This is a genomic window from Pauljensenia sp. C0170B5 (assembly GCF_056590195.1).
Genome location: NZ_JBWPVR010000006.1, coordinates 57,672 through 113,276 on the forward strand (window position 1 = coordinate 57,672; position 55,605 = coordinate 113,276).

Annotated in this window: 47 protein-coding genes, 1 rRNA gene and 1 pseudogene (1 of these 49 cut by a window edge); 24 read left to right on the top strand and 25 right to left on the bottom strand. The window is 57.7% G+C overall.

Features of this window, described 5'->3' with window-relative positions:
• On the top strand, positions 1-137 hold the end of the coding sequence (locus tag AC1EJZ_RS08175) for a phosphodiester glycosidase family protein (RefSeq protein ID WP_480294529.1). 3,976 nt of this gene lie to the left of the window's left edge; only the last 137 of its 4,113 coding nucleotides appear in the window; its start codon lies beyond the left edge, outside the window; it ends in the stop codon at positions 135-137.
• A 101-nt stretch (positions 138-238) separates the two neighbouring features.
• On the opposite strand, the gene AC1EJZ_RS08180 is transcribed toward AC1EJZ_RS08175, so the two are convergent.
• From AC1EJZ_RS08180 to ilvD, 5 genes are all read right to left on the bottom strand, one after another.
• Positions 239-1,582, bottom strand: a complete 1,344-nt coding sequence (locus AC1EJZ_RS08180) for an alpha-L-fucosidase (protein WP_480294531.1) — start codon at positions 1,580-1,582, stop codon at positions 239-241.
• 14 nt (positions 1,583-1,596) lie between these two features.
• The gene (locus AC1EJZ_RS08185) at positions 1,597-2,448 is read right to left on the bottom strand and encodes a carbohydrate ABC transporter permease (protein WP_058236281.1); all 852 of its coding nucleotides are present in this window, start codon (positions 2,446-2,448) and stop codon (positions 1,597-1,599) included.
• The gene (locus AC1EJZ_RS08190) at positions 2,438-3,364 is read right to left on the bottom strand and encodes a carbohydrate ABC transporter permease (RefSeq protein ID WP_227469057.1); all 927 of its coding nucleotides are present in this window, start codon (positions 3,362-3,364) and stop codon (positions 2,438-2,440) included. Before AC1EJZ_RS08190 ends, AC1EJZ_RS08185 begins: the two co-directional genes overlap by 11 nt.
• Before the next feature lie 11 nt (positions 3,365-3,375).
• Positions 3,376-4,596, bottom strand: coding sequence for an ABC transporter substrate-binding protein (locus AC1EJZ_RS08195; RefSeq protein WP_227469055.1), 1,221 nt, complete (start codon positions 4,594-4,596; stop codon positions 3,376-3,378).
• Between the two features lie 538 nt (positions 4,597-5,134).
• On the bottom strand, positions 5,135-7,009 hold the full coding sequence (gene ilvD / locus AC1EJZ_RS08200; RefSeq protein WP_480294532.1) for a dihydroxy-acid dehydratase: 1,875 nt from the start codon (positions 7,007-7,009) through the stop codon (positions 5,135-5,137).
• A gap of 205 nt (positions 7,010-7,214) precedes the next feature.
• Between ilvD and AC1EJZ_RS08205 the strand changes: the two genes are divergently transcribed.
• From AC1EJZ_RS08205 to AC1EJZ_RS08235, 7 genes are all read left to right on the top strand, one after another.
• Positions 7,215-7,532: a hypothetical protein gene (locus AC1EJZ_RS08205; protein WP_070725059.1), complete on the top strand. Its 318-nt coding sequence runs from the start codon at positions 7,215-7,217 to the stop codon at positions 7,530-7,532.
• The gene (locus AC1EJZ_RS08210; RefSeq protein ID WP_070725057.1) at positions 7,532-7,831 is read left to right on the top strand and encodes a hypothetical protein; all 300 of its coding nucleotides are present in this window, start codon (positions 7,532-7,534) and stop codon (positions 7,829-7,831) included. The genes AC1EJZ_RS08205 and AC1EJZ_RS08210 overlap by 1 nt, the downstream gene beginning before the upstream one ends.
• Before the next feature lie 11 nt (positions 7,832-7,842).
• Positions 7,843-8,178, top strand: coding sequence for a hypothetical protein (locus AC1EJZ_RS08215; RefSeq protein ID WP_058236276.1), 336 nt, complete (start codon positions 7,843-7,845; stop codon positions 8,176-8,178).
• Between the two features lie 3 nt (positions 8,179-8,181).
• Complete coding sequence (locus AC1EJZ_RS08220) at positions 8,182-9,780, top strand: HNH/ENDO VII family nuclease (RefSeq protein WP_480294533.1); 1,599 nt, start codon at positions 8,182-8,184, stop codon at positions 9,778-9,780.
• A gap of 17 nt (positions 9,781-9,797) precedes the next feature.
• Positions 9,798-10,676 carry a hypothetical protein gene (locus AC1EJZ_RS08225; protein WP_480294534.1) on the top strand — a complete coding sequence of 293 codons (879 nt, stop codon included), beginning with the start codon at positions 9,798-9,800 and terminating at the stop codon, positions 10,674-10,676.
• Positions 10,676-11,065, top strand: a complete 390-nt coding sequence (locus tag AC1EJZ_RS08230) for a DUF2185 domain-containing protein (protein WP_480294535.1) — start codon at positions 10,676-10,678, stop codon at positions 11,063-11,065. The genes AC1EJZ_RS08225 and AC1EJZ_RS08230 overlap by 1 nt, the downstream gene beginning before the upstream one ends.
• Positions 11,066-11,170: 105 nt before the next feature.
• Positions 11,171-12,475 (top strand): alpha/beta hydrolase-fold protein, encoded by a 1,305-nt coding sequence (locus AC1EJZ_RS08235; RefSeq protein ID WP_480294537.1) that lies wholly within the window; start codon positions 11,171-11,173, stop codon positions 12,473-12,475.
• Between the two features lie 184 nt (positions 12,476-12,659).
• On the opposite strand, the gene AC1EJZ_RS08240 is transcribed toward AC1EJZ_RS08235, so the two are convergent.
• Positions 12,660-13,844: a cobalamin-independent methionine synthase II family protein gene (locus AC1EJZ_RS08240; protein ID WP_070725048.1), complete on the bottom strand. Its 1,185-nt coding sequence runs from the start codon at positions 13,842-13,844 to the stop codon at positions 12,660-12,662.
• Positions 13,845-14,011: 167 nt separating this feature from the next.
• On the opposite strand from AC1EJZ_RS08240, the gene AC1EJZ_RS08245 reads away from it, so the two are divergent.
• Positions 14,012-14,842 (top strand): type 1 glutamine amidotransferase, encoded by an 831-nt coding sequence (locus AC1EJZ_RS08245; protein WP_070725046.1) that lies wholly within the window; start codon positions 14,012-14,014, stop codon positions 14,840-14,842.
• Positions 14,843-15,414: 572 nt separating this feature from the next.
• Here the strand turns inward: AC1EJZ_RS08245 and AC1EJZ_RS08250 are convergent.
• From AC1EJZ_RS08250 to AC1EJZ_RS08260, 3 genes are read right to left on the bottom strand one after another with little or no spacing between them, the layout of a single operon-like run.
• Positions 15,415-15,885: a GtrA family protein gene (locus AC1EJZ_RS08250; RefSeq protein WP_227469053.1), complete on the bottom strand. Its 471-nt coding sequence runs from the start codon at positions 15,883-15,885 to the stop codon at positions 15,415-15,417.
• A 5-nt stretch (positions 15,886-15,890) separates the two neighbouring features.
• Positions 15,891-17,486, bottom strand: a complete 1,596-nt coding sequence (locus tag AC1EJZ_RS08255) for a xylulokinase (protein ID WP_257525387.1) — start codon at positions 17,484-17,486, stop codon at positions 15,891-15,893.
• Complete coding sequence (locus AC1EJZ_RS08260) at positions 17,483-18,142, bottom strand: TetR/AcrR family transcriptional regulator (protein WP_058236269.1); 660 nt, start codon at positions 18,140-18,142, stop codon at positions 17,483-17,485. Before AC1EJZ_RS08260 ends, AC1EJZ_RS08255 begins: the two co-directional genes overlap by 4 nt.
• Positions 18,143-18,278: 136 nt before the next feature.
• Between AC1EJZ_RS08260 and AC1EJZ_RS08265 the strand changes: the two genes are divergently transcribed.
• The 7 genes from AC1EJZ_RS08265 (at position 18,279) to AC1EJZ_RS08295 (ending at position 26,651) form a co-directional block, all read left to right on the top strand.
• Complete coding sequence (locus AC1EJZ_RS08265) at positions 18,279-19,730, top strand: aspartate aminotransferase family protein (RefSeq protein ID WP_070725118.1); 1,452 nt, start codon at positions 18,279-18,281, stop codon at positions 19,728-19,730.
• Positions 19,727-20,893, top strand: a complete 1,167-nt coding sequence (locus AC1EJZ_RS08270; RefSeq protein WP_480294539.1) for a class II aldolase/adducin family protein — start codon at positions 19,727-19,729, stop codon at positions 20,891-20,893. Before AC1EJZ_RS08265 ends, AC1EJZ_RS08270 begins: the two co-directional genes overlap by 4 nt.
• A gap of 403 nt (positions 20,894-21,296) precedes the next feature.
• The gene (locus AC1EJZ_RS08275) at positions 21,297-22,364 is read left to right on the top strand and encodes an autoinducer 2 ABC transporter substrate-binding protein (protein ID WP_070725038.1); all 1,068 of its coding nucleotides are present in this window, start codon (positions 21,297-21,299) and stop codon (positions 22,362-22,364) included.
• 144 nt (positions 22,365-22,508) lie between these two features.
• Positions 22,509-24,020 (top strand): sugar ABC transporter ATP-binding protein, encoded by a 1,512-nt coding sequence (locus tag AC1EJZ_RS08280; protein WP_092648343.1) that lies wholly within the window; start codon positions 22,509-22,511, stop codon positions 24,018-24,020.
• Complete coding sequence (locus AC1EJZ_RS08285) at positions 24,017-25,039, top strand: ABC transporter permease (protein WP_092648342.1); 1,023 nt, start codon at positions 24,017-24,019, stop codon at positions 25,037-25,039. Before AC1EJZ_RS08280 ends, AC1EJZ_RS08285 begins: the two co-directional genes overlap by 4 nt.
• 1 nt (position 25,040) lies before the next feature.
• Positions 25,041-26,090, top strand: coding sequence for an ABC transporter permease (locus tag AC1EJZ_RS08290; protein ID WP_371935797.1), 1,050 nt, complete (start codon positions 25,041-25,043; stop codon positions 26,088-26,090).
• A gap of 3 nt (positions 26,091-26,093) precedes the next feature.
• Positions 26,094-26,651: an RpiB/LacA/LacB family sugar-phosphate isomerase gene (locus AC1EJZ_RS08295; protein WP_092648341.1), complete on the top strand. Its 558-nt coding sequence runs from the start codon at positions 26,094-26,096 to the stop codon at positions 26,649-26,651.
• Between the two features lie 17 nt (positions 26,652-26,668).
• On the opposite strand, the gene AC1EJZ_RS08300 is transcribed toward AC1EJZ_RS08295, so the two are convergent.
• From AC1EJZ_RS08300 to AC1EJZ_RS08355, 12 genes are all read right to left on the bottom strand, one after another.
• Complete coding sequence (locus AC1EJZ_RS08300; protein ID WP_070725034.1) at positions 26,669-27,697, bottom strand: LacI family DNA-binding transcriptional regulator; 1,029 nt, start codon at positions 27,695-27,697, stop codon at positions 26,669-26,671.
• Positions 27,698-28,071: 374 nt separating this feature from the next.
• Positions 28,072-29,331, bottom strand: coding sequence for a mannose-6-phosphate isomerase, class I (manA, locus tag AC1EJZ_RS08305; protein WP_058236262.1), 1,260 nt, complete (start codon positions 29,329-29,331; stop codon positions 28,072-28,074).
• A 106-nt stretch (positions 29,332-29,437) separates the two neighbouring features.
• A complete protein-coding gene (cydC, locus tag AC1EJZ_RS08310) occupies positions 29,438-31,237 on the bottom strand; it encodes a thiol reductant ABC exporter subunit CydC (protein WP_058236261.1) in 1,800 nt (599 codons plus the stop codon).
• Positions 31,234-32,964 carry an ABC transporter ATP-binding protein/permease gene (locus AC1EJZ_RS08315; RefSeq protein ID WP_480294540.1) on the bottom strand — a complete coding sequence of 577 codons (1,731 nt, stop codon included), beginning with the start codon at positions 32,962-32,964 and terminating at the stop codon, positions 31,234-31,236. The genes cydC and AC1EJZ_RS08315 overlap by 4 nt, the downstream gene beginning before the upstream one ends.
• Before the next feature lie 36 nt (positions 32,965-33,000).
• Positions 33,001-33,843 (bottom strand): heme ABC transporter ATP-binding protein, encoded by an 843-nt coding sequence (locus AC1EJZ_RS08320; RefSeq protein WP_480289014.1) that lies wholly within the window; start codon positions 33,841-33,843, stop codon positions 33,001-33,003.
• On the bottom strand, positions 33,840-34,883 hold the full coding sequence (locus AC1EJZ_RS08325; RefSeq protein WP_227469049.1) for a FecCD family ABC transporter permease: 1,044 nt from the start codon (positions 34,881-34,883) through the stop codon (positions 33,840-33,842). Before AC1EJZ_RS08325 ends, AC1EJZ_RS08320 begins: the two co-directional genes overlap by 4 nt.
• The gene (locus AC1EJZ_RS08330; protein WP_074026143.1) at positions 34,880-36,148 is read right to left on the bottom strand and encodes a heme/hemin ABC transporter substrate-binding protein; all 1,269 of its coding nucleotides are present in this window, start codon (positions 36,146-36,148) and stop codon (positions 34,880-34,882) included. Before AC1EJZ_RS08330 ends, AC1EJZ_RS08325 begins: the two co-directional genes overlap by 4 nt.
• 154 nt (positions 36,149-36,302) lie before the next feature.
• Entirely contained in the window at positions 36,303-37,448 is a 1,146-nt protein-coding gene (locus tag AC1EJZ_RS08335; RefSeq protein WP_058236258.1) for a branched-chain amino acid aminotransferase, read from the bottom strand.
• Positions 37,449-37,680: 232 nt separating this feature from the next.
• Positions 37,681-38,745: a 3-isopropylmalate dehydrogenase gene (locus tag AC1EJZ_RS08340; protein ID WP_058236257.1), complete on the bottom strand. Its 1,065-nt coding sequence runs from the start codon at positions 38,743-38,745 to the stop codon at positions 37,681-37,683.
• A 172-nt stretch (positions 38,746-38,917) separates the two neighbouring features.
• Complete coding sequence (gene ilvC / locus AC1EJZ_RS08345) at positions 38,918-39,943, bottom strand: ketol-acid reductoisomerase (RefSeq protein WP_058236256.1); 1,026 nt, start codon at positions 39,941-39,943, stop codon at positions 38,918-38,920.
• A 4-nt stretch (positions 39,944-39,947) separates the two neighbouring features.
• Positions 39,948-40,460, bottom strand: coding sequence for an acetolactate synthase small subunit (ilvN, locus tag AC1EJZ_RS08350; protein WP_058236255.1), 513 nt, complete (start codon positions 40,458-40,460; stop codon positions 39,948-39,950).
• 3 nt (positions 40,461-40,463) lie between these two features.
• Positions 40,464-42,221, bottom strand: coding sequence for an acetolactate synthase large subunit (locus AC1EJZ_RS08355; RefSeq protein WP_058236827.1), 1,758 nt, complete (start codon positions 42,219-42,221; stop codon positions 40,464-40,466).
• A 503-nt stretch (positions 42,222-42,724) separates the two neighbouring features.
• Here AC1EJZ_RS08355 and AC1EJZ_RS08360 point away from each other — a divergent pair.
• Complete coding sequence (locus AC1EJZ_RS08360) at positions 42,725-44,317, top strand: aspartate:alanine exchanger family transporter (protein ID WP_480289010.1); 1,593 nt, start codon at positions 42,725-42,727, stop codon at positions 44,315-44,317.
• A 102-nt stretch (positions 44,318-44,419) separates the two neighbouring features.
• On the opposite strand, the gene AC1EJZ_RS08365 is transcribed toward AC1EJZ_RS08360, so the two are convergent.
• From AC1EJZ_RS08365 to AC1EJZ_RS08375, 3 genes and pseudogenes are all read right to left on the bottom strand, one after another.
• Positions 44,420-44,635, bottom strand: coding sequence for a hypothetical protein (locus AC1EJZ_RS08365; protein ID WP_480289009.1), 216 nt, complete (start codon positions 44,633-44,635; stop codon positions 44,420-44,422).
• Positions 44,625-44,912: a hypothetical protein gene (locus AC1EJZ_RS08370; protein WP_480289008.1), complete on the bottom strand. Its 288-nt coding sequence runs from the start codon at positions 44,910-44,912 to the stop codon at positions 44,625-44,627. The genes AC1EJZ_RS08365 and AC1EJZ_RS08370 overlap by 11 nt, the downstream gene beginning before the upstream one ends.
• Positions 44,913-45,502: 590 nt before the next feature.
• Positions 45,503-46,777 (bottom strand): annotated as a pseudogene (locus AC1EJZ_RS08375) (threonine/serine exporter family protein); the annotation flags it as partial.
• A gap of 535 nt (positions 46,778-47,312) precedes the next feature.
• Here AC1EJZ_RS08375 and AC1EJZ_RS08380 point away from each other — a divergent pair.
• The 7 genes from AC1EJZ_RS08380 to AC1EJZ_RS08410 all read left to right on the top strand — a co-directional run bounded on the left by AC1EJZ_RS08380 (position 47,313) and on the right by AC1EJZ_RS08410 (position 55,059).
• Positions 47,313-48,833: an ABC transporter substrate-binding protein gene (locus AC1EJZ_RS08380; RefSeq protein WP_480294543.1), complete on the top strand. Its 1,521-nt coding sequence runs from the start codon at positions 47,313-47,315 to the stop codon at positions 48,831-48,833.
• Positions 48,830-49,795, top strand: coding sequence for an ABC transporter permease (locus AC1EJZ_RS08385; RefSeq protein WP_480294545.1), 966 nt, complete (start codon positions 48,830-48,832; stop codon positions 49,793-49,795). Before AC1EJZ_RS08380 ends, AC1EJZ_RS08385 begins: the two co-directional genes overlap by 4 nt.
• On the top strand, positions 49,796-50,659 hold the full coding sequence (locus AC1EJZ_RS08390; protein WP_092648332.1) for an ABC transporter permease: 864 nt from the start codon (positions 49,796-49,798) through the stop codon (positions 50,657-50,659).
• Positions 50,656-51,495, top strand: a complete 840-nt coding sequence (locus tag AC1EJZ_RS08395) for an ABC transporter ATP-binding protein (RefSeq protein WP_480294548.1) — start codon at positions 50,656-50,658, stop codon at positions 51,493-51,495. The genes AC1EJZ_RS08390 and AC1EJZ_RS08395 overlap by 4 nt, the downstream gene beginning before the upstream one ends.
• Entirely contained in the window at positions 51,488-52,261 is a 774-nt protein-coding gene (locus AC1EJZ_RS08400; RefSeq protein WP_058236249.1) for an ABC transporter ATP-binding protein, read from the top strand. The genes AC1EJZ_RS08395 and AC1EJZ_RS08400 overlap by 8 nt, the downstream gene beginning before the upstream one ends.
• 138 nt (positions 52,262-52,399) lie before the next feature.
• Complete coding sequence (locus AC1EJZ_RS08405) at positions 52,400-53,047, top strand: sulfite exporter TauE/SafE family protein (protein WP_285014331.1); 648 nt, start codon at positions 52,400-52,402, stop codon at positions 53,045-53,047.
• Positions 53,048-53,307: 260 nt separating this feature from the next.
• Complete coding sequence (locus AC1EJZ_RS08410; RefSeq protein WP_480294551.1) at positions 53,308-55,059, top strand: histidine-type phosphatase; 1,752 nt, start codon at positions 53,308-53,310, stop codon at positions 55,057-55,059.
• Between the two features lie 233 nt (positions 55,060-55,292).
• On the opposite strand, the gene rrf is transcribed toward AC1EJZ_RS08410, so the two are convergent.
• Positions 55,293-55,411: ribosomal RNA gene (gene rrf, locus AC1EJZ_RS08415) — 5S ribosomal RNA — on the bottom strand.
• Between the last annotated feature and the right edge of the window lie 194 nt (positions 55,412-55,605).

Below are 55,605 nucleotides of genomic sequence, written 5' to 3' on the forward strand. Positions count from 1 at the left end.
TCACGTCGTCGCACGGCTCTGCTTCAGGGCTGGCACAAACGGGAGCGCACACTGCTTCCCTGCTGATGCTGAGCAGTCTCTTCGCTCTTCTTTCGATGGGAGTGTCGGCGAATCGCCGTCGCCATGCCGATCGGTAGAGCGTGATGTGAGTTCCTCACGCGTTGAGGGGGGAAGGAACAGCTGTTCCTTCCCCCCTCAGTGCGCAGTGCAACTATTCGCTGCAGCGGAGCGGTAGGCGCTACTTGCTCAATTCAATAATCGCCGGCCCTGCCCAGCCCGCCTCGCACGAAATGTGCAGGCATGTGCCGTCCTGATCCACGCGTACTCCCTGGACCGGGACAGCCGTTGCGACTGAAGCGTCAGTCAGCTCGACATCGAATTCGGCGCTGTCCACTGTCGGATCTTCCGGAGCAGCGAAGAGGAACTCGGTGGTTCCGTCTGATCCCACTTCTGCCCATGCACCATCAGACGCGGACGCAGTCGCCGATCCACGATGGTCAATTCCAGCCAGTATCGGATGTGCAACCTGCATCCATCGGCCGATCGCCCGCAGTGAATCTGCCTGCCACTCGGGAATGGTTCCGTCCGCCTTGGGGCCAACGCCAAGCAGGATTCGTCCGTCACGCACTGCTGCGTCAACGATCGTGTGCAGCAAGGTACGCGGATGCGGTCCGTTTTCAGGGCCTTCAACCTGGTTGTAACCGAATGACAATCCGAGTCCGCGGCAGTTTTCCCAGATACCCAGGTCCTCATTGTCAAGGTTCATCTGATACTCGCTGGTGACATAGTCGCAGTGCGGCACCTTCCACCTGTCATTGACGACGCCTTCAGGGCAGGCTTCGTAGTAGCGGGCAAAAAGCTGACCAAGTCCGTATGGTTCGGTCGTGTTCTTTGCCGCATCGGGATAGTTGATGTCGTTCCACAGCACGTCCGGATGGTAGCGCTCAACCAGCTCATCAATATGCGCGGCCGCGTACTTGGCGTATTCCTCATCACGAGGACGATCCCCTTCGTTGACTGATTCGTGTGTCGTATGAGGCGGGAATGGTCGCACATGCCAGTCAAGGCCACCGGAATAGTATGTGCCGAATCGCAATCCGGCCTTGCGTGCAGCGTCAGCGTAGGCTCCGACCAGATCCTGGTGCGGTCCGCGCTTAACCGTGTTGCGGTCTCCTGTCCCCACAGCGTCCCATAAGGTGATGCCGTCGTGATGTTTGGTCGTCAGTACGACGTAGTCAGCGCCTGATTCCTTGAACAGCTCCATTAGTTCGGAGGCGTCAAAAGAGTCCATGTGCCACTGATCCAGCAGGTCGTCATAGTCACAGCCGCCCCACTCCTTCCTGTGGTGTTCAGCTGCAGGCGAGCCGGGGATACGGATCGTGTTGTAGTACCACTCCGCGTAGGGATTGTGGGTGAACCACTCCAGTGGATCCTCGACAGTTCCCAGTTCTGCCGTGGGCTCCGCCCATGCGGGAAGTGAATACACCCCCCAGTGAACGAAAATGCCAAGCTTGGCGTTCTTGAACCACTGCGGTGTGGGCCGCTCCAGATCTGACCAGTCCATGTTGTCCTTTCCTGACATTATGAGTATCTCTCCTATCGGCCGCCGAAGCCGCCCAAGTTAATTCCGCGTGCCAGCTGCTTTTGCATCACGATGACGATCACCAGCGATGCGAGCACCGACACACTGGCCGCCGCCATGAGCGCACCCCAGTCCGTTCCGCGTTCGCCGCTGAACATCTGGAGGCCCAGTGGGATCGTGGCCTTGTCCGAACTGTTGATGACGATCAATGGCCACAGGAAGTTGTTCCAGTAGTCAATGAATGCGAAAGCGGCCACAATTGACAGTGGACCCCTCAACAGCGGCACAATCACCGACACGAGGATTCGCAGTTGTCCGGCTCCGTCGATCCTCGCAGCTTCCTCGTAGTCACGAGGAAGGGAGAGGAGAAACTGACGCAGCATGAAGGTTCCGAACGCTCCGAATGCGAACGGCATAATCAGCGCCACGTAAGTATCGACTAATCCCAGCTGATTGGCACCAATATACAGAGGGATAACCAGAACCTCCATAGGCAGTACCAGCGTCGCTAGGTATGCGGCGAACAACTGAAAGCGACCTTTGAATTCGATGCGTGAAAACGCGTAAGCGGACAGCACCGATACTGTGCATGCGATCAGAGCACCAATACCTGCAACAAAGAAGGTGTTCAGAATAATCCGCAGGAATGGCACTGCCGTGAAGACCAGCGAAAAGTTCTCCCATGCGATTCGTGAGCCGAACAGCGATCCTCCAGAGCTGAATATTTCAGCAGTAGGTTTGAGGGCGCTCGCGAACATCCAGATAAACGGGAAAACAAAGATTGCACCGACGATAAACAGACAGATGATCGAAACAATCCTGCTGATGCGTACCCTGCCGATAGTCATGCGCTTCTCACTGATCATAATTCACCCACTTTTTCTGTCCCGCAAACTGCACAGCGGTAATCAACATGACGATGACGAAGAGGACCCAGGCAATAGCTGAGGCGTATCCCAACTTGTCGTAGCTGAATCCCTGGTTGTACAGGTAAAGGACAATCGTTGTGGTTGAGTTTCCAGGCCCGCCCTTAGTCAGCATGTATGGCTGAGCGAAAATCTTGAACGCACCGATGAGCGTCATGACAGTACAGAAAAACAGTGCCGGCGACAGTAGCGGGAAGATCACTTTCGTGAAGCGTTGGACAGGCCCCGTACCGTCCACGCGAGCGGCCTCCAGCACCGAGGGGTTGATGTTGTTCAGCCCCGCACCGAGAACCACGATGTTGTATCCCACGACCTGCCACAACGACATCATGACAAGTGCAACCATTGCCCAGGTTTCGGACGCGAGCCATGCCGGTCCGGAGATTCCGAGAACCCCCAGGAAGGAGTTCACCACCCCATGTTCATCCAGCATCAGGCGCCACACCAGTGCGTTGGCCACCATCGGTGTCACAACGGGAATAAAGAAGATGACGCGGAAGAAACCTGCCAGACGGCCTCCCACACTCTGGAGCCATACGGCCACTAGTGTGGAGACAATCAGGTTAAGAGTCGTGTAGAAAATGGCGAAGATCGCCGTATTCAACAGGACCCGAAAGAATGCAGGATCTGACCCATTGAGCAGATTCACGTAGTTGCTGACACCAACGAAGGTGGGAGAACCGTAAAGCTGCCAGTCAAAAAGCGAGATAATCAGCGAGAACACCAAAGGCAGAACGATGAAGAGGAAGAACCCCGTCATTCCAGGCGCCAGATACGGAAACGCCTTTGGATCCCACCGTGATGTTCCCTTCGGGACCTTGGCAGGGACCCGAGTCTTTGTGAGTTGAGTAGCCATGAATCTACCCGTTACTTAATGGAGTTCTCTAATGAAGTGAGAATTTCCTGTGCAGATTTCTCGCCGGTGTAGCCGTTTGATACGTTTTGTGTGAACTCGACTTCAAGTTGCTGCCAGTTCTCCGTTGTTTCGTAGGTCTTGGCATTTTCGGTCATGTACTTGACGATCTCGACATCGTTCGGATCCTTGCCTTCTGCCCAACCGTCGAAGGCTGCGTCAATGGCGGGAACGTTTCCGTGCGACCGAGCAACATAGCGCATCACATCCGGAGTGGTCATCTTCATGATGTTCTGGAAGGCTGTCTCTTTATCAGCGCATTTTTCAGAAATTCCGAACCCTGATCCCTGCACCATGCCAATCGACTCTCCACTGCGCGATGGAACGACTGCCATTCCTACTGACAGTCCCTCGGTGCTGACGAGCGAGTCATAAACCCATGGGCCATCAATAATCATTGCAGCTTTGCCGGCACGGAAGGTCTGTAGTTGGATATCTTCAGCATCTGCAGCCAGCGGCGCTTTCATCACTTTGTGTTTAGCGGCAAGGTCAAAAACGTCCTGAATAGAATCGACTGTGGTCTGCTCAGTAAGCTTGAGCTCTCCGTTTTCCACGACGGCCCCACCATTGGCGTAGACAATCGAAGCTGGCGTCTGGAAGATGGGCGGAATGGACACTCCATAGACATCACCATTCGTCAATGCCTTTGCATCCGCAACGAACTGATCCCACGTGTAGTTCTTTCCTGGATGTTCAAGACCGGCCTGGTCGAACAGGTCCTTGTTGTAGTACAGGATCAGCGGCGCTGCGTCATAAGGAATCGCGCGAAGCTTCCCATCAACGGTAAGTCCCTTGAGCATTGCTTCGTTGTAGGCGCTCATATCAACGTTATTGCTGGCGACCAACTCATCGAGGGGAGCGAGCAGTTCCTTCAGCTCCTGTGCGCGTGCGGCCTGAGTGGTCAAAATGCATGGTGCGTCTGAAGCACTCATTCGGGTTTTGACTTTTGTCCAGTAGTCTTGGAACGACGGGCCTTCCATTTCGAGGTTGAATTCGGGATCTGATTCTTTGACACCGTCGACGAACGCCTGCCACTGTGCACGGTCAGATTCGTTGGAGATCCACGTGTACATTGCATTCGCACTGTTGGAGGATGACCCTCCACCGCACCCGGTCAGGGCGAACACGCCGATCAATGCTGCCACACCGATTGCAGAGCCTATCCGCTTCATCATTACTCCTTTGTTAACACTGTCATCTTCGACCAATCCGAAAAGCAAAAGAAACTTTCCGTTAACGGTAACGGTATCAGCAATGAGCTAACAAACACAAGCCGAAAACGATTGTCCCTGTTAAACCCAAATTCTAAAGAAAGATCACCATCTCTAAAACTCGCATTGATGCAGGTCACAGTCACTTCATAAGCCTCCGACCCTCAGATGCTTCCACACATCCAAACACACCACCTCTTGCTGTGCAGTACCTCTAGCAAGAGACAAATGGAAACCATTCTCGAAAAACTGCGCGATTTGTCGCAACTTTTGGGAGGCTCAGACGATATTTTTTCCTCTCAAATGAAGCGTCAGGATTGGTGCCGGCAGACACTTGTGACGACGTTTCGAAAAAAAACGAATCTCAAAGTAAACAAAAAAACATAAAAACCATAACGAAAAAGCCACGGCTCTCCTTTCATTTGAGAGAAGAAACGTGACATTAACGTTCTCGACGGGGCAGAACACAGCACAGCACTCCCCCGCTTCGCAGGTACGTGAATTACTTGCGTCTGATCAGGGAAATATCGCGTGCCGCACCCGTCGATGCGGAGGTCGCAGTAGCGGCATACAGCTTCAGTGCGCCTGAGACCTGACGGTCACGATTGACAGGCGTCCACGGATTCTCGCGGCGTTCCTGCGTGGCGCGGCGACGCTCAATTTCCTCGTCGGGCACATCCAGTGACAGGACTCCCTCGTTGACGTCGATGATGATCCGGTCACCATCCTCAACCAAGCCGATCAAGCCGCCAGCAGCAGCCTCGGGGGAGATATGTCCCACCGAGATGCCGGACGTGCCACCGGAGAAACGGCCATCGGTTATCAGCGCACATTCCTTGCCCAGACCGCGCCCCTTGATAAACGAGGTGGGATAAAGCATCTCCTGCATTCCCGGCCCACCTGAGGGCCCCTCATAACGGATCACCACGACGTCACCGGCTCGCACCGTCTTGTCCAGGATCTTCTCGATCGCCTCTTCCTGCGACTCCATGACCCGCGCCGTTCCTTCAAAGTGGAACAGGGACGGATCGATACCTGCGGCCTTAATGATGGCACCCTCAGGAGCAAGGTTGCCCGTCAGCACCGTCAGTCCACCCGAGGCCGTGTAGGCATGCTCGACATCGCGAATGCAGCCTTCCACAGTATCTAGATCCAGTTCAGTCCACTGATTGGACGTTGAGAACGGTTCGGTGGTGCGCACGTTGCCGGGAGCTGCGTGCCACAGGGCGATTGCTTCATCAGTGGCGTGCCCGCCTCGAACATCCCAATCTGCCAGCCATTGCTCCAGGGACGGGGAGTGAATGGCGTGCACCGTGTGACGCAGGAAGCCCCCACGATCCAGCTCGCCCAGGATGGCCGGGATGCCGCCGGCGCGGTGGACATCTTCCATGTGGTAGTCGTTGTGGTTCGGCGCAACTTTTGACAGACACGGTACGGTGCGCCCCAGCTCAGCAATATCCGACAATGTGAAATTGACCTTTGCTTCAACGGCAGTTGCCAGCAAGTGCAGCACAGTATTGGAAGATCCGCCCATCGCCATGTCCAGGCTCATGGCGTTCCAGAATGCATCCCTCGTCGCAATGGATCGCGGGAGAGCAGAGTCGTCCTCGTCGTTGTAGTAGCGCTGGCACAAATCAACGACGAGGCGACCGGCACGCTCGAACAATCCGCGTCGCGCGACCTGAGTAGCCAGCGTGGAGCCGTTGCCGGGAAGGGACAGTCCGAGTGCCTCAGTCAGCGAGTTCATCGAGTTAGCAGTGAACATACCCGAGCACGAACCGCACGTCGGGCACGCGAGACGTTCGATCTGGCCAAGCTCATCGTCAGAGACTGCATCGTTGGCAGTTGCGTTCATGACGGTGATGAGGTTGCCGTGACCGCTGTGCGACGGTCCGACAATGGCGTCTTCAGGAATGTTCTTGCCTGCTTCCATCGGACCGCCGGATACAAAGACCGTCGGAATGTTGAGGCGCATCGCTGCGATCAGCATGCCGGGCGTGATCTTGTCACAGTTGGAAATGCACACCATTGCATCGGCACAGTGTGCGTTCACCATATACTCGACCGAATCCGCGATCACTTCGCGTGACGGCAGGGAGTACAGCATGCCGCCGTGTCCCATAGCGATGCCATCATCAACGGCGATCGTGTTGAATTCCTTGGCGACGCCACCGGATTTTTCAATCTCAGAAGCGACCAGCTGGCCGATGTCCTTGAGGTGGACGTGGCCGGGAACGAACTGGGTGAAGGAGTTGACGACGGCAATGATCGGCTTGCCAAAGTCAGAATCTCCCATTCCGGTTGCGCGCCACAGCGCGCGAGCGCCCGCCATGTTGCGTCCCTGAGTCGACGTTGCTGAACGAAGCTGTCGAGCCATCAGTACCCCTCCTCCTGGTGTTGTTCTTAGCCTAGAGAGTTCTTGGTGACAGTGCGTCAGGAGGGCCACAGCGTGGACAGTGAGGTGACCACCACGTTGCCGTCAGGTAACCAAGGTCGGTTTTTGCAGTGACTTGAGTCACAGAAAAGAGGAGGGTCTTGTCTCACATAGATTCACCCTTTACGTTCGTCAGGGGGTGAGACTTATGTCCCAGGGAATGGGAATGACTTTTGGCCAGCAAACGGCCGCTGCCGGGATCGTCAGCGAGTGTTTCGATACTACGCGCACAGCTTTCGCTGACTGCGCGAACACGATCCAGTGCAATTCGTCGCGCGTCACAGGCTCAGGAATGAAAGATTTTATGGCGGCAGTCAATTCCATCGGGGAATCGGCTGCCAGTCTTTCTGAAGCGCTCAGCAAGCACGCGCAGGCGCTGACCACCGTTGACCAGACGACTGCGGCGACTGAATCGCACACCACTGGAACCTTCAATCCGCGCATCTCCACACGTCTAGGATCGTAATGAGCACCACATCTTTAATTTTCCACGATGATGCCGCCCAGGCTATGCAGCAGGCGTGCAAAGCAGCTTCCCTCACTTTTGCGCAAGACTCCCGCGCAATGGCGGCAGATGTGCTCTCAACTGTCCACGATTGGGTTGAAGGCTCCGAATCCCGCGTCTCCCATGACCAACACCTCGACAAACTGACAGACCACGCCCGCACCATCAGTGACGTTCTGAAGGCCGCATCGTCATCGGTTGATCGCGTCCGCACCCTCGCCCATGAAACTGAAACGAAGAATGTCGCAATTTTGGATTAGGAGCATCCCCCATGCCCAGTCATGATTTTGAGGTCGATATCGAAGCCCTCATTACGGCCGCCCAGAAAACGAGCGAAGCAGTTCAGCTCAAAAAAGACAACGATATTTCCGACTACGTTCCTACCCAAGCTGATCTGGCCAATGACATCATGTGGTCGGCAGTTGATGAGTTTCAGTCACGGTGGGAACGCGGCATCAACAACATGACGGACGACATCACGGAAGTAGCAGGGCGTTTGGGCAAGGTCGCCTCGAACTACATTGATTACGACACGAAAGCGGCGCAGGAGATGTCACAACTCGCATCTGCAGCCGCCCAGCTGCCAGGGCTTGCAGGGAAGCAGTAAGCCATGGGAGTCGAGAATCAGGGTGCACCGGTTTTCACCATCGAAGGGAACGCGGGAGCCATCTCATCACGCGCCTCAACTGTACGTACGCGCAGCAGCGATTACTCAGAGATCGCCCGCGCGCTGGATTCGATTTCCACCGAGGGGTGGATAGGGCGTGCAGCTGATCGATTCCGGGAGCGTTTCAGCGTGGAGCCACAACGCTGGCAGGAAGCAAGTGGAGGATTCTCCTCAGCTGCTGGCGCGTTGGATTCGTACGCGGACAACCTGACTCATGCGCAGGACAGTGCTGCGGCATGCCGCGCGCTCTACGAAGAAGGCAACCGGGTCACCGAGCAGGCACGCGCAGCTTATGAAGCTGAGGTCGCCAGGGGAATGCAGGAGAAAGCTGCCTGGGAGGCAGTCAACGGGCTCGGCACCTTCGCAGTGACAATTGCGCCCTTTGTTGACCCTGGTGAACCCATGCGCCAAGATGCGATTAATACATTTAATCAGACTGTCGCCAGCCTGGACGAATGTGCGCAGGCATGCGCACAGACGATCCGTTCCGCCTGCGAGTTTGCACCCGCAAAACGCAACTGGCTGGAAAGTGGACTGGCGTTCGTCGGTGGCATCCTCGTCGGCGCCGGTGAGGCAGTCGGTGACCTCCTCAACCTCATCACAGGCCCTCAAGGTTTCATGCTGGACAGCCTCACGAAACTGGCGACCGGCGACCTCACACCCGACGAAGCGGTTGCCAAGCTCCAGCTTCCTCTGAATGACGTCTCCGCGATGCTAAGCGCGCTGAAGAAGGATCCCCTGGAGTTTGGCAAGCAAATCGGCAAGGGAGTCCTGGACTGGGACACGTGGGCCGACGATCCTGCCCGTGCAGTTGGACACCTCGTGCCTGACGTCGCGATCGCGCTCCTCACCGCCGGCAGCGGTACGGCTCTGACCAAAGGCACGTCAACTGCGGGACATGCACTGAACAGCCTGGACGATATCGAGGACGGGGCACGAGCTCTGCGCGGCCTGGATAGTGCGGGTGACGGTGCACGGGCGCTGGGCAAGCTGGACGATATTGGCGACGGTACTCGAGCGCTCAACGCGGCCGATGATATTTCCGACGCATCACGCACTGCTCGTCTGCTTGATCATGCAGATGACCTGTCGGATTCCTCAAGGGGAATCCGAGGTGCCGATGATCTGGCTGACGGCGCCCGGGCAGCTGATTCAACCCACGATGCCCTCAATGTGGCTGACGACGTCGTATCAACCGACCACATCGAGCCGGTATCCGTCGTCGAAGATCTCCCCTACCAGGATTCTCGCCCCTCCCTCCGTAAAGGCGTCCCAGAGCAAGTCTGGCAAAATGCGGTGGAGGATTCAGTGGACGGAAAGGTGCGTGACCCCCTGACGGACACGGTCATGGAGTGGGAGCCGGGACAACCCCGAAAGGGCGTCTGGGACATGGGACACCGGCCTGGACACAAGTACTCCGATATGCATGAGCTGTACTTGAAAGGTGAGATGACACCACAAGAATTCCGCGACTGGTATAACGATCCTGCAAACTATCGCCCTGAGTTACCATCATCAAACAGGAGCCATCGAGCTGAGTAGATTGCATGGGAGCGGGTATGAAAATCTCTCTAACAGCGCGCTTGAAAACCGCCGACGAGTTCTTCGGGCAATTCACTGACGGCGACGAACGCGAGGCGTTCGACGGTCAGGCGCTGATCTTTTCGGCTCTGGCCAACACTAAAATTCCCGATCGCTACGACATAGCTGATTTCCTCCTGGAGCGTGACTGCGCATTGACCCCGGCAGGCTCGGAAGCGAACTCGCCCCTGCATGTCCTGCTCTCATCCAGAAAACATGATCTGCACCGTGACCTCAAATTGGCGCGCATTTTTCTTGATCGCGGCGTCGACATCAATCACCGCAACGCAAACAACGAGGTCGCTTTCGCATGGCTCGTCGATCTGCCTTTCACGGACGACGAACTTGCCGACCTTTATGACCTGTGGTTTTCTTCGCCGCACCTGCTCGACTTCACCGCCAGCTCATCGCATTATCGCGCTTGCCCCCTCGACGCTCTGGCCCGCATTGAGTACCGCGCCACACTCGCCCGACGTGTCCAGTCCTACATCCGCGAACGCTACTGCCCTGCGGCCGACTCCCTCGGCACGTGCCGGGTGGGAGCTGATGGTCAGGGACGCCCTGTTTCCCGCTGTATTCGCGAACAACCGTCGGCCGACGACGATTCGGGCTGGCTGTTTATTCATGAGGGCGACGACGCGCGACAACCGAAAAACGTCGCAACGGAGATCGTCCCACTGAGTACGATTGTTGCCAGCACCCCCGTGGTGATGTCGGTCCTTGCATTGCCGAGCGGCACGGACGTTCGCATCGTGAAAGGATCAGTAGGCACCACCATTGTGGAGACGACAACTGATCGGCTCGTTCCGGGCACGTGGCCTTTTGATTACGAGACATCTGAAGGAGCATCAAGCTGATGGCTGATACGCAATCCCCCGAGATCCCCGAATTTATCCCCAAGTCCGGCGCCTGCCTGGTGACGAACTCGATCCTGTCGGGTGAAGGTCGTCTGAAGTGGTGCGTGCGAGAGGAATCGGCCCGCCCCGAAGACAACGGGTGGCGTTTCTTCTCCCATATCGACACTGATGAGTACCTGGCTGATCCCTCGAACTTCACTGTTATCTCGTTCAATCACGCAATCAGCATTGAGCCTGCGGTGATGGGCCTGTACGACCTGCCTGTTGGCACGGACGTGCAGCTGGTGGTTGATGAGAAGGGGCGGCGTTTTATGGACAACGAAACAGGCGACGTCGTCATAGGGCCAAGCTCTGACGGTGATTCACCAGAAGATATCCACCAGGACTAAAGCCCCTGCACGTATTGACGCATCGACTCACCCTCGTTACTGTGGCACGTACATAGGAACACGGCTGCCGAATGGCCTGCAGAACCGCCGACTCGAGGAGACATCGTGGACTCGACACGACACATCGCACGACACCGACTATTTGCTTCCGGAATTTTGGCACTCTCGCTCATCGCAGCGGGCAGCTCATCATTTGCCGCTGAACAGGACGAGCAGCTTCCCCTCGGCCCCACTGTCACCCGTACCGATACGGGACCAACCGGGTACGAGGTAACGTTCCGCTACGAGGCGCCCGCCTATGTCGATTCCGTGCAGATCTATGGTGAATGGTTCTTTTCTCAACCTGATCGCATCACCACTCTGGGAGGCGGAGAACACCGCATTCCCGCATTGTGGCAGCCAGGGGACGTTCCCAATGCCCCATGGAAACTTCTGGAGATGAATCAGGGCGATGATGGTATCTGGGAACTGAAGGTGCCCCTTCCCTCAGGTACTTTCAGCTATTCATTCACCCATGAGTGCCCGCCGATCGCCGTCGATTCGTGCCAACGTCACGCAGATCCTGCGAACCCGGGGATGGCGGCAGAGCTGCCGGCGTATTCATCTCAGAGCCTGTCGCAGGTCTTCGTGCCGGAGAATCCCAATTATCCGACCTACGACAACGCCTATCAGGCGCCTCGCCCAGCCGATGAGATGGGGACGTTCGTCCATGAAACATACGACACGCATTATTCGCTGGCGCCTAAAGGCTCGCACCCGCTGTCCATCTATCTACCCCGCGGATATGATCCGGATCGTGCAGAACCTTACCCCGTGATGTATCTCAGCCACGGTTTCGGCGGAAATGACACCGACTGGTTCACTCAGGGGGCAGCACCCTACATCCTTGAAAACGCCATTGACGAGGGGGCAGCGGAGCCTTCCGTCATCGTGGCAACAAACTTCAACGGCCTGGGCGTTGACAGCCTGGTGCTGTCAACTTCCTATGGGCACGACATGGTGGAAAACGTCATCCCATTTGTGGAGGATCACTTCAATGTGTCGACTGAAGCCAAGGACCGGGCCTTTGCCGGCCTGTCACTGGGCGGTGCACGCGCCATTGAGCTGCTGACGAAGTATCCGGGCACATTCGAGTATTACGGTCTGTGGAGCGCAGGCAAACTCAGCTCGACATTTACCTGCGCTGAACGTGAGAACATTGCAGCGTTGCGTGGCACCATCCACGTGGGAACGGGCCTGCAGGACCACCTGTTCTTCATCTCCGAATCATCCCCTGCACGGGCCGAATCCTTGCGAAATATCGGTGTTGACGTCGCTGAGTTCAACCTGCCCGGCATCCATTCGTGGGATATCTGGCGCGCAGAGCTCAACGACTTCATCCGCAACGTCGCATTCAAGAAAGACCTGTAGGAAACGATCTCACGCTCACAGCACATGAAGTGACTGCACAAAGGGCGGGGAGCCTGTTTTTTCAGACTCCCCGCCCTCAGTGATAAGGCCACCCTCGTCCATTACCGTCGGTGGCAGCGCCGGTATTCAGCGCGGCACCACCTCGCCTATCGCGGTGAATAGCGGTGGAGGTGACCAGTCAGCGTTACTTCACCAGGCGGGCCCCTTCGACCAGTGCGGCAAGCTTGGCCCATGCGATCGACGGGTAGATGCGTCCACCCAGACCACAGTCCGTCGAGGCAATCACGCGATCAGAGCCCACGATGTCCACAAAACGCTGGATGCGTTGGGCCACCAGCTCGGGATGCTCGACCACGTTTGTGGAGTGGCCGACCACACCAGGCACAAGTACCTTGTCATCTGCCAGCTTCACGTCCTGCCACACGGTCCACTCATGTTCGTGGCGCGCGTTGGCAGCCTCGAATGAGAAGTAGCGTGCCTTCGCCGTCAGCACGTTATCAACGATCTCGCGCAGTGGGATGTCCGTAGTGTGAGGTCCGTGCCATGAGCCCCAGCACAGGTGCAGGCGCACCTGCTCTTCCGGGATACCTTCAAGCGCAAGGTTGAGCGCATCGACTCGAGTCTGAACGAACTCACGGTAATCCTCGTAGGTGGGAGCAGGGTTGACCTGGTCCCAGCCTTCGGCCAGTGAGGGGTCGTCGATCTGCACGATAAAGCCGGCATCAGTGATCGCCTTGTATTCCTCGTGCAGGGCGTGCGCGCAGGCTTCCAGTACTTCTTCTTCAGTGCTGTAGTACTCGTTGCCGATGCGGGCAGCCGACCCGGGTGCGACCGATGCAATGAAGCCGTTGCCGCGGTCGATCCCGTTCTTGTCCAGTGCGTGCGTCAGGCCTTCGACGTCATGACGGACGGCATCTGCACCGATGTAGGTCAGAGGACCGGTGATGACGGGGAACGCCTCGGGGCCCTGATCGGTGGCGATGTGAATGCCGGAAGCCGGATCTGAGTAGGCGTCGGAAAATGCCTGCCAGTCGCGACGTTCACCGAATGATGCCAGCTTGACTTTGCCACTGGAGGGCGCAGGCTCAACGCTGAATTGGGGATCTGTCCGCAGGTCAAGTCCGCCCAGGCGGGTAAAGGAGTAAAACCACCATGCACCGTAATCGACTGTCTGGGTCATCATGTGGCCGTACTCGCCGTCGTTGACCACATCCAATCCAGTCTGGTATTGGCGGGTCACGACTTCGTCCACGCTTTCCTGCAGAAGCGCTATGAACGCTTCCTCGCCCATTCGCTCACGCTCTGCATTCGCCCGGAGCAGTTCCGGGGTCCGCGGAAGCGAGCCAACGTGCGTTGTACGAATAGTCATGTTTATCTCCTCGTTAACGAGTTCAGTGCGCCTCCCGATTGACGCGCACCCCCTTACGGTACAGAACGTCAGATGTTTAATCGATGCGCATCCCACCAGATGGGCGCCACTTCCTCATTTCGTCTAGACCACTTATCCTGTGGTGTTGCCGTTAAAGTCGCGCTAACGTGTCATCCGTGCCTGTGATCACGATTATTGAACATGAAGAAGACGTCGATGCGCGCCGTCTCGTCTCCGCGCTCGATGACCTTGGAGCCTCGATACAACTGGTGCGCCCGTGGAACGGTGAGGACGTTTCCAGCGCCCTGCCGCCCGACGGTTCCGACCTCCCCGCGCCTGATGCCATCGTCGTCCTCGGCGGGCGAATGAGCGCCTATGATGACGAGCGCGCCCCGTGGCTGCCTGATGTCCGCACTCTGCTGGTGCGTTGCATGAACGAGGGAGTGCGCACGCTCGGTATCTGTTTGGGACACCAACTGATCGCGCGAGCGGCCGGCGGCTCGGTCGCCTGCTCAGATCCACAGTTCCACGAGATGGGAATCGTGCCTGTCGAGTGGGAGGCGCCCTTCGAGTCTGACGCCGCCGTTCCGATGACCCCGGTCGCTTCGGCTACAGGTGCAGCCATCATGGTGCCAGCGGTAGCTGACCAACTCAGTAACGCGATGGACGAGGGTGGCCCGTGGATCCGTCTGGTCGATGATCTTTCACGTATACCCGTTGTCTTTGCTGACCATAATGATGCGATTGACGAGCTGCCTGCGCAGGCTCGCGTCCTTGCACGCTCTGAGCGGTGTATCCATGCGATCGCGGTAGGGTCGCACGCCCTCGGCGTGCAATTCCACCCGGAAGTGGATCGCGCGTGGGTGGAGCAGTCCCTGTCAACCAGTGGCCTCAGTCAAGACGATGCGAACCAGATATTGGATGATTTTGACAGGCATGAGCGCGATATCGTCGCGGGCTGTCGGCGCCTCGCACAGTGGTTGGTCAGCGGCCTGTAAGCGCGTGTCTTTCAGCGGCCGACAGCTCTCAATTCCCGTCGGCCCTCAATTCCCGAATGGCGAGGCGCCTGCTTGCGACCCGTCACCCCTGCGCCCCCGCGGAATGCTGCGGCGGGTTGGTTCTTGCCTGGCTGGTTGTGTCGTGGTCTTGTCGCGGGGTGGAGCAGTGATCGGATCATGGTCTGTGTGCTGCACGATGCCCTGGATTTTAGGCTCCATCGTGCACAAGCCCCTAGATCTAGAGCGCTGTGGTGCACAAGCCCCTAGATCTGAGGGCTGTGTGTGCACGAACCCCTAGATCAACAGCGGGCGGGGCCACCCTCGAAAATGAGAATGCCCGGTGACCTGCATGTTCACAACCGCGGTGAAATGGGCGGGTGTGAGATCTAGGGGATTGTGCAAAAAGGAGCGAAAATCTAGGGGAATGTGCACCCGTGGAGGCTAGATCTAGGGGAATGTGCACTCGCGAGGGGGTAAACCCAGGGCATCGTGCGCGCAGGCACGCAGATATCAGGACGCGCCGCCTGCCCGGCTCACTCAACACAGATACCAGGACGCAATGCCTACCCTGCTCACTCAGTTTCGGCGTGACCTGCAGGTTCTGCGCTTCCCATGTTGTTGGCGGAGTCTGCGTGCTGGGCGAGGGAATTCGTATCCTCACTGCCACGGAAGACCACGAACTTCCACCACACAAATTCTCCTACCCCGTTGAGGACCATCGTCGCCGCTTTGATCAGGACTTCGCTCACCCCAGCATTGGCGACCACTTGGCCTAGCCACGCAGTGATCGGGATGAAAAAGACGTAGAACAGGGCCACCTTCGCCATGGCGATCGGAACATTGTTGGCTGATCGGAAGGTGTAGCGCCTGTTGAGCGTGAAGTTCCAGATCACTGACAAGATAATTGAGATGACGTGTTTCCAGTCATAAGGCAGCGGAGTCAACCAATCCAACAGCAGGTAAGACACTGCCTCGATCACGCCTGCGCTCAACGAGAGCAGCACGAACATAACGGCCTGGACTTTCGTCGATCGTTGTGCCATCATCATCACCCACGATTCAGAAGCGAAAAGATTTTTTTATTGGCTGGGTAGATCTTGCGGTACGCGTCGTACTGGCGTGCATAGGTCTGAGCCAGTTCGCGGCGCGGCTCGAAGCGAGCGTGCACTGTCACCAAGCGCCGCGCACTTTCCACGGTCGGAGTGATTCCCGCACCGACCGCGACAAGCAGCGCAGCCCCGACAGCGCCGGCATCCTGCGGATTCTCCGTCACTTCAACCGGACGGCCCACAATGTCAGCAAGAATCTGCGCAGTCACATCAGACAACGCTCCGCCACCGACAAAGCGCACAACCGATGAAGTCATGACCTTTTTTTCCTGAGTTTCGATGAACCAGCGCATGTGGTAACACACGCCTTCGACGACGGCACGCATCAGCTCCGTCTTGCCGGTATTCAATGAAATATTCATGAACATTGCGCGGGCGTTCGGATCCTCAAACGGACACCGGTTGCCATGCAGCCACGGAGTGAACAGCACTCCCCCCGCACCGGGTTCACTGCGGGAAATGACTTCCGACATGTAGTCATACAGGCTGCGGAAACGGGCCTCCATCCCCTCGCATACACTGTGCTTATCCAGGTAGACGTTAATTTCGTCGAGGGCCAGATGGTCCTTCACCCACTCCAGGCACTTACCTGCCGTCTCCAGCTCAGCAAAGTAGTGGTAGCGCGAGGGGTCCGCACCGACAACGGTTGCAATCATGGCACTCAAATCCACCGCGCGTTTATCCGTGACGGTACCGACCCACCCTGACGTGCCCATATACACGTGAGTATCGTGCAGCTCGGTCGCACCGGCTCCTACACCGATGAGCGAAGCATCGCCGCCACCGGCATACACCGGTGTCTCTTCAGGCAAACCGAGTTCGTCGGCAGCCTCGGCAAGGAGCGGACCGACCACATCGGTGCTGGCCACAATCTCGGGCATATGGGCGGGATTGACGTGAAGAGCCCGCATCACTTCGGGACTGAACCGTCCCTTCCGAGCGCGCACGTCATATAGAAGCGTGGCGAAAGCCGAATCGTGACTCATGACGAACTTGCCGGTCATCCGTGCAATGATCGCTTCCTTAGCGTCCAGCCACTTATAGGCACGCGCGAACGCTTCGGGCTTGTTGCGGCGCACCCAGTGGTATTTCCACACAGGATCTTTCACGGAAGCCGGTGCCGCACCCGTATGGTACAAGGCTTTGGCCAATATCCCCGCGTTCACACCTGAAATGCGCGGCGCCTTCCCACCGATCAGTCGCATCTCAACGCTGGCACGCTGATCCATGTAACTCATCGCCGGGCAGACCGGGCGCCCTCGTCGGTCAACCATGACGAGGCACTGCATCTGCGCGCAAAAACTGATGCCGGTCAGTGTTGCGCACTGCTCAGGATGGTCGCGGGCAATCTGTCGGGTGGTCTGAACGATTGCCTGCCACCATTCGTCAGGATCCTGCTCAGCTCCCCCATCAGGCAGAACATGCAGTGAGTACGATGCCGAAACTGAGTCGATGATACGAATTCGGTCATCAATCTCGAACAGGCATGTCTTGACTCCCGACGTCCCAACATCGTATGCCAGCACGGTTATCACTTGTGGTTTCCTCCTTCAGGCACTTGCAAGGCGGAAATGAGGAATTCACGTGCGCCCGAGGCAAGCTCGGCATCACTCATCCCGGGGACATACAGCAACGCGCGCTGAATGTGATAGTCACTGGCTCGGGCATACTGCAACGACATCATGATGTTGTCAATGAAGAACGCCAGCGTGCTCGAATCGATATCGGTGCGAATCTCACCTGTTTCCTGCCCTTCGGCAATGAGTTCGCGGTACATCCTGAACGTTTCGCCTTCAAGCTGATCCACGCTTTCTGCCACGATCTCAGCGCTTCCGGTGGCTGTCAGTTCGCAGTACAGGCGTACCAGGTCACGATGCGTCGACGCCGAGGTTACCGCCAGTTCTGCGAGGGCACCGATGCGAGTCAGTGCGGAGTCTCCCTCGTCTGTGATTGCGAGCAGGGCGGTGCGCAATTCGTCCTGGGCGCGTCCGACGACATACATGAAAATGTCGCGTTTGGTGTCAAAGTAGCGGAACAGCGCTCCCACGGAGATGCCTGCACGCTCGGCAATAGTGTTCGTGTTGGCCGTGGCGTAGCCGTGTGCGGCGAATTCGGCAATGGCTGCTCGCTCAATCCGTTCGCGTTTTTCCGGTGCAAGCGCCTGGAACCGCTTCATTGCGGCGTTAACCATGACTCCTCCATGAGTGCTGTAACAGCTCACCTTTGCCAAGAGATTACCACGCGGAAAGCTGCGTGATATGATTTTGGACGAAAACATGAGTGCGTACTCACTGCACGTAGAAACCGGCGAGGAGGCCGCTGTGGATATGAATCGACCTGGAATTGACCAGGTGATACATGAGCTCGACTCATTGATCGCACAACCTATCTATTCCATTAAACCGTCGGCACTGGCCGCTTACGAGCGCGATTACTTTGATGCGAAGTGCCAGAAATCCAAGGAGATGATCGGGGAAGCCCAGCAGTACATCCCCGGCGGCGTTCAGCACAATCTGGCGTTCAACTATCCGTTCCCGCTGGTGTTCACGAGCGCAAAGGACGCAACACTGACTGACCTGGACGGCAACACGTATTACGACTTCCTGCAGGCAGGCGGACCAACGGTGCTGGGGTCGAATCCAGAGTCCGTGCGTGAAAAAGTCATTGACCTGCTCAACACGTGCGGCCCATCCACCGGCCTGTTCCATGAATACGAATACCGGCTGGCTAAACTGATTTCCGAGTTGTTCGACAGCGTCGATATGTTCCGCATGTTCAACTCCGGATCCGAGGCATGTGCGGCTGCGTCACGTATCGCACGCCTGGCTACGAAGAACAAATTCATCATGAAGATGGGTGGCGGCTACCACGGTTGGAGCGATCAACTGGCATACGGTATTCGCGTGCCTGGCTCGAAGTGGACACAGGCCAAAGGCATCCCGCTGGCTTCGATGAAGTACACGCAGGAATATTTTCCCGGTGATCTCAAGGATGTCGAGCGCACCCTGATGGCCAACAAGCTGCGCGGCGGAACCGCTGCCATTTTCGTTGAGCCGGTCGGCCCTGAAAGCGGTACGCGCCCCGTGTCGATGGACTTCCTGCACGGCCTGCGCCGCCTGGCAACCAAGTTCGGCGCACTGTTGATTTTTGACGAGGTTGTCACCGCCTTCCGCCTGTCCGAACACGGCGCGCAAGGTCTGATGGGGATCCGCCCGGATCTGACTGTGTTTGGCAAGGTCGTCGCAGGCGGCTACCCCGGAGCCGGCGGTGTCGGTGGTCCCACCAAGTACATGCGCTACCTGTCGGCTGGTATCCAAAGTGGCGACAAGGTCAAGAAGGCGCTCGTTGGCGGTACTCTCGCGGCCACACCGCTGAGCGCCCTGGCCGGCTACTACACCGTCAAGGAGATCGCTGAAACTGGTGCCTGCGAGAAGGCGACGCGGGCTGGCAACCGCTTGACCGATGGTCTGCGTGCCCTCATCAAAAAACATCGTCTGCCGTTCGTCGCCTTCAACCAGGGGTCGATCTGTCACCTGGAGACAGTGGGGACGATGCACTTCTCGATCAACTGGACGAAACCGTGGACGATCCCTCACGTCCTGAAGGAGACATCGGCTCGGAAGAAGGAGATGGAGCATATGGGCGCCGCCTACATGGCTGAAGGCATCGTCACGTTAGCCGGCTCGCGCCTGTACACCTCGGCTGCGTACTCCGATGAGATGATCGACGACGCGCTCACCCGTTTCGACCGTGTCTTTGACCAGGTCACGAAGCTATGAGCGCGCCGGATTTCGGACCGGGCCACGTGGTGCCCGAGCAGGTTCCCCTGACCGCGAGTCCACGCGAGGACGTCATTGCTTTGTCTCACGACCTGCTCGATCATGGCCTGGTAGTGCGCACCTGGGGCAATGTCAGTGCTCGCGTTCGCGGTAATGCGTTCGTCATCACGCCCTCGGGCCGTTCATATTCCACCATGCAGCCCGAGGACCTGAGCGAAGTGGATGACGACGGTCAGGCTAGCGGCCCGTTCAAGCCGTCCTCGGAATACCCGATGCACGCCTTGTGCTACCGACTGCGAGCGGATGCTGCGATGGTGATTCACACGCATCAGCCCTACGCGTCGTCCTTGTCCGTCAGCCCCGAGAGCTTCAAGTTGTCCGATGAGCATGCTCGTCTGCTGGGTCAGGGTATCCTGCCGATCGCCAGCTACGGCCTGCCGGGTACGCACACACTCCACCACGGTGTTGAACAGGTTCTGTTTGATCACCCCGATGTGAATGTCGTGTTGATGCGTGCTCACGGCGCGCTGGTGTGCGGCACCAGTAAGTCCGACGCTCTGGCCCGCGCGACCCGCCTGGAGCAGGTGTGTCGTGAGATTTACGAGGGCCTCGTGCCCCAATCTCTGACCGAAGCGGAGCTGGCGCCCGATGCTGACGGCGTGGTCATGTCGCGCCGTACCGGCACCCCACCGGATTCGGCAGGGCAGATCGAGTATTTCACGCGCGATCTTGAGGGCCAGTTCGTGCCCTGCTCCCCGTCAACTCTGACTGTCAGGCTGCATGAACAGTGCTATGCGAAACGTGAGGATGTGACCGCGATCCGCGTGTGCACGGATTCGCAGGTCAGCACGTTCTTCGGACGTACGTTGACACCGCACCTGGACGATTTTGCCCAGATCGTCGGCCTGCGCGCTGACAACAGGCTCGGCTCGAATGTCGTCCTCTTGTCGCGTGCCGCATTGTGTCTGGGAATTGACGAGGGCGACGCTGCCGCCATCGAATACGTGTTGGAAAAGAATGCGCGTGCTGCTCGAATCGCTGAGATCACTGGCGAGGCGGGGTTGTCAACGTTTGATTCCCTCTTGATGAACGTGGTGTACCGGCTGAAGTACTCCAAGCGGGCCAGTCTCCCAAGTACTGCTCATCGCTCTCATACTCAGTAAAATTCATTACCCACTCACACAACTCCATGTTGGCTACTAACAGCCAGACGCTAAATCGTCTTCGACATTTGCGGCCGCTTATTTCAGATCACTGTTGGGAATCAGTGAAAAACAGAGATAGCCAGCAAACAAACCGAAATTCCACGCTAACATCCTCTTGCACATCTTGAGCTAAACGCGCGATCCGCAAGCGGCTTTAATTGTCCATCCGAATAATTGCGAGACTATTACGATCACCCCATCTTTAGTGGAACAGATCTCACTCTCGCCGCAAGCGAGTACAATCAGTCATGCTTGCGCAAGAAGTCATTACACGAGGCCATAAGGGAGTGGCCGCCGAGATTTTCAACGCAAGCCTCACCCTTTCAAATATTCATTACGACGAAGTAGATTGAGGTTGATCATGAGAAGGTCTACGCGGTGGATTAATGCAATCGTTGCCATTGCGAGTATGAGTTTCCTCGTAACCGCATGCAGCGGCGGAGGAACAGCCAACCAGGCTGAGTCCTCAGCTTCGAGCGGTTCAGACAATGCAACAAAGTCCGACAAGGACTACTCCATTGCAATCGTTCCCAAGGACGCAACGAATCCTTGGTTCGTGCGAATGGAACAGGGCGTCAAAAAGTACGCCGAAGATACAGGGCTCAACGTCTACCAAAAAGGCCCTGCAGAAACTGATGCAACCATGCAGGCTCAGGTCATTCAAGACCTTATTGCTCAAGGTGTAGACGCAATTGGTGTGGTTCCCGTCGACCCCGGCGCAATCGAGCCGGTTCTCAAGGAAGCAATGGATGCGGGAATTGTTGTTGTGACGCACGAGGGCGCGTCACAAGAAAACACTATGTACGACATCGAGGCATTCGACAACGACGCATATGGCGCATTCATTATGGATAACTTGGCCAAGGCAATGGGCGAAGAAGGATTGTACACCACCATGGTTGGCCATGTGACAAACGCATCTCACAACGAATGGGCGGATGGCGGAGTCAAGCATGCCCAAGAAGCCTACCCAAAGATGAAATTGCTTGAAGCCGAGCCACGAGTCGAATCAACCGACAATGCAGAAGGAGCATATCAGGCGGCAAAAGAGCTACTGAAGAAATACCCAGACCTCAAAGGCATTATGGGAACATCCTCTTTCGACGCACCCGGAGTTGCGCGCGCGATTGATGAGCTTGGACTTAAAGGCAAGGTATTTACCTCTGGTACTGGAATGCCCGCCACAAACAAAGACATCCTTGACAGAGATCTTGTCTCAGCTTTGACACTTTGGGATCCCGCAGATGCTGGATACGCAATGGCCTCCCTTGCCACCAAGATTCTGAACGGAGAAGAAATCAAGGACGGCGTCGATCTTGGGGTACCCGGCTACGAAGAAATGCACTTCGCAGCGGGGTCAGACAAAGTTCTCCAAGGAAAGTCTTGGGTGACCATCACGAAAGATAACGTCGACGACTTCGGCTTCTAATCCGCGAACTCAACGAGCAAATCGTGGCAGGCGGAATCGACTGCTTCTTGTTCAGCCGATTCCGCCCTGTCCGGAACCCAATCTGACTAGCAGTCCTATAAGACGCGAAAAAGTGTTGTTCATACTACATCTAGGGGGCAAGTAATGGATGAATATCCAATAGTTGCACTACACAAATTATGCAAATCCTTTGAGGGCGTACAGGCCCTTAAAAATATCGACTTTTCTATATACCCTGGTGAAATACACTGCCTTGCCGGAGAAAATGGTTCAGGAAAGTCAACTCTGATCAAAGTCATTTCAGGCGTTCACTCCCCCGACAGTGGTACTATCGAATTTGGCACCGAAAAAGTCCGTAAGATTTCTCCGCACGAAGCAATCGCGCACGGAATACAAGTCATTTACCAAGACTTCTCGATATTTCCAAACTTAACAGTTGCTGAAAATTTAGCCCTAAACGCTCAAATTGCATCTGGTAAGAAAATCGTGAAACCTCGTGAGATCCGCCAGGTTGCAAGAGAAGCTCTCGAGAGAATTGGAATTACACTCGACATAGACGCTCGAGTATCAGAACTATCAGTAGCAGACAAACAACTGATAGCGATCGCCAGAGCTCTTGTGTCTGACGCCAAGCTCATCATCATGGATGAGGCTACTACTGCGCTCACACGAAACGAAGTCAAGACACTATTCAAGCTTATTCTCGATTTGAAGCACCGGGGAATAGCGATTCTGTTTGTCTCCCACAAGCTAGAAGAGGTTTTCGAAATCGCAGAGAAGTTCACGATTCTTCGAAGCGGTGAGAAAATAATCACCTGCCAAAGCAAAGAACTTGACAGACGGTCTTTTTCAAAGTACATGACTGGCCGTGACTTTGATGAACAGAAGTTTCACTCGGACAACGTCAGCGAAAAGATTTCACTCAAAGTATCCAATTTATCTAGTCAAGGCAGCTTTCGCGACATATCTTTTGACCTACACCAGGGAGAGATTCTCGGCGTAGCGGGCTTACTTGGATCAGGTCGAACCGAGCTTGCAAGAGCATTGTTTGGTCTCGACCCAGTAACAGGTGGATCTCTTGAAGTATCAGGGAAGAACCTGAAAATCAAGTCGGTAAGCGACGCAGTCGAAGCCGGAATTGCATACGTTCCAGAAGACCGACTTTCTGAAGGGCTCTTTCTCACACGTTCAATTGGAGAGAACATCGTTGTCAGCGTCCTTGAGAAGTTCTCGACTCACTTCGGTTTCCTTAACAAGACAAAAATGGCACGAGAAGAAAAAGAGTGGGTTAAGGAACTTTCTATTGCGACCCCTGACCCGAGCTTCGCAGTTAATACTCTTTCAGGCGGAAACCAACAAAAAGTAGTGCTAGCCAAGTGGCTCGCTATCCACCCTGAGATTCTAATTTTAAACGGACCCACCGTGGGCGTCGACATTGGATCGAAGTACACCATCCACGCCTTCATCAAGCGTTTAGCAGATTCTGGAATTTCAATTCTGATGATTTCTGACGATTTGCCAGAGCTCTTGGAAACATGTAACAGAATTCTTGTCATGAAAAAGGGGCGTATCGTCGCGTCCTGTGACACACATTCCACAACTCAGATCGAATTAAATTCTATGATTTCTGACGAGATTTCGGAGATCGAATCATGACAACGAAACTATTCAACAAACTTAAACGCTCTAACGAGTTTTATGTTTTTCTAGTATTATGCGTGATTGCGGTGATTATTCAGGCTCGAAGTGGTCAGTTCTTCACGCTAAATAACATCGTAGACCTCATTAATGCCGCAATCGTTCCTTGCCTTTTTGGAGTCGGTGCACACCTAGTGCTCATCTCAGGTGGCATTGACGTTTCTTTTCCGGCTTTAGCGTCTCTTGCAGTATACGCAAGCACTCGCCTTCTGGTGGATCACTCATTCAATGGCGGCATTGCAATTCCTTTTCTACTTGCCATTGTCTTTGGGGCTCTACTCGGAGCTTTCAACGGAGTGTTTTGCTCACGATTGACTGTTCCAGTGCTTATTGTCACCTTAGGAACGGCAAACGTCTTTTCGGGCTTCATGCAGGGCGCTCTCAATTCTGTGCAAATTCCTAATATTCCGTCATCAATGAAGGAATTTGGAAGTGAACCACTATTTATTGTGGAAAATAAGAGTAGCGGTCTTACTTCCGCAATGCCTAAGAGCATCTTGATTTTAATTGCTGTGCTTTTTGTAGCATTTGTGATTACCCGATACACAACATTTGGCCGCTCTCTCTACGCTATCGGAGGAGATGAGGCCGCTGCCGTGCGAGCAGGTGTCACTGTCCGGCGCGTCAAGTTTGTCTTATACATATTGGTCGGCGTGATTGCGGCATTGGCTGGTATGGCTCGTACGTGCGGTATGGGCCAGATGCATCCAACGAACTTGCTTGGAATGGAAATGATGGTTATTGCTGCGGTCGTGTTGGGCGGCACGTCAATTACCGGCGGCACGGGTTCACTGACGGGGGTTGTTCTGGGAACGTCTCTCATCGTTGTCGTACAAAACTCAATGATTCTTACCGGTATTCCTACCTTCTGGCAGCGCTTTGCTCTTGGACTGCTCATCGTAATTGGTACCGGTGTTTCCGCTGTCCAGGTGATGAGAGAACATCGTCGGAAAGCATGCATAGTGGAGGGAGAGTGAGATGTTGAAGCAGGTTGAAATGAAGTCTCCAAGCATACTCACCAAGGTTCAGGACTTCTTCAAGAAGGATCCGTACATCGCCCGGCTTTTTGTAGTCTTCCTCGCCGTGAGTCTTTTCTTCGCGATTATTAGAACCGACTCGTTTCTGAGCCTTCGCACGTGGACATCCATGGCAGTCCAATTTCCTGAATATGGTCTAATGGCTCTGGGCGTACTAGCTACAATGTTGACAGCAGGAATCGATTTGTCTGTTGTTGGAATCGCCAACGTGACAGCGATCAGCACCGCTTTGATCCTGCGTTCGGTCATGCCAACTTCGGATTCTGGCGGCAGCGCCACACTATCGATTCTCCTAGCATTTGGTTGTGCACTTGTAATTGGAACGCTGTGTGGACTTCTAAACGGCATTCTCGTCGCTTACGTAAGAATTCCTGCAATTCTTGCAACTCTTGGGACCTTGGAACTGTTCAGCGGCATCGGGATCATCCTCACCGCAGGAAAGCCAATCTCCGGGCTGCCTAAGGCGTTTGGCCAAGTCTTTTCTTTCAAGTTATTCGGTGTTATTCCTGTTTCCTTGTTGATATTCGTGGTATGTGCACTCATTATGGGCTTTTTGTTGGGATTAACCGGATTCGGCAAGAAAATACTAATGATCGGGACAAATGAGACTGCTGCCGTATTCTCGGCGCTAGAGGTGAAGAGTCTGCTTCTGAGAACCTATGTCATATCGGGACTGATGGCAGCAGTCGCCGGCATCGTGATGCTGGCCAATTACAACTCAGCCAAGGCTGACTATGGAGCCACCTACACACTATTGACCGTGCTCATAGTCGTGCTGGGGGGTGTCGATCCGAATGGCGGGAAAGGCCGTTTACTAGGCGTAATTGTTGCGATCGGCATCCTGCAGATGCTCTCATCAGGTCTGAACATGTTCTCAGGTATTTCCAACTTCTACAGACCGCTCATCTGGGGAGCTGTTTTGCTTGCCGTCATTTCTCTGAACAGTACAAAGCTTCGCAAGATACGTAAACCAATGAAGAAAGAAGAATAGACCATGTCCGCTGAAAAACAAGTCGTAGTCGGAGCCGATTTCGCAGGATTCCCGCTCAAAAGCGCTGTTGCAGATCACTTGCGCGAGCGCGGCTGGGAAGTCGTCGACATCACTCCTAGTGACGAAAATCTTCCTATGTATCACAGAGTAGGGTTCCGCCTTGGTGCAGAACTGGCCGAAGGAAACTTTGCCAAAGCCCTAGCCTTTTGCGGAACGGGGATGGGCATCCATATCGCAGCATCAAAAGTACCGCATGTCCACGCCGCGGTTGCCGAAAGCGTTCCAGCTGCCTTGAGAGCGGCTGCAGCTAACAATGCAAACTTGCTTGCAATGGGCGCTTTTTACATCGGTGCCCCACTGGGTATGGCGATGGCCGACGCCTTCCTTGAAGCTGAGCTGGGATCCGGCTACGAAAACTGGCCTGGATTTTACGAATATCACCACATAGGGTATCTCGAGTGCGAGAACTTCGACTATGAAGCCTATAAAGCGAACAACTTCGAAGTTGTCGATCCGATGGAAGCTACGTTGGGAGACCAGCCGATAGGTCTAGCCTACTAGCTCACATTTTCTTGGCATCAATCCTGATACGAAGCTTCTAGCAGCGTTGATTCACGTCTTATCAGCCGTCCAGGCAATCGATAGTGACTCACACTGCTAGAAGCTTCTAGGAGCATCGATACGGCCGTGCGCGCCATCCGCTCAACAGGCTGGCGAACCGTTGTTAAGGACGGTCTGAATAACTCAGCAAAAGGCGTATCATCAAAACCAGTGACAAGGACGTCCTCGGGAACGCCAATTCCCTGATCCTTCAATTGTTTTATTGCGCCTACTGACAGCAGATCGCTGAAACAAACCAACGCATCTGGAAACAAATTCGATGCAAGCAAAGTCTCAACAGCTTCCGCTCCGCCACTAATTGAATGTTCTCCCTCAACAATAAGTTTCCTAGGCAGACAAACGTCATAAAAGCGACAGGCTTCTTCAGTCTCTTTCAGCCTCAGCATTGATGTAAGCTCAGTTTCCTTGCTGGTGACAACGCCGATCGTCTTAGCACCTGAGTCTTTGAGGTGCTTGATGACAGAGAACATAGATTGGCGTTCATCAATACCAACACCCGAAAACTTCGTGCATGTCGTGGGACGATCTAGCTGAATCAGAGGGATACCGGATGTGAAATCAGCAATTGATGGAGCAGACTTTACTTCATGACAAGGAACGATCAGTACACCGTCAACTGATCCAGACTCAAAAGCCCTTAATAGGCGCGCCTCTGTATCCAAGTTTCGACGGGAATCCGACAGATATAGGTAGTAGTTATTCTCGTATAAGACGTGTTCAACTTCCTCAACTAACCTTGTGAAAAATGGATTTGAGATGGATGGAACAATCATTCCAATCACCGAAGTCTTTGATAGGCGTAACGATCTAGCAATCGGATTCGTCTGGTATCCAAGCTCTTTCGCAGCTTTTTTCACTCGCTGCTGCGTGGCTGTCGAGATTAATGAAGCCTTAGCGCTCAGCGCGCGTGACGCAGTGGACTGCGAAACACCAGCTCGGCGCGCGACATCTGCCAAAACGGGGCGGCGCCGACCTTTCTGATCCATGTCACCAGTATAACGAGGAGGTCGTTGCTCATTCTGTTCTTCACTACATCTAATAGCTAATAAACACTACGAAAGTAAGTAAACGACAATTACTCGAATTCCTGTGCTACAGCTACCCCTAGCGCAACAACAAAACCTCCCGCTCTTGATTTTCCGATTTACTGGCGACCAAAATCTACGACTTATACACCACACTTTGGCTTTGTTCGCTTCGCTTCCAATTAAGAGCCTTCAGAAACCCGTTTACTTGGAGCTCAGAAAATTGTAGATATGGCTGTGCCCGGCAGCTGAAATACTCACCAAAATGCGAAATTGACAACTAACGTTGCCTACATCGAGCGGCCGTCTCCCCCTCTACTTTCTTCGGGAGATGTTTACGGCGTGGCGCACTGGATGAGCTGGCCGTGTCCGCTGGCGTAAATGTCCTTCTCGCATGCACCGACGAAGACGCTTTGACCACACGTCATGGTCACGTGAGCAGCTGAGTGGGCGCGCGGAGCAGTGGTCATGACATCAACGCTGCCGTCCAAGCACATCAAGATGCGCGGTCCCTCCCCTGGGATCAGAACTGGACCTGGCGCAGTGGCCTGTACGGGCTCGCCTGCAGCGTCGCGCGTGCCGGGCGTTGTGCCGGGAAGAGTGGTGACAGACAGGGAGAATTCCTGGGCCGGTGCCAGGAATGTGTCGGTCGTGTCACTGGGGTGCTCGGCAGCAACGCGAATGGGCGGCAACGCAGAAAACTCGGCAATTTCCACCAGTTGAGCGCTATCGACATACTTGCGGGTCAGGCCCGCGCGCACCACATTGTCAGAGGACGCCATGACCTCTATCCCCAATCCCGACTGGTAGGAGTGGATCTGGCGAGGTGGAATATAGACGGCCTCACCGGGACGCAACGACACTGGATTCATCAGGAATGCGACGATGATACCGGGGTCACCCACGTACTTGGCGGCCAACCGCGTCACCATCTCATCGGTGCGTCGGGACGGAGACGTGCCGCGCTCCAGGCGCTGCGCGCATGATGCGGCAAATTCTGACACTCCCTCGGCCGTCACCGGAGAGTCCTCATCAAAAAGCCAGCCGATCAGCATCTTGAGCCCAGATCGCACGGTAGCGAGTCTGAGACGCTTGCGCAGAGAATCGGCAACCATGCCTTCCAGACCATCCAGCAACCGGCGCGCCTTACGTGGGACTCGAAAGCCCACAAGCGCCTCAAAGTCGGTGAGAGCATAAATCATTTCCGGCTTGTGGTTCATGTCGCGGTAGGTGCGATCTGCGGCTGTGCGCTCAATGCCTAGAACATCTTCGCGAATATACCCTTCGCGTGCGAGCTCCTTCGTTGGGTGCACCTGCAGTGACAGGGCTTCTGCCGGCGCGATGAGTTTCATCAGGAAAGGCAGACGCGGTCCGAATGAGTACAGCAACCCGTCGCCCAGCATGGCAGTGGGATCCTGATCGATGAGGTCGCGAAGGATTATGCCACTCTCATTCAGCGACGTCGGACCGTCGATATGATCACCGAACCACACTTCTGACACAGGCGACTCAGAGCGTTCCGAGCCCAGGAAATTCGGGATCGCGTCGGTTGACCCCCACGCGTCGTTTTTCTTCCAGCCTGTAAGACGCTCCATAAAACGTGGCTCCTCGCATGTGCGCATCGCTGTGCGCACCACAATCCTGGTCGCGCATGCCGCACGACCCGCTCTCGACGATTCAGTCGTGTACTTCTAACCGATCTTAATCACTTTCCCGCACTGTGGCCGACTCGCCCTCGCGTTCGCGTTGCAGAAGGCGGGCAAATGGCCCGTCCTGAACTGCAAGCTCATCGTATGTGCCGATCTGCGCCACATGCCCATCGTCGACCACGATGATTCGGTCGGCGCCGCGAATTGTGGAGATCCGGTGAGCAATGATGATCAGTGTGCGCCCAGCTGTTGCTTCGCGAATGCCATCGAGCACCACGGCTTCGGTAGCGCTGTCGAGTTGTGAGGTCGCCTCGTCAAGGATAGTAATCGGTGCGCCAGCCAGAAGTGCGCGGGCGAGGGCGACGCGTTGACGCTGACCACCAGAAATGCGCTGGCCCATCTCTCCGATCCGGGTGTTCATACCATCCGGTTCGCTGGCCAGCCACTGATCCAGGCCCACCTGGCGGCACACACGCTGCAGATCCTCATCACTGGCATCGGGACAGGCGAGCAGCAGGTTCTCACGCACACTCATATTGAACACATACGGGGTCTGCGGGGCGAACACGACAATGGAACGTAGATGGTGGCGCGTCACGGTACGCACATCCGCCCCACCAATGCTGACTACGCCCTGATCGGGGTCCCACATGCGGTCAATGAGCCGTGCGATCGTTGACTTCCCAGATCCGCTCGACCCGACGATTGCGGTGACTCTTCCGGCCGGAATCGACACCGTGACATTGTGGAGAACCTGCGGGGATGGTCCTGCTGCGCTCGGGCGCGGCGGGTAGGCAAATGAGACACCATCCAGTGCGATCATGTCTTTTCCGCTCACGTCACCGTCTCGCACCTGGCTGCTGTCAGGTTCTCGCACCAGCGGGGCACGCTCGGTGATAGCGAAGATGCGGCGCGCCGATGCGAAGGCCTGGTCCAGATCAGCCATGAAGTCTTCGACTGCCAGTGCCGGAGCAAAGGATGCCAAGGTGACGCCCAGCGCCATGCACATCTGAGCCATGCTCACTGCGCCCGCCCTCGCCAATGACGCGAGGACAGCCAGTTGGACGATCAAGGCGAGCGCGACGAGAGTCTGATTCAACCCGCGTCGCAGCGCCACCACCGACGTTGTGCGCCGCTGAGCCTCATCGATCGTATCTTCGAGCTGTCGCATCGTGCGGTGCCGCTCGGCCTCGTTCGCGAAGGTCAGGATCTCGCGCACGCCCTGGACGGTGTCCGTGACGTGCTGGGACAGGTCGCCTCGGGTCGCTCGAATGGTGCGTGCAGCGTCACTGGTGGTACGCACCCCCAGCTGCGGGACGACTATGCTGACGGCCACCAGGAACGGAGCGAGCGCCAAGACTGCCCACCATGAAACCGCACATCCCAGATAGGCCAGGACGATCACGGGGCAGATAATGGCGCTCAAGCCGGGAGCGAGGGTGTGCGCAAAGAACACTTCGATCCGGTCAATGTCCTTGGTGACTCGTGAAAGAAGGTCGCCTGAGTCTTCGCTTTCGGTGCGCGCAGGAGCTTGCGGTTCGAGGCGATCGTAAAAGTAGCCTCGAAGCAATGCGAGGGAGCGGAATGCGACCCAGTGCCCGCTGAATTGCTCGAGGTAGCGCATCAGCGCTTTGCTCAGCGACAGGACAACGAGCACCACTGCCACGGTCAGCAGCGGCATCGTGGAGATATCGGAGGCAATCTTGCCAATCACCCACCCTGCTGTTGCGTACTGCGCCACGTGCAGCACCATTCCGATCACGCGCGCCGTGATCGAGATGCCCAACGGTGCCATGACAGGGCGTGCCACGTTGATCAGTCTGGCAGAGGTCTTCCAGCGTGATTCGTTCATCGGGATGCCGCCTTCCCGTCGGTCAGCTGTCCGTCGCACATCGTGATGCGTCGTCCTGACTGGTCGATCGTGTTGCGTCTGTGCGAAATGGTCAGCGTTGTGCGCCCCTGGGTGAGGTGGGCGAGCGCCTGCAGGATCTCGTGCTCACTGTTCAGGTCCACGTGAGCGGTCGGCTCATCCAAGATCAGGATCGGAGCATCCTTGAGCAGTGCGCGCGCAATCGCGACGCGTTGCGCTTCCCCACCCGATAGGGCCAGGCCACGCTCTCCCACTTCCGTGTCCAGGCCGTAGGGCAGGCGCTCCAGTTTCTGCGTGAGGCGGGCCGCGTCGAGTGCGCGGCGGAGGTCCTGGTCGGTGGCGTGTGGGTTTGCGATCAGCAGGTTGTCGCGCAGCGTGCCGGTAAACAGGTAGGTTTCCTGCTCGACGGTGGTGATGTGGCGTCGAATCCACTGCAGTGTCACGTCGGTCAGGTCGTGTCCGTTGATGCGAATCGATCCGCTGTCGGGCCGACGGTTGGCGCATATGAGGGTGGCGAGTGTGGTTTTTCCTGCTCCTGATGGCCCGGTCAGTACGACATGCTGACCGGCTCCGATGTGCAGTGAAGCATCCGTGAGGACGTTGACACCTTTCTGGTAGGCGAAGTTTACGCGGTCGATGTCGATGGTGGCGCCGCTCGTGCCGCCCGTGCTTCCGGAAATTTCTTCGCTATCCGAACCGCGAGTCACGTCACCCGCACCTCGCCGCACCGCATCACCCGCACCTCGCTGCGCCACGCCGTGCGCATCCGGGTCGATCGCATCTGCCGCGTCGCTGACCGCCACAGGCTCACTGGTCAGGCGCTTGATCTCGCGTTGTGAGGCCATTCCGCCCATGCCGACATAGAAGAACTGACCGACCCGATCCAACGGATCTAACATGATGGTGGACAGCAGGACCAGCGCTATAGCCTGGCCCACGCTGATTGCTCCGCTGCCAGCCCGCCACGTTCCCAGCAAGGCTGCTCCCGTGATGATCCCCAACGAAAAGACGGCGTCCATTACGAACAGGACCAGCTGATTTGCTGCCAGGTATCGCATGACCCTGCGGCGCACTTTCTCTGATTGGTCAGCCAGGTGGCGGCCCATTGCCGCGCCGGCATTCATCAGTGTCAGCGCTGACAGGCCTTGAATAGCATCGAGTTCAGCTGCTGCGAGCGAACGCGCTGCCGAACGGTAACGAGACGAGACGGGTTTGAATGCGGCTCGAAATGCGCCGATGGCAAGCGGCACGATCGGGATGGCCAGTGCCAAAATCAGCGCCGCCACCCAGTCGATGGCAATCGCGATGACGACGACGATCAGAATCGGCGTCGCAAGAGAAGCAATCATCGGACCGATAAACGTGCCGCGATAGTTAGCCACGCGTTCCACGCCGTCGGTTGCTGAGTTGACGATTCGGCCTGTGCGCTCGCGTGAGCGTTCAGCCGGACCGCGCGCGAAGACATGATCCACGATGCGGTGACGGTATTCCTTTTCAATAGCGCCGACGCTGTGCCCCGCAAGACGCGATGCTGCCCACGCGCTCACGCCCGTGATGAGAGCGCAGATAGCGGCAGTGGCCCATAGTCCCCAGCCCAGCGGCCCCGACTCGATGACAGCATCGATGGCGTACCCGCTGCAGATATACACGCCTGCGAGCGCAAGCGCCGACATCCACGACACCGCAATAACTACGTGTTTTCTGTTCATCTCTTCTACTACCTCTCCTCACAACTGAGGTATGCCTTATTCAGCATAGTGTCGTCGTGGCGTGATCACCGGAGTGTGCGTGTGAGGGTGGTCAAATACGTCGATGGGGTGCTGGTACACGCGTGTCAGACGCTCAGACGTGAGTACGTCAGCGGGCGGCCCTGAGCAGTCCACTGTGCCGTCGTGCAGCAGGATCACTCGGTCCGCATATGCGGCTGCAGCATCCAATGCATGCAGCACAATGACAACACCGCAGCCCGTCTGCGCATAGTCGCGTGCCAGCCTGAGGACGAGTTCCTGATGTCGGATGTCCATCGCCGCCGTTGGCTCGTCGAGCAGCATGAGAGGACTGGCCTGCGCCATAATGCGGGCAAATGCTGCTCTGGCTCGTTCACCACCTGACAGTGAAGGGTAGGTGCGCTCGCGCAGCGCCTCGATATCAACTTTCCTCAGAACCGCGCTAACTGTTGCCTCGTCCTCGTTTTCCTTGGAGGTGCCGGCCCACGATGCCCGCCCCATGCGCACAACGTCCACGACAGTAAAGGGGAACGCGATGTCGATACGTTGCAGGAGCACTGAGCGTCGCTGTGCCAGTTCCACCGCGTTCCATTCCCTGATGGGGCGTTGCGCGACGCGAATTGTCCCTGACTGTGGAGCGCGATCTCCGCTCAGCACAGACAGCAGGGTTGATTTTCCCGCTCCGTTGGGACCGACGAGGGCGACCACCTCGCCGGGGAATACGCGCACACTGACGTGATCGAGGATGGTGTGCTCATCGATTGTCACCGTGACGTCCTGCGCGTCGATGAGCGGTGTGTGGGGATCTGGCTGATCGGGCAGGTCAGAGTCGCGTGAAAGCAGGGATCGCCAGGTTCTCATGCCCAGCCTCCTGATCGCGAACGTGAGCGCCTGAGCAGGTAGAAAAAGAAGGGCCCTCCGACCAGTGACGTGAGCATGCCGATCGGCAGGTCGGCGTAGGCGATGAGTGTGCGGGCACAAAAGTCCGCGCTGACCATCAGGAGTGCGCCGCCCAGCGCGCTTGCGGGCAGCAGGAGCCCATGAGAGGGGCCGATAAGCATGCGGATGAAGTGCGGCACGACCAGCCCGACGAAGGCGATGATGCCGTTGAATGCGACGGCGCACGAAACCAGCAGTGCTACCAGTGTCATCGCGATCATGCGCAGACGCTCGACGTTGACACCGACATGCCGGGCCGCCCGCTCCCCCAGTGAAAGAATGTCGAGCTGACGAGACAAAGCGAATGCGATGAGCGTGCCGATCACGCACAGGGGTGCGACGAGGGTGACTTGCTGCCAGCACGCACCGGCGATGGACCCCATCTGCCAGAACACGATCTGTTCACGGGCGGATGTGGGCGCGCGAAAAACGATGAATGAGATGATCGCTCCGGCGACCGCGTTGACGGCGACGCCCATCAAAATCAACGTCACGACTTCGGTGCGTCCTTCGTGTCGAGACATGACATAGACGATGAATGTGGTGATCAGCCCGCCGACGAATGCCAGCGTCGGTGTGGTGAGAGGCCCCAGGAATGTCCATCCGGCGATGACCGACAGTGCGGCACCAACCGCTGCTCCAGAGGAGACACCCACTGTTCCAGGCTCGGCCAACGGGTTGCCAAATATGCCCTGCATCAACGCGCCAGCGACCGCCAGCGAGATTCCCACCAGGATGCTCATCGCGATGCGAGGGAAGCGCACGTTCCACAGGGCTTCATCACCGAATGGGTGGGTGGGTGCAGGAAACCACGGCAAGCCGATTTTATGAGTAACGGATCCGAGGACTTGGTCGAAGGGAATGACGAGTTGGCCGAGCGCCGCAGACACGAGCACCGTGATGACCAGTAGAGCGGTCATCACGGTGAAGACGATGAGGGTGCGGGGTCGGGCAGTTGTCACTGACGCGCACCGCTTTGTCCGCCGTGACCGCGCCCTGTTCCAGCGCCGCCGTGTTGCCCTGTGCGCGCCGCCATCTCATCGAGGCGTTTTTGAACAATGGCTGGCTTATGGTCAGGAAGGTACGCGCGCTCCGGATCATACAGTGCCTGCCCTAACGCCACGATCACATCAGCCGTTCGCGGCCCCCACGTCATGACCTCGTAGTCAGACATGTCGATGATGCGGCGATTCTGCCCGGCAGGTGTCTGTGCAATGCCGGGCAATTTCAACATCGCATCTAGCCCGCCAACCGACGCAATGGACAGTGTCATCGTCACGATCACGTCTGGAGCCGCCTGCACCAGCGCTTCAGCATTGGTAGGTTGGGATCCTTCGAACCCCACTTCCGTTGCCACGTCGGTCGCTCCCAATGCTTCAATCAGCGCGTCGGCTCCTGAATTCTGGCCGAACCAGTCGTAGATTTTGGGACCGCGCATATACAGGAATGCGGCGCGTGGCCGTGCCGACGAATCAGTAGGAGCAATGGAAGCAACTGCCTGGCGTGCGTTCGCAATTTCCTGGTCGGTGCGCGTAGCCAGCTGAGCACCCAGCTCGTGGACACCCAGAGCATCGGCCACCGCTTTGATTTGAGTACCGACAGCGTCAAGGCCGCCCTCGTGCACGTCAGGTATGAACACGACGGGGATGCCCGTGTCGCGTAGCTGCTCGTGGACCTGTCGCGGTCCGATATTGTCGTCGGTAATGATGACCGAGGGGTGCAGCGCCAGGATGGATTCGGCGTTGAGTTCGTGCCCGTTTCGCGTGACTTGTGGCAGATTGTCGAGGCCGGGGATCGCCGTGGCCGTGTCCCTGCCGACCAGCTGGCATCCAAATCCGAGCGCGTACACGATGGACGCGAGTCCGCCGTTATTGTTCAGGGCAAGAATGCGCGTGGTGTCCGTAACCGTCTGGCGCGCACCGTCATCACTGGTCACGGTGGCAGGCAATGTCTGTGAGCTGGTTGGATCGTCGGAAATTGGGATGATCTGGTCGCTTCGCGTGTACGCGGTTGTTGGCCCCTTGAGCTGTAGCGGGTCGGGCAGATTGGCCTGAACTGATTCCGACAAGTCAAAGTCGCGGGCTTGGGTGGAGGCTGGCGGCATGTCGCATGCGCTGGCATCGGATTCGGGTACTGTCGCAATGTTGGCGCACCCGGTGACCGTCATGACGAGGGCACACGTGAGTGTGCTCAGGCATGCAGCTGGTGTCCACGAAGCCGCTTTCACTGTTGAAACTCCATCTGTCGCAGTCGGTTTGACCAGTTGGTAAACCTCGTGCTTATATGACGCTGTTTCACATAAAAACGGCTTACCCACGTAAGAGTACGATGTTCCTACGTGGTCGGCAAATTAACACCGCCGATGGACTATCACACCTGTTTCAGCAGATCCTGTACGTCCAGTTGAACGGGTCGTCTGCACGTCCCATCTGAATGTCGGTGAGCTGGTGGTAGATCTTTTCCGTCACCGGGCCAACAGGGATCGTCACGTCGAAATCATCATTGGCCAGGCGGCCGATGGGTGTGACGACAGCGGCAGTTCCACATGCGAAGACCTCGCTGACGGCGCCCGACTGAATGCCGCTGACCAGGTCGTCCAGGGCGATCGGCTTTTCTTCAACATCCACGCCCTGTGAGCGCAGGAGCTGGCAGATCGCGGAGCGCGTGCCGCCTTCCAGAATGACGCCAGTCAGTTCAGGTGTGCACACTCGTCCGTCGCTCATCACGACGAACATGTTCATGCCGCCGAGTTCTTCCAGATAGCGTTCCTCGTAACTGTCGAGGAAGCAGACTTGCGAAAAGCCCTTTTCCCCTGCGAGTTGCTGCGGGAGCAGTGAAGCAGCGTAGTTGCCGCCTGCTTTGGCGCTTCCTGTTCCGCCCGGGCCTGCGCGGTGGAAACCTCGGGAGACCCAAATCGACACTGGTTGGAATCCGCCCACGAAATACGGGCCCGAGGGGGATCCAATCACGTAGTAGTCAATGCGCGAAGCCGAGTGGACGCCTAAGAACGCCTCAGATGCGAACATGAAGGGTCTCAAATACAGGCTGGACCCTTCCACGTCAGGCACCCATTTTTCGTCGGCGCGAACATAGTCTACGAGCGAGCCCACGAAGTCTTCGCGGTCCATCTGTGGAAGTGCAAGACGGTGAGCGGAATGGTTGATGCGCGCAGCGTTGTATCCGGGGCGGAATGTCCACACGGAGCCGTCCTCATGGCGGTACGCCTTGAGTCCTTCGAAGACGGACTGGCTGTAGTGGAACACGGCAGCAGCCGGCGACACGGTCAGATCCCGGAATGGAATGATTTCGCGGTCATGCCATCCCTGCTGCGGTGTCCACGCCATGTGTGCCATGTGGTCAGTGAAGCGGTGACCGAAGGTGAGGTCCTTCATGATGCCGTCGTAAGTTGCCTGATCAGCGGGCGACGTGTTCTTTTCGAGCGGGAAGCGCCCAGCAATACGGTCGGCGTCCGGAAGCGGCTGGCTACCTGCTTGTTCCAATTGCGTGGGCTGATGCTCAATAGTCATCGTTACTCCTCATCGTCACTGACTTTCGCATTCGCTACCTGCAGCCTATCCCTCTGCACCGCAGAACAATATGACAGTCCATATGTCGACCTGTTTCGCACGAGCGGACGTCTCGGGCGCGCAATGCGCAGCTGCGCATGGTCGAGCCACTGCACGTGGTCGGCGTGAACGCGCGCACTCTGGCTGCGCGAGGGCTACGCTCACCTCAGTCCCACGGCAACTGGCACACCTCCTAGTCGCGTGCCAGTTGCGCTGCGATATCGCTGCCAATCTGTTCTGTTGAACGCACCAGCTGCTCACCGCTTGCCTGCGCGTCAGCGCGACGCTGCATGTCGCGTTCGATGGCATCGTGGACTGCGCCTGCTTCCTCGCGATATCCCAAGTGTTCCAACAGCATTCCGACCGATGCGATCGCAGCTGTCGGGTCTGCCTTTCCTGTCCCGGCGATGTCGGGGCCAGATCCGTGGACCGGTTCGAACATGGAGGGGTGAGTACCCTCGGGATTGATATTGCCCGACGCTGCCAAGCCGATTCCACCGGTTACCGCGCCGGCAAGGTCGGTCAGGATATCTCCGAAGAGATTGTCGGTGACGATGACATCGAATCGGCCCGGGTCGTTCACCATGTAGATCGTGGCGGCATCGATGTGGGCATAGTCGACAGTGACGTTCGGGTAGTGTGCGCCGATTTCTTCCACCGTGCGCTGCCACAGTCCCCCGGCATTGACGAGGACGTTGTGCTTGTGCACCAGCGTCAGGTGGTGCGCTGGACGGACGGCCGCCTGTTCGAAGGCGTATTTCACTACGCGTTGCACGCCAAAGGCGGTGTTCACGGACACCTCGGTGGCAATTTCCTGGTCGGTGCCGGTACGTATGGCGCCACCATTTCCGCAGTACAGGCCTTCTGTCCCCTCGCGCACGACAGTGAAATCAACGGTGCCGGGATCGGCCAGGGGGGTTGCAACTCCTGGGTAGTACAGCGAGGGACGCAAGTTGACGTAGTGATCCAGGCTGAAGCGCAGCTTCAACAGTAAACCGCGTTCCAGCACGCCTGAGGGCACTGACGGGTCGCCCACTGCGCCCAAAACGATCGCATCGGAATCATCGATCCGGGCAAGGTCCTCGTCGGTGAGAATCTCACCAGTGGAGTGGTAGCGATGGGCGCCCAGGTCAAAGTCGGTGGTGTCAATGTGTGTACCTGAGCCAGCAAGTGCGGCCTCCAGTGCGCGCAGTGCTTCCGGCACAACTTCGCGCCCGATGCCATCTCCGGGAATTACAGCTAATTTCAACCGTGTCATGGCTTCATTGTGTCGCTTCCATCTGCGCTCACGGCTCCTCGTCCACCATGCGAATGAGCGGCCCACATGGCGGACACTGTGCTCCGCACATGGTGGTCATGAAGGCCTACGCATAGACCGGGGGTGGCACCTGTTCGGTGCCACCCCCGGCTCACGGTCATCAACTGAAAGATCAGCGAGCTGCTGAGCCGTCCGTGTAGTCCTCGTCAACGGACGCCCATCCGAACTTGCGGCGCAGTTCCTGACCGGTCTTTTCAATCGGGTGGCTTTCTTCCTCGGCACGCAGTGCCTTGAACTCCTGGCCGCCCGCTTCCTGGTCAGCAATGAATCGGTGCGCGAAGGAGTCGTTTTGAATGTCCGCCAACACCTCTTTCATCGCTTCTTTGACCTGCGGGCCGATCACTCGCGGACCGGACACGTAGTCACCGTACTCAGCTGTGTCAGAGCACGACCAACGCTGCTTGGTGATGCCGCCCTCGTTAATGAGGTCGACGATCAGCTTCATCTCATGGCACACCTCGAAGTAGGCGATTTCAGGCTGGTAGCCGGCCTCAACGAGGGTTTCGAAGCCGGCCTGGATCAGGTGCGAGACGCCACCGCACAGCACGCTCTGCTCACCGAACAGGTCGGTTTCGGTTTCTTCGGTGAAGGTCGTCTTGATGACGCCGGCGCGGGTGGCACCCAGGCCCTTGGCGTATGCCAGAGTCAGATCCCATGCGTTGCCCGACGCGTCGTTTTCCACTGCGACAACAGCTGGAACGCCCTTGCCGTCAACGAACTGGCGGCGAACAGTGTGGCCAGGGCCCTTGGGCGCAACCATACACACGTCATGGTTCTTGCCCGGGTCGATGTAGCCGAAGCGGATGTTGAAGCCGTGTGCGAAGAACAGTGCCGCATCTTCCTTCAGGTTCGGCTCGATCTGCTCTGCGTAAACGGTGCGCTGGACCTGGTCGGGGACCAGAATCATGACGACGTCCGCTTCCTTGACAGCTTCGGGAACGTCCTCTACTTTCAGGCCTGCCTTTTCGGCCTTGTCCCACGAGGATGAGCCAGGGCGAAGTCCCACCACCACGTCAACGCCGGAATCTTTCAGGTTCAGGGCGTGAGCATGTCCTTGAGAGCCGTATCCGATGATGGCGACCTTCCTGGACTGGATCAGCGACAAATCTGCTCCGTCGTCATAGATGATTTCAGCCATTGTTCTAAATCTCCTTGAGTTGATCTGTGATTGAGCGTTGACCGCGGCCAATGGCGACAGCGCCTGATTGAACGATTTCTGTGATGCCAAATGGCTCAAGTGCGCGCACGAGGGCGTCGAGCTTCTGACCAGATCCAATGGATTCGATCACCACCGATTCCGGCTGGACGTCAACAACGTGAGCACGGAACAAATCGACCACTTCGAGCACGGGGGTGCGGTGTGCACCATGCGTGCGCACCTTAATCAGCATGAGTCGGCGCTCCACGCTGGAATCTGGCTCAAGTTCAACGACTTTGATGACGTTGATCAGCTTGTTGAGCTGCTTGGTGATCTGTTCAAACGGCAGACCATCGGCTTCAACGATGATCGTCATGCGGGAAATCTTCGGGTGTTCGGTTTCCCCCACTGCCAGGGATTGAATGTTGAATGCGCGGCGGGCAAAAAGTGCTGCCACTCGGGTGAGGACGCCCGGCTTGTTTTCCACCAGCACTGACAAGGTTCGCAAGTGTCCCATCGGTCAGTCCTCCGTTTCCCAGTTCGGGGCCATGTCCTTGGCGTACATGATGTCGTCGTTTGAAACTCCGGCTGCGACCATCGGCCACACCATCGAATCTCGCGACACCCTGAAGTCCAGTAAGACAGGTCGATCATTGATTGACATTGCCCAGTCGATCGCTTCGTCCACCTCGTCCTCGGTTCGCACGGTCCGTGCTTCGAGGCCGTAGGCTTTCGCCAGTGCCACGAAGTTCGGAACCTGGTCACCCTCGTCGGGGTTGAGGTCGGTATTCGAATAGCGTTTCGAATAGAACAGCGACTGCCACTGCCGCACCATGCCCAGCACCGAGTTGTTGATCAGGGCAATCTTGATCGGGATCCGGTTCACCACGCAGGTGGCGAGCTCCTGGTTGGTCATCTGGAATGATCCGTCGCCGTCAATTGCCCACACCACCGTGTCGGGTTGTCCGACCTGCGCTCCCATTGCGGCTGGAATGCAGTAGCCCATTGTTCCCAGTCCGCTGGAGGAAATGAAGTGGTGAGGCTTGTCGAGTGTGAGGAACTGCGCCGCCCACATCTGGTGTTGCCCCACGCCGGTAGTGAAGATGGCATCAGGTGCGTGAGCTGACAGGCGCGAGATCACGCCCTGCGGGGCAAGGCGCCCGTCTTCCGGTTCAGTCCACCCCATCGGGTAAGTGTCGCGCAGCCTGTTGAGGTAGCGCCACCACCCGCCCAGGTCGGCAGGTTTACTGGCGTCCTGTACAGCCTTGACGGCAGCCGTCAGGCGAGGCAGGGTCGCTGCCAGATCGCCCACGATGGGAATGTCTGCCACTCGGTTCTTGGAGATCTCCGCAGCATCGATGTCTACGTGGATCACACGTGCGCGACGCGCGAAGGAGTCGAGGTTTCCTGTCACGCGGTCATCGAACCGTGCACCCAGAGAAACAACGAGGTCGGCACGCTGCAAGGCTCCCACCGCTGCGACCGTTCCGTGCATTCCCGGCATTCCCAGGCAGTGCTGATCCGAGTCGGGGAATGCGCCGCGCGCGGTCAGTGTGGTCACCACTGGCGCGTTGGTCGCTTCCACCAGTTCTGCCAGCGCCTCGGAACTGCGGGAGCGGATCACGCCACCGCCGACGTACAGAACTGGAGCTTGAGCTGTCGCAATGGCAGCCGCTGCTGCGCGCACCTGCTTCTTGTGCGGCTTAGCGGCAGGCCTGTAGCCCGGCAGGTCGAATGCCGGTGGCCACGAAAATTTCATCTGTGCGTTTTGGGCAGATTTTGTCACGTCGACGAGGACGGGGCCTGGCCGCCCGGTCGATGCGATGTGGAATGCTTCAGCGATCAGCGAGGGGATTTCCTGCGCGTCCGTCACCAGGAATGAGTGCTTGGTGAGCGGCATGGATGCGCCCACGATGTCTGCTTCCTGGAATGCGTCAGTGCCGATCATGGAGGCACCGACCTGGCCTGTAATGACGACGATCGGAACAGAGTCCATATTGGCATCAGCCAGTGCAGTCAATGTGTTGGTTGCTGCCGGCCCGGACGTCACGATCGCAACGCCCACTTTTCCAGTCGCCAGGGCGTACCCCTCGGCGGCGTGTCCTGCTCCTTGTTCGTGTCGAACCAGAATGTGACGCATGGATGAATCCATGAGCGGGTCGTAGGTCGGCAAGATCGCGCCACCTGGCATACCGAAAATGTCGGTCACGCCCAGTGCTTCCAGGCTCGCGACGATGGCCTGCGCCCCGGTCATTGTCTGTGTTGGAGTATCGCCCATGTTCATGGTGTCCTCTCAATGGTTTGTGTGGTGGTACAAAAAAATCCCCTTCGCTCCAAGCGTGGGGATTAGGCGTGCGTTCCACCTGACATTTACGCAGCAGGATACGCACGCCGACCTACGAGGAGGATGACGTCCGTCACTGCGATAATGTTCTGCACGTCTCATACGTTACGGCTCCGTCGGGCCGCGAGTCCCGGAATCTCATATTGTGAGAACCCGGCGTCATTAGCCAGATTGTCTGCGCTTCACAGGCAGCCCTCCGCACCCTTTCTTCGCGCCTTTTCGGCACGCATCCGGCATCGGTGCAGTATCAAACCTGCAGCACGCCCTCGTCATCCCCACACCACGCCAGCAGGCCCCATGCGAGCCGGGCCAGAAAGCCAGTCGCGTCGCATTCGCCAAATGTGACGACAATTGGGACGATAGACTGTCGCACCCTGAGAAATACCTGAGATAATGCCAGAGCATGTAGACCTTTGGAACTTAATGGGAGTGTGCCTGTGGCCTCTGTATTCTCATTTTTGGCTGAACAGCCCGTGCTGTTCCTGTTCATCCTGATCGGCATCGGGATGGCGTTTGGCCGCGTCAAAGTTCGTGGAATCGGACTGGGTGCCGCCGCGGTGTTGTTCTTCGCGATCATCCTGGCTGCGTGGGCGGAAACATACGGTGTTGAGCTGCGCGTCACCCGTGAACTCGGCACGCTTGGCCTGGCCCTGTTCGCCTTTGCTATCGGTATTACTTCCGGCGCATCCTTCTTCCACAATCTGCGCAAGGCCATCGGACCAATCCTTATCATGGTCGTGCTGTACATCGTGGCCGCTTCGGTCGGCCTGCTGGTCGGACGCGGATTCGGCATGAGCACCGCGATGATCACGGGCACATTTGCCGGTGCTACGACGAACACGCCCGCTCTGGCTGCCGCCGGAGAAGCGTCCGGCGACCCAGGTGCTGCCACTGTTGGCTACTCCATTTCCTACATTTTTGGTGTCATCGGCATGCTCGGTGCTGCGGCTGCTGCCCTGTCATACGGCAAGCACGACAAAGATGCGCCCAGCCCGCTGGCTAACCGCACCATCCGCGTCGAGCGCGAAGACCATCCCTTCATTGGTGACATCTACGAAAAGCTCGGCAGCCGCGTGACGTTCTCGCGTCTGCGCCGCGGTGAGGCTGGCCCGATCACGCGCCCATCCATGTCGGACACACTCGATCCTGGTGACCTGCTGACAGTTGTTGGCCCACGTGAACTTGTGGCGCGTGTTGCCACCGAGCTTGGGCACTCCTCCTCGCACTCACTGTTGCAGGACCGCTCCTACCTGGACTTCCGCCGCATGACAGTGTCTGACCCGAAGGTCGCTGGGCGAACAGTGGGAGACCTTGATTTCGCCACTCGTTTTTCCGCCACGATTTCTCGTGTACGTCGCGGTGACGTGGATATGGTCGCAGAACCAGGACTGGTGCTCCAGCAAGGTGACCGCGTGCGTGTGGTTGCTCCGACCTCCAAGATGAAGAAGATTACCGAGTTCTTCGGTGACTCGGCACGCGGCCTGTCTGACGTGAACCCGGTCGCTCTGGGCATCGGCATGGCGCTGGGCATTTTGCTGGGCGAGCTGAAGTTCTTCACCCCCACCGGTGAGTATTTCTCGATCGGTTCCGCTGCCGGCACGCTGATCATAGGCCTGATCTTTGGCAAGATCGGCCGCGTCGGCCCGATCGTCACCGCGATCCCCTACACCGCATGCCAGGTGCTCTCGGAGTTCGGTTTGCTGGTCTTCCTCGCTCAGGCCGGAGCCGTCGCAGGCGGTCAGATCATCGAAGCGTTCACATCAGGCGCATGGTGGAAGATCTTCCTGCTCGGCGTCATTATCACGTTGATCATGGCGATCGGCATGTACTGTACGATGCGCTGGATCTTCAAGATGGGCGGCACGCGCCTGGCCGGTGTACTTGCAGGTTCGCAGACCCAGCCTGCGGTATTGGCATTTGCGAATGGCCGCACGAACATGGATCCTCGTGTGGCGCTCGGCTACGCACTGGTCTACCCGGTCGCCATGATCGGCAAGATCATGGTGGCGCAGGTCTTCGGCGCCATGTAGCTGCTCGGTTTCACGCCTGCTCTACGCAGCTAATCAGCAATTGGCGGGTCGTCCTCGTTCCTCCTTTATGGACGAGGGCGACCCGCTTTTTGTGCGAGCTGGCTACTGATCTTTGTCGATACCCCTGCGGGTCTTGTCCGAATGGAGCGACTGACGTTTGCGCCGCTCATCAATCAGATTCAATGCGGCAGCAATAAACAGGACCAGCATCCCGATCCCCAAAGCAGGCCCAGGAACTGCGCCGCGTGTCACAAGCGCATAAATCACCCCGCCACCCAACAGCACAGTGGCAATAACATACAAAGCATCACTGGTCACCTTCACAGTCATTGTGAATCACCGACCCATTCTTGCAATAGTCATGTTTCATGCATTCCTGCGTAAAGCCGTTCTTCCACCCTTCATAGGCCACCACGCCAACCGGGCCGAGCGCAACTGCACCTGCGTAAATCCCCCAGCCAATAGAGCCTTTCCATTGGCTCCAGGTAATCTGCCCCGAAGCTGCTCGAGATACACCATCATCGCGAGCAACCGTATAGCCAAGAGTAAGTGCCGCAACAACAGCACCCACAACCGCAGGCACATTATTCCACACCAGCTAATAATGAGGGTATTAGAGTGCTGCCGGCTCAACAAGGTTCGGCGACAAACTGCCGCGCACAGCAGCTGTCTGACGGAAAAGGTATGCGGCGCGAACTATGGGCTTGAGTGAAGGGCGTGCCAAGGCCAGCACGTCAGATGCAATCACGTCAGATGCAGTCAACCGGTCAAGGTAAGAGAGCTGAAAAACTGGCCGGCACGCTTCGGCAACAGCGACTTTTCCGCACTATTCCGCGGTTCTCACATGGTGAGATCGCGCGGTGACGGCGTGCTACCTTGACCGGTTGATCTTCGCAACGTCGGCTACCTTGACCGGCTGATTAATACCTTGAACAGTTGACCGTCACTGTGGCGAGGTGCCCAGCAGCGCACTGACAGACCTTGACCCCTTGACAGTACCCGCATGACGTTGATGCGCAGCGATTCCTGCGCGCCCTCTCGCGGGGTGCCGCACGCCGTGCCGGCGCTGCAGCGGTATACCACCGGCTACCGCCCGTCGGCTCCTTCAGGGAAAGGATCGACCTCATCGCCCAGGCTGTCACCCAGCTCATCAACGTCACCCTCGTCGATTGCCCCAGCCAGGCCGAGCGAAGGCACAGACACTGGACGCTCCATCAGCCAGTTGCGGTCAGTGAGCATGCGCGCAACCGCCAGACCCACGCCGATTGAAATAACCGTGAAGAACACGGAGAAAAGTGCGGCAGACGCGTCATTGATGTTCCCGTTGTTCAGGTAGGCCAGCGAACGGTACAACGGCACACCCGGGATCATGATGACAACGGCGGGCACCGACAGACTCACGCGTGAGTAACGATGGCTCGAACGCGCCACCAGCGACGCCAGCAGACCCGCGCACAGTGCCGCAATCCCCACAGCAGCCTGAACGGGCACATGCAACTCATCCACCATCGCCAGACGACCCGTGTTGATCATTGCACCGATCAGCGCAGCGTAGGCACTGACCTTGGGCGGCGTATTAAACAACATAGCGAACCCGTAAGACGCGATATACGAGGTCAGGAACCGCAGCAGGTACAGCACCCACGGCATTAGGTGATAGTCATACTGAGGGGTGACCGACCAGTGGAAAATCAACGACACGCTCCACACGGCCACACCCGCCGACACCATCAGCATCGTGACATAGACCAGACGCGGAATCCCCGCCTGGAAATCGTGACGCACCAGGTCAATGATGCCGGTGACCAACGGGAATCCTGGCACCAGGAAGAGCACTGCTGAAATGAAGCCGGCCTGGTGGGTTGGTTCGACGTTCATGAAGTGCTGCGCGGCTGCCACCAGTGAAATGTAGATCGTGGAGGCCAATGCACCGCACGCCATCCACACGCCGAAGTGATTCATGCGACGGTGAAGCATCTGGCGGCGCAGATACTGACCGAAGAAGGCCGCGATGGCAACAACGGAGCACTCCACCCAGCCGCCGTGATTGAGAAATGAGAACGCCGCGCATGCGATACCCGATGCCAACGCGTTCGGCAGCGTCGAATACAACGGCGGCACGTGCTCGATCTCATCAAGTGTGGAGTCGACTTCCTCGATGCTGATCGATCCGGGCCCGCCCAGGCCATTGACGAAACTCGCAAGCCGGTCGATGCGGTCAGCGTTGACACCCATCGCGCGCTGCTCGGCAAGCTCGGTGCGGAAGGTGCCCGACGCGTACGCCGTGGAGATAATCTCGGTGTATGTCACCTGCGCGTGGTGCTGCTCAATGCCGACTGCCTGCGCCAGACGAGCCATGCCGTGTTTGACGCGAAATGCACTCGCACCGCTGGACAACAGCATCTGTCCCAGACGCAACACGATACGCGACGCGTGAGCAAGGCGATCGTGAGCCACCATACGGTGCAGCGTCAGTGAGGTGCGTTCACGCTCGGTGTGAGCGTACCGGTTGTGGTCTGTGCCCGTGACTGCATCCTCACGCGCCGCAGCAGTGCGTTCAGGAGCGCCTCGCCCGGCATCGCCCCGCCTGGTATCGCCGCCACCAGGCTCATTGTGGCCTGGCCTGCCGTGACGGGAACCGTCGCGACCGGGTTCGTCGTGCCTGGGATCGTCGTGCGCGGCTGTGCTCGACGAGGGCAACTCGTTGGACGCAGGTGCCGAAAAGTTCGACGCCGAGCTGGCAGTCGAATCATCTGAGGCAGAGTTTTTCACAGTAATAAATGGTGCCACCATCGACACCTCCTTGCCTAGGACAGGTGACCCGCTTCCCATCTCACACGGTGAATATCACAACGCACAGGTCTTCATCTCGCATTAACGTGTGACTAGTGTGGGCTGCATATATAGTGACCGCCCGCCCACACACCGATTAAACAGTCGCGATGCGTCCGCAGTGACACACAGCGCACTGACCGCATCTGGGATAGGAGCTTTTGTGAAACGTTCACGAGTCATCGCCGCGTTGGCCACCCTCGTCATGGGAATGACTGCGTGTGCGGGCCCGGATGCTTTCAACTCGAGCCAGTCCGGTCAAAGCGCCGGCGGCCAGGCGAACGCAGCGGCCACCATTGACATTGGCTCCCTGTACGAGCCGACGAACCTATCAAACTCAGGTAGCGGTGGGCAGGGCGCGACCGAAGCGCTGACAGGCAACGTGTATGAAACACTGTTCCGCCTGACTGATTCGGGTGACGTGGAACCTTGGCTGGCCACTGAAGACGTCGTCTCCGAAGATGGACTGACCCATACGCTCACCATTCGTGAGGGCGTGACGTTCTCCTCGGGAAAGGAGATGACCGTCAACGACGTTGTCGCCTCCATCAAGCACCTACTGTCTGACGAATCGCAGTCCGCGCGCAAGAAGGAAGTATCCGTTATCTCTGACGTGCAGGCACCTGACAGCACGACCGTCGTCCTGACGCTGTCAGAGCCTTCCGTTTCACTGGACTATGACCTGTCCGGCATGTGGGTTGTTCCCGAAGGGCTCGACACCACGACGCAAACTGACGGCACCGGACCCTACACGGTGGAGGGATGGACGAAAGGTTCGACCCTCACGCTGAAGGTTCGCGAGGACTACTGGGGTGACAAGCCTGCCAATGCCGGTGCCATCTTCCACTACTTCACCGATGCGACGTCCATGACGAACGCTCTGCAGGCCGGTGACATCGACATTGTGACGAATGTGCAGTCACCGGATGCGATCCCCACTTTCGATTCGAACGCGAACTTCACCGTCTCTGACGGCATGTCCACGACGAAGGAACTGCTCGCTTTCAATGACCGAGTCAAGCCGTTCGATGATGCGCGCGTGCGCAAAGCTGTCTACTCAGCCATTGACCGCGACAAGCTCCTGGAGTCCGTGTGGGCGGACAAGGGACAGGTCATCGGCTCGATGGTGCCGCCTTCGGACCCGTGGTATGAGGACCTGACTGGCCTGAACCCTTACGATCCGGAGTTGTCGCGCTCACTGCTGGCCGAAGCTGGACTGGCTGGCGGCTTCTCCTTCACGCTGGACACTCCGACCTACGATCCGCATCCACTGGTCGCTGAGTTCGTCAAGAGCGAGCTGGCCAAGATCGGTGTAACCGTGACGATCAATCCGATCACCGCTGACGAATGGTATTCCAAGGTCTTCACAAACAAGGATTACGAAGCCACGTTGCAGGAGCACGTCAACACTCGCGACGTCGTGTGGTACGCCAACCCGGATTTCTACTGGGGCTACGACAATCCTGAAGTGTCCGACCTTGTCGAGCGTTCTCAGCACGCGCATTCCACCGATGAACAAGCCGACCTGCTGCGCCAGGCCAACAGGATCATTGCCGAGGAAGCCGCAAGCGCCTGGCTCTACCTGTACCCTCAAGTTGTGATCGCACGGTCTCATCTGAACGGATACGGGGTCAACGGGCTGAACTCGCAGTTCTTCGTGGCGGGGATTAGCGAGTCCGAGTGATCCGGTACCTGGTTCGTCGCAGCGCATTGCTGGTTGCCACTGGGGTGGCGGGCCTCATTGCAATATTTGTGCTGCTCAGGCTCCTGCCCGGCGACCCAGCCAATGCGCTTTTGACATCGACCGCAACGCCGGAACAGATTGAGGCGGCGCGCCGTCAGGTCGGATCTGACCAGCCGGTTGTGACCCAGTTCGTCCGCTGGATTTCTGACCTGGCGCATGGCGACCTGGGCACGTCGTTTACATCAGGAACGTCGGTGGGCGCTGAGATTGCCTCACGCCTGTCGGTGACCATTCCTCTGACTCTGATCGCCTTCACATTCGCCCTGCTCGTTGCTATTCCTCTGGGATACGTGGCGGCTCGATGGCGCAACGGGCCTGCCGGCCTGATCGTGTCGATCTTTTCGCAGATCGGCATCGCTGTTCCTGTTTTCTGGATCGCCATGATGGCGGTGATCGTTTTTGCCGTCAGGTTGCGTCTGGTGCCCGCGAGCGGTTTTCCACCCCAGGGATGGGGTACCCCGTTCCTCGCGTGGACGGCACTCGTCCTGCCGGTCAGCACCATCGCTTTCGTCTCCAGCGCGTCGATGACGCGCTACACCCGCTCAGCCGCCCTCGATGTCATTGACTCAGGCTACATGGCGTGCGCGCGGGCGCTGGGCCAGTCGCGCACGCGCGCAATGATCCGTCACGGTTTGCGCAACGCATCGATCCCGGTGATCTCGGTAGCCAGCATCGAGCTTGCGACCACCTTCATCGGTGCAGTCGTTGTTGAGCAGGTTTTCGCTCTGCCCGGCCTGGGCTCCATGCTGACCCGAGCGATCGCTCAGCATGATTTCCCCTCTATTCAAGGGGTCCTGCTTGTCTCCACCGCCCTCGTGCTGGTCATCGGGTTCCTTGCTGACGTGCTTCAACGTATCGTTGATCCGCGTCTGCGCACTTCCCTGACAGGAGGTCGCGCGTAAATGACTCCCGCACCCTCCCCTTCGCCATCCGCTCCGCGCCGCCGGGCCAGTCGAACCGGCAGAGCCGGCCTGATCATCGGCGTCGTTCTTCTCTCCGCGGTCGCCCTGGCCGCCCTCGTCTCACTGTTCTGGCTGCCCTACCCTGTCGATGACACGTCGGGCGGCCGACTGGAAGGCGCATCGTGGCAGCACTGGCTCGGCACCGATCGCCTGGGCCATGACATCGCTACACGCGTACTGATCGGTGCGCGTATCGCGCTGACGGTCGGCACCGGCGCAGCGCTCATCGCATCCATCATCGGCATCAGCTTCGGACTCCTTGCAGCACTTTCGCGCGGCTGGTTCGACGATGTGGCCTCCTCGATCCTGGACGTCCTCATCGCCTTTCCGACACTGCTGCTCGCCATGCTGATGGTCGCAGTTGGAGGCGCATCACTGCTGACCGTCACGGTGGCGATTGGCCTGTCGGCATCTGCCGTGATAGCGCGGCTGACGCGCATCCTCACATCACGTGTGCTGCGCGAGCAGTACGTGGTTGCCGCACGCACGTCCGGAGTGGGGACCCTTGGCATTGTCTGGCGCCATGTTCTACCCAATATCTGGCCCTTCCTGATCGTCAACGTGGCTGTGCTGTTCGGTTCAGCGGTTCTGGCTGAAGCAGGATTGTCCTACCTAGGGCTGGGCACTCCCCCGCCGAACGCGTCGTGGGGGCGTCTGCTGCTGGATGCTCAGGCCACGTTCACCACACAGCCTCTGGGCGCAATCGCACCAGGCGTCGCCATCGTCGTCCTCGTGATCGGCGCAAATCTACTGTCGGACGGCCTGCGCGCCGCGGTCGATCCTACCCAGCAGGAGGCCTCATGACCGCGCCACTGCTCCAGGCCAATGATCTGACCGTGCGCATCGGCGGCAGCACGATTCTGGACTCGCTCAATCTGACCATGAATCGCGGCGAGCACGTGGGCATGATCGGTGCGTCCGGGTCGGGTAAATCAATGTTCGCCAAAACTGTGATGGGGCTTCTACCCTCGTCAGCTCAGGTGAGCGGATCTTTACGGGTGAGCGACCTCAATGTGACCGGTGCATCCGAAAAAGACCTGCGCAGCTTCCGTGGAGCCACGGCGGCAATGGTTTTCCAGGATCCCCTGTCTGCCCTCGATCCGCTCATGCGTATCGGTAAGCAATTGGAGTGGCCGCTGGCCCACCATCAGCATGTACGAGGGCGACGCGCCATGCGCGCTGCAATCAATGAAGCGCTGAGCGGAGTGCAGCTACCTGATCCTGAACGCGTTGCCCACGCATTTGCGCATGAACTGTCCGGAGGCCAGCGCCAACGCGTGGCGATTGCGCTGGCGCTGGCCTGTCAGCCAGACCTCCTGATCGCAGATGAGCCCACCACGGCGCTGGACGTAACAGTGCAGGCGCATATTCTGGATGTCCTCACCCAGGCCACGCGCCAGCACGACACTGCGTTACTTTTCATCTCTCATGACCTTCCGGTGGTCGCACAGATGGCTGATCGCATCGTCGTCATCGAGGAGGGACGGATCAGCGACGACGTGTCAACCTCGAACCTCGTGGCCGCAGACGCAACGGATCTGAGCGATGGCACACGCCGCATTGTGGAGGCGGCGCGCCACCTCGACACGATGATGGACACTATCAAGTCCCGCGACGATCGGAGGGACAACGATGAGTGATTCTGCTTTGATTTTTGACGACGTCACCTTCCACTACCCGTCAACAGATGCCGGCATTGACCACTTCAGCGTGCACCTCGAGCCGGGTGCACGCGTCGCCCTCGTCGGTGAATCCGGAAGCGGGAAAACCACAGCTGCGCGGCTGGGCCTGGGATTGTTGCCCGCGCAGTCGGGGTCTGTCACCTTTGCCGGGATGCCGGTGCGCTCGCGTTCGCGCAGTATCATGCGCAATTTCCGTTCACACGTTCAGGCGGTGTTCCAGGATCCGTATTCTTCACTCAACCCGCGTATGCGTGTCGGGGCGATCGTTGCCGAGCCGCTGCACGCGCTGAAGGTGGCGTCGGGCGCACGGGCGCGGGAGATGGTGCACGAGGCATTGCGGCTGGTCGGTGTCGATCCGCAGCGCGCTGACGAGTATCCTCGAACTTTTTCAGGTGGGCAGCGTCAACGCATCGCCATTGCCCGGGCCCTGGTGTCTGAGCCGAGCGTCATCATCGCTGATGAACCTGTTTCGGCACTGGATATGGCGACGCGCGCCTCCGTCATGGAGATGATCGATTCGATCACCCGTGAGCGCGGCATGTCGCTTCTGCTGGTTTCTCACGATCTGGCGACCGTGGCCTCAGCGTGCGACACTATCGTCGTGCTCAAGGATGGGCACGTCGAAGATCGCGGCCCGACTCGTCGTGTATTGTCAGCTCCCGAGGGCGACTATGCGCGCGCACTGATTGCTGCAATTCCTCGACTGCCAAGCGGCACCGACTGACTCACCGGAAATACCGTCCGGCTCGAAGGACGCGCCGGCTGAATAGTAGGTAGCACCGCCAAGGGCCGACACTCCTCTCATTGAGGTGGAGGCATCGCCTAGGTGGATGTGATAGCCACCAGCAAGGAGGTGCGGCACATGCTAGTAGCGTGTTGTATTGCCTGCTCAGTCCTGCTGGGAGCGTCTTTGCAACGCATTTCCGGCATGGGGCTGGGCCTGGTTGCTGGCCCGGTGTTGTCGCTGCTGATGGGCGGTGTGGACGGCATCGTCATGATGAATATTCTGGCTGTCATCAATGCGAGCATCATCGCGCTGACCGTGTGGCGCGACATCGACTGGAAACGGTGGGTGCTGCTCGGGCCAATCATGGTGGTCGGCTCAATTCCTGGGGCTTTGCTGGTGCGTAGTGTTTCACCTGCCTGGGTGCAGGTTATTGTTGGCGCACTCATCACCGTGTCACTGATCGCATCTGTGGTTCGAGGGGCGAAGCTACGGCGGGTTGATTTCGCTGACAACCAAGTGGTTGAGTGGTTCTGTGCAGCTTCATACCTCGTGGTGGCTCATCGCAGTAGCTATTGGCGCGATGCTCGTGGGGATCGCTGCGGGAGTGCTTATTGCTCCTCGAGTCAGCAAGTCTCATTCCCGTGCGCTGGCACTGGTCCTGGCAGTTGTGGGCGCTGCAACTGTCCTGATCAAAGGTATTATCTCGGTGTCAACCGGCGCATAATCAGCTCTTTCACGAACATGACAACTGGGCGCTCACTACCGTCCGTCACAGGGTTGTAGTGCAACCCCGTAAGTAGATGTCAGTGCGGCACCACGGTCGGTCTTGTGACGCTCGACAGCAAGGCCATCGACCTTCCGGCAGATGTTCACGCGCCTGTAACGTTGCGTTAGCTTTCATGGCCCTTCCTGCCATTTTGACCACTTAGCGTGAGGGCTGTATGTGTTTCGCTTTCATAGTGCTTAGGAGTCTGAACACGACTACACAGCGCGCCCGGATTGTCGGGCTGACTGCGCTTTGTTCAATTGCGGCATTGTCCGTGGTGTCAACTCAGCAACTGGCTTTTGCTGACGCCACCGAGGAAGGTCCTTTCTATTCCTCGAAGCAGCCGTACATCGCACCCAGCGAAAGTGACATCGCAGGATATTCACAGCCTCCAGCAGGTTTCGACATTGAACATACTCAGCTCGTCGCTCGCCATGGTTCGCGAGGATTGTCCTCCTATAAGTACGATGCTCTGTTAATGCTGATGGCTCAGACGGCTCAGAAAGAAAATGGTTTCGTGTCACCGGAGGTGGGCGAGGCCTTCATGAAGAACCTCGAGTCGATCACAGCGGCCAACGTGGCCAACGGCTACGGAATGCTCACCGGTCAGGGCGCTACGCAGCACCGCGGAATTGGTGAACGCACCTACAAACGCAACTCTGCTCTCTTCGAGCGCGCCATTGCCGAGGGTGACGCGATCCGCTTTGAGTCCTCAGGTGAGGCTCGCGCCACCGAATCCGGCGAAAGCTTCCTCACAGGGTTTGAAGCCGCCTCGCACAACAGTGTGACGCCGATCGTGGAATCCCTCGAAGCGCATCCTGAAACACTTTACTTCCACAAGCTGGAGAACCCTGATGGCTCAGTGAAGCAGGAGGGGACGCCGGCTTACGAAGTAGCCTCTCGTTACGAAGCATTCATTGGGGAGCAGACCAGTGACGGTGGAGTGATCGCCGGAGCGATCGATTACATCGAGTCGCTGCCTCAGTCGCAGGAATCGGCACGCCGGGTTCTCTCGCAGATCTTCACGCCCGAGTTTATTGACTCGATCGGAGATGATGCGCATACATGGTTCAACACTGCCGATGGCTCGAAGGACGGCGACAAGAACTGCGCACCGAACGCTGATGAAAGCACTGACGCTGATGCGTGCGGCTCCGCCAAAAAGAAGATCACCAGCGCTGTTGATGCGGCGATGGATCTGTACAACCTGTACATCATCGGTGCTGATATGCAGGAGGAAAACACCGGGGAGCACGCATTCGATTTCGAGCAGTATTTCGCAAACTACCAGGACGACGCCAAGTGGTTCTCCTATCTGCTCGACGCTGAGGACTTTTACGAAAAAGGTCCGGGCGTGACGGGAACTGACGGGTCATACGCGCCTGCGCAACCGTTGCTCGATGATTTCTTCGCCCAGATCGATGAGCGCACCGCAGGTGGATCCCACGTTGCAACGTTCCGCTTTGCTCACGCAGAAACGATTGCTCCTTTCTCCGCCCTGCTTCGTTTGCCTGGTTCAACCCAGCAGGCACCTGCTGTCTCACAGCCTGTCAGCATCGACGACGTCTTTAACTACGCCACCAACGAATGGCGCGGATCCACCGTCATGCCGATGGCGGCAAACGTCCAGTGGGACACGGCCTGTCAGGCCGGCACCGATCCTGCAACGGGTAGGTCGTGGACCCCGATTGTCCGCATGCTTGTCAACGAGGTGGAAACACCGTTTAATTCCTCGTGTACTGCGGTTGCCGAAGGATCATCCTGGTACAAGGTCTCCGAGCTGCGCCATTGTCTTCTTGGACAAGCTCAAACGGAATCTCCACTGCTGACGAAGTCCTCGCCTGTTGGACCATCTGGCAAGCCAGAGGTTGATCCAGCTCAGACTACTGGTGATGAGGAGGGTCGGGGTCAAGGTGTGGTCTTGGAGCGTCCCTCACACCTCGCGACAACGGGCTCGGACTCTGGTCTTGTGATTGCGGGCCTGGCGGCAATCTTAATGGGAACAGTTTTGGTGACGCGCCGCAGGTAGGCCCTCACCTGGCAATTGAAGACGCCTCCCGTCTATGGGAGCCTCCCCCCGTGCGTGGGGGTAGGCTTCTTCGGTGCTGAAAGCCAATCCGACAGATGCATCTCGCTCGTGAGGCTCGGGCAGTGCCTGCTATCCGCGCTGGCGCGCGTCCGGGCAGCGTGTGCGCGTAAAAAAAGGGGGGTGGGGTACTGGCCTGTCTCCAGGCCTGTACCCCACCCCCAACTCACGGTTGATTGCGGCAGTGTCTTACTCTCCCACGACCCCCCGGTCGCAGTACCATCAGCGCAAAGGCGGCTTAGCTTCCGGGTTCGGAAAGGAGCCGGGCGTTTCCCGCCTGCCATGAGCCACCGCAAAAAATGTCACCCACCCACAACGTGTGGGTTGAGTGTGTACCGCACAGTGATTGCAAGCACCACACCCCAAACATAGGGTGCACGTGTTTTCTCGCTTCGCCCCACACACTAGTGTGGAGTGTTGGTTTAGAATCGGCCCATTAGTACCAGTCGGCTCACAACACCTCACAATGCTTCCACCTCTGGCCTATCA

What these genes read in the sequence shown, in the direction of transcription:
- AC1EJZ_RS08290 (WP_371935797.1), top strand. Translation starts at nt 25,041, where the DNA reads ATGTTGAAGCAGGTTGAAATGAAGTCTCCAAGCATACTCACCAAGGTT.
- AC1EJZ_RS08335 (WP_058236258.1), bottom strand. Translation starts at nt 37,448, where the DNA reads ATGACTATTGAGCATCAGCCCACGCAATTGGAACAAGCAGGTAGCCAG.
- AC1EJZ_RS08275 (WP_070725038.1), top strand. Translation starts at nt 21,297, where the DNA reads ATGAGAAGGTCTACGCGGTGGATTAATGCAATCGTTGCCATTGCGAGT.
- AC1EJZ_RS08270 (WP_480294539.1), top strand. Translation starts at nt 19,727, where the DNA reads ATGAGCGCGCCGGATTTCGGACCGGGCCACGTGGTGCCCGAGCAGGTT.
- ilvD (WP_480294532.1), bottom strand. Translation starts at nt 7,009, where the DNA reads ATGGCTCGACAGCTTCGTTCAGCAACGTCGACTCAGGGACGCAACATG.
- AC1EJZ_RS08390 (WP_092648332.1), top strand. Translation starts at nt 49,796, where the DNA reads ATGACTCCCGCACCCTCCCCTTCGCCATCCGCTCCGCGCCGCCGGGCC.
- AC1EJZ_RS08260 (WP_058236269.1), bottom strand. Translation starts at nt 18,142, where the DNA reads ATGGTTAACGCCGCAATGAAGCGGTTCCAGGCGCTTGCACCGGAAAAA.
- cydC (WP_058236261.1), bottom strand. Translation starts at nt 31,237, where the DNA reads ATGAACGAATCACGCTGGAAGACCTCTGCCAGACTGATCAACGTGGCA.
- AC1EJZ_RS08295 (WP_092648341.1), top strand. Translation starts at nt 26,094, where the DNA reads ATGTCCGCTGAAAAACAAGTCGTAGTCGGAGCCGATTTCGCAGGATTC.
- AC1EJZ_RS08320 (WP_480289014.1), bottom strand. Translation starts at nt 33,843, where the DNA reads ATGAGAACCTGGCGATCCCTGCTTTCACGCGACTCTGACCTGCCCGAT.
- AC1EJZ_RS08185 (WP_058236281.1), bottom strand. Translation starts at nt 2,448, where the DNA reads ATGATCAGTGAGAAGCGCATGACTATCGGCAGGGTACGCATCAGCAGG.
- ilvN (WP_058236255.1), bottom strand. Translation starts at nt 40,460, where the DNA reads ATGGGACACTTGCGAACCTTGTCAGTGCTGGTGGAAAACAAGCCGGGC.
- AC1EJZ_RS08180 (WP_480294531.1), bottom strand. Translation starts at nt 1,582, where the DNA reads ATGTCAGGAAAGGACAACATGGACTGGTCAGATCTGGAGCGGCCCACA.
- ilvC (WP_058236256.1), bottom strand. Translation starts at nt 39,943, where the DNA reads ATGGCTGAAATCATCTATGACGACGGAGCAGATTTGTCGCTGATCCAG.
- AC1EJZ_RS08230 (WP_480294535.1), top strand. Translation starts at nt 10,676, where the DNA reads ATGGCTGATACGCAATCCCCCGAGATCCCCGAATTTATCCCCAAGTCC.
- AC1EJZ_RS08405 (WP_285014331.1), top strand. Translation starts at nt 52,400, where the DNA reads ATGCTAGTAGCGTGTTGTATTGCCTGCTCAGTCCTGCTGGGAGCGTCT.
- AC1EJZ_RS08250 (WP_227469053.1), bottom strand. Translation starts at nt 15,885, where the DNA reads ATGGCACAACGATCGACGAAAGTCCAGGCCGTTATGTTCGTGCTGCTC.
- AC1EJZ_RS08220 (WP_480294533.1), top strand. Translation starts at nt 8,182, where the DNA reads ATGGGAGTCGAGAATCAGGGTGCACCGGTTTTCACCATCGAAGGGAAC.
- AC1EJZ_RS08215 (WP_058236276.1), top strand. Translation starts at nt 7,843, where the DNA reads ATGCCCAGTCATGATTTTGAGGTCGATATCGAAGCCCTCATTACGGCC.
- AC1EJZ_RS08240 (WP_070725048.1), bottom strand. Translation starts at nt 13,844, where the DNA reads ATGACTATTCGTACAACGCACGTTGGCTCGCTTCCGCGGACCCCGGAA.
- AC1EJZ_RS08395 (WP_480294548.1), top strand. Translation starts at nt 50,656, where the DNA reads ATGACCGCGCCACTGCTCCAGGCCAATGATCTGACCGTGCGCATCGGC.
- AC1EJZ_RS08210 (WP_070725057.1), top strand. Translation starts at nt 7,532, where the DNA reads ATGAGCACCACATCTTTAATTTTCCACGATGATGCCGCCCAGGCTATG.
- AC1EJZ_RS08205 (WP_070725059.1), top strand. Translation starts at nt 7,215, where the DNA reads ATGTCCCAGGGAATGGGAATGACTTTTGGCCAGCAAACGGCCGCTGCC.
- AC1EJZ_RS08195 (WP_227469055.1), bottom strand. Translation starts at nt 4,596, where the DNA reads ATGATGAAGCGGATAGGCTCTGCAATCGGTGTGGCAGCATTGATCGGC.
- manA (WP_058236262.1), bottom strand. Translation starts at nt 29,331, where the DNA reads ATGGAGCGTCTTACAGGCTGGAAGAAAAACGACGCGTGGGGGTCAACC.
- AC1EJZ_RS08280 (WP_092648343.1), top strand. Translation starts at nt 22,509, where the DNA reads ATGGATGAATATCCAATAGTTGCACTACACAAATTATGCAAATCCTTT.
- AC1EJZ_RS08285 (WP_092648342.1), top strand. Translation starts at nt 24,017, where the DNA reads ATGACAACGAAACTATTCAACAAACTTAAACGCTCTAACGAGTTTTAT.
- AC1EJZ_RS08265 (WP_070725118.1), top strand. Translation starts at nt 18,279, where the DNA reads ATGAATCGACCTGGAATTGACCAGGTGATACATGAGCTCGACTCATTG.
- AC1EJZ_RS08225 (WP_480294534.1), top strand. Translation starts at nt 9,798, where the DNA reads ATGAAAATCTCTCTAACAGCGCGCTTGAAAACCGCCGACGAGTTCTTC.
- AC1EJZ_RS08400 (WP_058236249.1), top strand. Translation starts at nt 51,488, where the DNA reads ATGAGTGATTCTGCTTTGATTTTTGACGACGTCACCTTCCACTACCCG.
- AC1EJZ_RS08190 (WP_227469057.1), bottom strand. Translation starts at nt 3,364, where the DNA reads ATGGCTACTCAACTCACAAAGACTCGGGTCCCTGCCAAGGTCCCGAAG.
- AC1EJZ_RS08355 (WP_058236827.1), bottom strand. Translation starts at nt 42,221, where the DNA reads ATGGGCGATACTCCAACACAGACAATGACCGGGGCGCAGGCCATCGTC.
- AC1EJZ_RS08315 (WP_480294540.1), bottom strand. Translation starts at nt 32,964, where the DNA reads ATGAACAGAAAACACGTAGTTATTGCGGTGTCGTGGATGTCGGCGCTT.
- AC1EJZ_RS08300 (WP_070725034.1), bottom strand. Translation starts at nt 27,697, where the DNA reads ATGGATCAGAAAGGTCGGCGCCGCCCCGTTTTGGCAGATGTCGCGCGC.
- AC1EJZ_RS08340 (WP_058236257.1), bottom strand. Translation starts at nt 38,745, where the DNA reads ATGACACGGTTGAAATTAGCTGTAATTCCCGGAGATGGCATCGGGCGC.